Consider the following 56,045-nt stretch of genomic DNA (forward strand, 5'->3'; position numbering starts at 1 on the left):
CCCGCGACGACAAGGCCTACTCCTCGAACGCGACCCGCGGACATCCGCGCAACCACGGCATCACCGCTGTGCTACCCGAACCTGCCGATCAAGCAGGGCACCGCAGACACCACGGTTCCCGCGGCGGTCGGCCACCCGCCTTCGACCCGGTCGACTACCACGGCCCCAACGTCGCCGAACGCCGCTTCACCCTGCTCAAGCAATGACAAGGCCTGGCTACCCGCTACGACAAACTCGCCATCATCTACCGATCAACGGTCATCCTCCACACCGTGGCCGCTTGAACCAAGACACTGTCAGACACGCCCTAAGTGAGCGCCAGTTCCATCAGGATGTCCGCGCGGGCGTAGTAGTCGGCGACGGGCAGCTGGTCTCGGGTGATGCGAGTGAATCCCGCGTCCTGGTAGAGGTGGATTGCCGGGCCGAGCTTCGAGTTGGTGCCGAGGAAGAGCCGTCGGGCGCGCAGTTCGCGTGCTCTCCTGATTGCGGCGGTGACGAGCCTGCGTCCGACGCCGTGGCCCTGTGCCGCCGGGGTGACGCCCATTTTGGACAGTTCGAGAACGTCGTCCGGGTACCGGACGAGGGCCACGCACCCCAAGATCGTTCCGTTGTCGCGTCGGGCGATCAGGACGTCGCCGCCGGGGTCGATGATCTGTCCGCGCGGGTCGTTCAGCAGCGCGCGGTCCTCGTCGGTGAGCGTGAAGAGCCGGCTGATCCACTCCTCGTTGATCCGGCGGAACGCCTCGGCGTCGTGGTCGGAAGTGCACGACACGATCTGCGGCGCAGCGCTGGTGGACGAAGCCATGAAACAAGTCTGCTCGGCCCGGATCAAGAACTCCAATACCTGCTGTCCGGCTCATTGATAGGTTGCAGATATGGATGGCAGAATCGAACTTCGGCACCTGCGGTACTTCGCCGCGGTCGCCGAAGAGCTCCACTTCGGTCGTGCTGCCCAGCGGGTCCGGATCGCCCAGCCGGCGCTTTCGCAGCAGATCCGGCAGCTGGAAACCTTCGTCGGTGCGGCACTGTTCGAGCGCACGTCCCGTTCGGTCCGCCTCACCGCCGCCGGTGCGGTGTTTCTGCCACGCGCCCGCGAACTACTGGAGCGGCTTTCCGCCGACGTGGCCGAGGCCGCCCGGGTCGCCCGCGGCGAAGCGGGCCGACTCGACATCGCGTTCATCTCGTCGGCAGCGAACTCCGTGAGTTCGGCACTGCGTGCTTTCACCCAGGACCGGCCCCATGTGCAGGTGCGTCTCCAGGAGGGCTTCACGAGCACGACGTTGGACCTGCTGGAGCGAGCAGCGGCCGACCTCGGCATCGTCCGGGACGCCGAGGAGCGGAACGGGATTTCCCTCACCCCGCTCCTCGAGGAGCCGTTCGTCGCCGTCCTGCCGGCCCAGCATCCGCTGGCGGGACGCAACGCTGTCACCGCCGCTCAACTCGCGCCTTGTCCGCTCGTCCTGTTCCCGGCACGTGCCGGGGCCCGCGCGCGTGCGCGGAATCTGCAGCCCTTCCACGAAGCATCGCTGGAGCCCGACATCGCTTTCGAAGGCTCCGAATGGAACACGGTCTTCCACCTCGTCGCGGCAGGCCTCGGCGTGACCATCGCTCCACGCAGTGCGGCGTCGCCGTTGCCTGAGGGCACTGTGGTCGCCGCGCTCGCGGGCACCGACGCACGCAGTACCGTCCAGCTCGCCACCCGAACGGACGACGAACGCCCACTGGTGCGGCAATTCCAAAGCATCGCGGTCGCCGCAGCACCGGTCCGGTCCGGAGCCGAGGACCAGCTCGGGAAATGACCCGCCGCAGGTCTGCGGCAGTACGGTTCCTTCGGTCCGAACGCTTCTTCCCCCCCGGCTCGAGCTGCTACCCGCAGTGGCATTCGCCGGTGTCCTGATGGCTCCTTCCGGACCTGACCCGGCGGCCGTCTCGCAGGTAGCGTCGATCCGGTGACGCGGAGCCGGTTCGCGCTGCTCGGGGCCATGGGGGTCGACAACTTCGGCTCCGGCCTCTTTCTCCCGCTCGCGTTGCTGTACGTGACGCGGGTGGTGGGGATCCCGCTCGTCGCGGCGGGTACGGCGGTCACCGTGGGGGCCACCGCGGGACTGTTCGTGCCGCCGCTCGCCGGCCGGCTGGCGGACCGTGCCGGGCCGCGGGCCGGTGTGCTCGGCGCGCAGTTGCTGCAAGCGGCCGGAGCGTCGGTCTTCCTGTTCGCGCACGGCATTGCCGGCGTGGTCGTCGCGTCGGTGCTGCTGGGTTCGGGGCAGCAGCTTTTCCACAGCTGCCTCTTCGCGCTCATCGCCGAGGTCGCGGGTGACGTCCCGAAGGATCGGCCGTTCGCCGAGGTCGGGATGGTGCGCGCGGGTGGGTTCGGGCTCGGCGGACTGGCCTCGTCGGGCCTGCTGAGCTGGTTCGGGGACCGTGGCTACGGCGTCGCGCTGGTGCTCGACGTGGTCACCTTCGTGCTCGCCGCGGGGCTCGTGACGGCGTTCGTGCGCGCTGCCCACGACGTCGTCCGGACGCGTCGCAGCCACGCGGGTGTACTGCGCAACCGGCCGTACCTCGCACTGATCCTGCTGAGCGGAATGTTCGGGCTCTCGCTGGACTTCTTCCTCATCGGCACGCCGGTGTTCGTGCTCGAACGGCTGCGTGCGCCGCTCTGGTTGCCCGGCGCGATCCTGTTCCTGCTCACCGTCCTCACCAGCGTCGGCGGCACGGTGGCGTTGCGGCTCACCCGCCGGCTCAGCCGGATCGACGCCATGCGTGCCGGCTCCGCACTGTTCGCCGCGTGGTGCCTGGCCAGTCTCGCCGTGCTGCTCGTGCCGCGCAGCTGGCAGGTGCCGTACCTGCTGGCCACGACCCTTCTGTACGCCGCGGGTGACCTGGTGTTCGGACCACGGTCCGGGGCACTCGCCGAGGCCGCGGCGCCACCCGAAGCGAAGGGGCGCTACCTGGCGGCGTTCCAGTACGCGTTCACCGTTGCGCAGGTGCTCGCGCCGGCCGTGGTCTCGTTGTTTTCCGTGTCGTCGTGGCTACCCTGGGTACTGGTCGGTGTGTGCGCTTGCCTGGCCGCACTGGGGCTCGGCAGGCTGGGACCGAGGTTGCCGACGGGGGCTGTGACGCCAATTCAGGGTTGAGCGGAACAGACTCAAGTTTGCTGACGTTATATCTGTCGACGGGCCTTGGTCAGGCCGGTCACCTGGACTTTTCACAGACGCATGAGGTGAGGGATGGACGCTTTCAACCCGACCACGAAAACCCAGCAGGCGATCTCGTCGGCGGCGCAGGCGGCCACCATGGCCGGCAACCCGCACGTGTCCGCAGCCCATCTGCTGGGCGCCCTGCTGGCACAGGGCGAGGGGCTCACCGCGCCGCTGCTGACCGCGGTCGGGGCCGATCCGGAGGTGGTGCACAAGGAGCTCGACCCGATCATCCACGCGCTGCCGTCCGCGACCGGCGCCACCGTGTCGAGCCCGCAGTTCGACGCGCACGCGGTCAAGGCGCTCACGCAGGCACAGCAGCTCGCCACGGAGCTCGGTGACGAGTACGTGTCGACCGAGCACCTGCTCGTCGGCCTCGCCGGCGAGGGCGGGCAGGTCGCCGACCTGCTGAAGCGGCACGGGGCGACGCCGGACGCGCTGCGCGAGGCGTTCGCCAAGGTGCGCGGTTCCGCGCGGATCACCAATCCGGACCCGGAGAGCACCTTCAAGGCGCTGGAGAAGTACGGCGTCGACCTCACCGAACGCGCCCGTGCCGGTGAACTCGACCCGGTGATCGGGCGGGACACCGAGATCCGCCGGGTGGTGCAGGTGCTTTCCCGGCGTACCAAGAACAACCCGGTGCTGATCGGTGAACCGGGCGTCGGCAAGACGGCGATCGTGGAGGGCCTCGCCCAGCGGATCGTCGCAGGCGACGTGCCGGAATCGTTGCGCGGCAAGCGAGTGGTGGCCCTCGACCTCGGCTCGATGGTCGCGGGCGCGAAGTACCGCGGTGAGTTCGAGGAGCGGTTGAAGGCCGTGCTCAAGGAGATCACCGACTCCGCGGGCGAGGTCGTCACCTTCATCGACGAGCTGCACACGATCGTCGGCGCGGGAGCGGGGGGCGGTGCTGAGTCCTCTCTGGACGCGGGCAACATGATCAAGCCCATGCTCGCCCGTGGTGAGCTGCGGATGGTCGGCGCGACCACGCTCGACGAGTACCGCCAGCACATCGAGAAGGACGCCGCGCTCGAACGGCGGTTCCAGCAGGTGCTGGTCGGCGAGCCGTCGCCGGAGGACACCATCGCGATCCTGCGTGGCCTCAAGGAGCGCTACGAGGTGCACCACGGCGTCCGGATCACCGACGCGGCACTGGTCGCCGCGGCGACGCTGTCCGACCGTTACATCACCGCGCGGTTCCTGCCGGACAAGGCGATCGACCTGGTCGACGAGGCCGCGTCCAAGCTGCGCATGGAGATCGACTCGCGACCGGTGGAGATCGACGAGGTCGAGCGATCCGTGCGGCGGATGGAGATCGAAGAGATGGCACTGTCCAAGGAGGACGATGCCGCATCGAAGGAACGGCTGTCGGCGCTGCGCGGTGAACTGGCCGAGAAGCGGGAAGAGCTGACCGCGCTGACCGCCCGCTGGCAGAACGAGAAGGGCTCCATCGAGCGGGTTCGCGAGCTGAAGGAGCAGCTCGAGCAGCTGCGCGGCGAATCGGAACGCGCCGAACGCGACGGTGACCTCGGCAAGGCAGCGGAGCTGCGGTACGGCCGGATTCCGGCGCTGGAGAAGGAGTTCGAAGCCGCCACGGCCGCGAGCGAGGCGAGCCAGCAGAACGTGATGCTCAAGGAGGAGGTGGGCGCGGACGACGTCGCCGACGTGGTCAGCGCGTGGACCGGCATTCCCGCCGGACGCCTGCTGGAGGGCGAGACGGGCAAGCTGCTGCGGATGGAGCAGGAGCTGAATCGCCGCGTCATCGGGCAGGACCAGGCGGTGCAGGTCGTCGCGGACGCGGTACGGCGGGCGCGGGCAGGCGTGGCCGACCCGGACCGGCCGACCGGATCGTTCCTCTTCCTCGGCCCGACCGGGGTAGGCAAGACCGAGCTGGCGAAGGCGCTGGCGGAGTTCCTGTTCGACGACGAGCGCGCGATGCAGCGGATCGACATGAGCGAGTACTCCGAGAAGCACTCGGTGGCCCGGCTCGTCGGCGCTCCGCCCGGGTACGTGGGCTACGACCAGGGCGGTCAGCTGACCGAGGCGGTGCGCCGCCGCCCGTACACCGTGGTGCTGCTCGACGAGGTGGAGAAGGCGCACCCGGACGTGTTCGACGTGCTGCTGCAGGTGCTCGACGACGGCAGGCTGACCGATGGACAGGGCCGGACGGTGGACTTCCGCAACACCATCCTGATCCTGACCTCGAACCTCGGCTCGCAGGCGATCGCCGACCCGGCGCTGGACGAAGCGCAGCGGCGCGACGCGGTGCTGGAGGTCGTGCAACGGCAGTTCAAGCCGGAGTTCCTGAACCGGCTGGACGACATCGTGGTGTTCCACGCGCTCGGCACCGAGCAGCTGACGTCCATTGTAGACATACAGGTGGCCAGGCTGGCGAAGCGGCTCGCCCAGCGCAGGCTGCACCTGGACGTCTCCGAAGGCGCCAGGGAATGGCTGGCGCTCAACGGCTTCGACCCGATCTACGGGGCGCGCCCGTTGCGCCGTCTGGTGCAGTCGGCGATCGGCGACCAGCTGGCGAAGCAGCTGCTGTCCGGCGAAATCCGCGACGGCGACACGGTCGGGGTGGACATCCCGGACCTGAACACCGGGGACACGCTCACCGTCTCCCGCGTCGACTGACGCTCGCGCCCACCGAAGCCGGCGAGCGGAGACGGTTCGCCGCCTCCCTCGCCGGCCCGAGCGAACGGCCCCGTCCTCGTGGCGGGGCCGTTTTCGCTTTCCCGGGCAGCGCAGCCTCGTGCGGACGGCGGGGGCTGGCCGCGGACGACGGCCTGCTCACCGGCGCCGGACGTACGGAGGAGGATCTGCCTGCTCGGTGAAAGACCCGCGAGATTAGCCGATTTGTCGACCCGGAGCCGGTGATTGGCCCGAAAAGGGGCGCGCCGACACGGTGCGGGCGGACGGGTGCGCGGGCCGGGCAGCGATACCCTGACCGACGTGGGTATCTCGGCGTGGATCTGGTTCGTCATCGCCGCCGTCGCGCTGGTGGCGGGCCTCGGCCTGCTGTTCGCGGACCGGGCGAAGGAAGGCTCGCGCAACCGCGAGCGGATGCGCTGGGCCCAGCTGCGCGGATGGCAGTTCGTGGAGGAGGACGAGCGGCTGCCGCGGCAGTGGTCGGGCGGGGCGATCGGCTACTTCGGCGCGGACGCCGCGGTGAACGTCGTCGCGGGCTCCACCTTCACCTCCGACGGCCGCCGTCCGGTGTTCATCTTCGACATCGAGTCCGAGGGGCAGATCCCGGCGGTCGTGGTCGCGGTGCGTTGCAACAAGACGCACCGCGTGCCGGTGGAGATGTGGCTGTCGAGCGTGCCGTTCCAGCGTGAGAACATGCCCGAGATGCTCGGCCCGATCGGCCAGCGTTACGCCTTCGCCGACGACACCGAGGGCGCCCGCCAGGTGATCACCCAGGATCTGGTGGACGCCGCCGATCAGCTCGGCGGCGACGTGGGCGTGGCCTGGCTGGAGAACGAGTGGGTGCTGGCCAGCGTGATCCCCGGCGCGGGCCCGTCACGGCTCGAACGCCTGCTGCGCGACCTCGGCGAGATCGCGGACATCGTGGACCCCTTCGACGAGGACTACGAGGCCACCCGGACCTGGACCCCGGCAGCCGGCACCCCCGCTCCCGACCAGCGCACCCAGACCCTCGACCCACGCACCCAGACCGCCCCGCGCGATCAGCCGGACGTGCACGACCAGGCTGCCCCGCGTGGTCAGGCCGATGCGCGTGGTCAGGCCGATGGGCGCGGTCAGGCGGATGTGCGTGGTCAGGCCGATGCGCGTGGTCAGGCGGGTTCACGTGGCGAGGCCGATCCGGGTGGTCAGGCCGACCCGCGTAGCCAGGCGGGTTCACGTGGTCAAGCCGACCCGCGTGCTCAGGGCAACCCGGTCGCTCAGCGCACCCAGGCGTTCGAGACGTCCGGCAGGCACTCCCCGCGCACCCCGCCGGAAACCCGTTCCGCTCCGGACATCGGGGCCACCTCCCCTGCCGATACGCACGCAACCACCCCGGTCGAAACCCAGGCCCCGTCCCCGGCGGACACCCGGTCGACCGATCGCCAGCCGTCGCCGCCGGAGCCGCGCACGCCGTCGAGCGGGCCGAGCACCTACGGGTCGGTTCCGGCGCCGCCGCCGGACAACAACGAGGAAGCCTGACCGCCGTCAGGTCGAGGTGACCGCTGCGGGGGACACCACCCAGCCGTCGCCGGTCAGCCGGTGCCCGAGCATCCGCGCACTGCGGTGCCGGGGCTGCACCGGAACCGGCGTCGCCAGTGCCGTCGTGGTGACCGCTTCGTCGAGGGTGAACTCCTCGTGGACCGCGCTCTCCGGTTCCGGCCCAGCCGCCAGACCGAGGTCACCGGACACGACGCCGCGGTCCGCAACGTCCAGCCGAGGCACGTCGAGGTTCCCGCTGAACCGCCCGAGGCCGTGCTGGTCCGGACTCTCCGCCCCCGAGCCCGTCACCCCCGGGCCCAGGTCGCCGACGAACCGGCCGACGTCGCCCCCCGCGCCGCGATCGACCCGGACGTCGGCCCCGTACCGCCCGGACCACCGCCCCTCGCCGGCCAACCGCAACCCCGCACCAGGGACCAAACCCGACACCCCAAGGTGCGCCCCCGGCCAGGAACCCCGCCCAACCTGACCCGCAGCCAGGATTTGGGGCGAGTCGGGTGGCCATTCCGCGCTCGCAGCTGCGGGCAGGTCGGGCGCTGGTCCGCCGGTCGGGGGCGGGCCGGATGGTTGGTCCACGACCAGAGTCTGGGGTGGGTGGCCATTCCCCGCTCGCAGCTGTGGGTAGGTGGGGGGTCGGTTGCCGGGCCAGGACTGGGGCTGGGCCGAGTGGTTGTTGTCCGACCAGGGGCTGCGGTGGGCTGAGCGGCTGCTCCCCGGCCGCGCCTGCGGGCAGGCCCGGTGTCGGTTGCCCGATGGTCGGGCCGGGTGGTTGCTCCACGGCCACGGGCTGTACCAGGTCGGGTGGCCGTTCCGTGCTCGCAGCTGCGGGCAGCTGGGGTGCCGGTTGCCGGGCGGTGGTCGGGCCGGGTGGTTGCTCCACGGCCACGGGCTGTACCGGGTCGGGTGGCCGTTTCCCGCTCGCAGCTGTGGGTAGGTGGGGTGCCGGGCCAGGGGGCGGGCCGGATGGTCGGTCCACGGCCAGGGACCCAGCCGGGGCGGGTGGGCGCGCCTCGGTGGTGGGGGCGGGTGGTTGTTGCGTTCGGGGCCTGGCCGGTGCCGGCGCCGTGGTGGTCGGGCCGGTGGGGTGCGCCGCACTGGCGGCCATCTCGGGCAGGTGGCCGGGCATCAGCTTGGTGTGCTTGCCCATGCGGCGGACCTTACTTCGCCGTCTGCGTGAACGCACGCGGCCTGCGACTAGGTTCACCCTCATGACCACCACCGCTGTGCTCACCGGGGCAACCGCCGGTATCGGTGCCCAGTTCGCCCGCAGGCTTGCCGCCGAGAAGTACGACCTCGTCCTGGTCGCCCGCGACGAACGGCGGCTCTCCTTCTTCGCCGGGCAGCTGCGTGCGCAGTACCGGGTCGAGGTCGAGGTGCTGGCTGCCGATCTGTCCGAAGTGGAGGGACGGAACCGGGTCGGGCAGCTGCTCGCCGCCCGGCCGGTCGACCTGCTGGTCAACAACGCCGGGTTCGGCCTCAGCGGACGGTTCTGGGAGACCTCGCCGGACGACCTGCAGCGCCAGCTCGACGTGAACGTGACCGCCGTCCTGCAGCTCACCCGTGCGGTGCTGCCGGGCATGGTCGAGCGCGGCCACGGCGACGTCATCAACGTCTCCAGCGTCGCCGGCTTCTTCTCCGGCCGCGGATCCACCTACACCGCGAGCAAGAACTGGGTCACCTCGTTCACCGAGGGCATCGCGACCTCGCTGCCGCCGGGGCTGCGGATGATGGCGCTGTGCCCCGGCTTCACCACCACCGAATTCCACGAGCGGGCAGGCCTGGTGAAGGAGGGACCGAAGGCGATATGGCTCGGCGTCGAACAGGTCGTGGACGAGGCATTGGCCGACCTGCGTCGCGGGAAGGTGATCTCCGTGCCGAGCCTGCAGTACAAGGCGTTGGTCGCGATCGGTGGCGTGCTGCCGCGCGCGGTCCTGCGACGGCTGGCGGCCGGGTTCGGCAACCGCGACCGTACCTGAGGTAGGGCTGACCCCACCGTCGCCCGGCGAGCTGGCACCAGGGTGTGCATCGCCGTTGCGGCCTAGCGTTCACCGCATGGTGAACGAGGCGGTCCGGCTGCAGGCCGTGCGCAAGGACTACGGGCGCGTGACCGCCCTCGACGGGGTGGATCTGGCGTTCCCGCAAGGCGGGTTCACCGCCGTGATGGGTCCGTCGGGATCGGGTAAGAGCACGTTCCTGCACTGCGCCGCGGGACTGGACCGGCCCACCTCCGGCACGGTGCACCTCGACGGGCAGGAGCTCTCGGCCCTTTCGGAGACCCGGCTGACGAAGCTGCGCCGCGACCGGGTCGGCTTCGTCTTCCAGGCGTTCAACCTGCTGCCCTCACTCACCGTCGCGCAGAACGTGGTGCTGCCGTTGCGGCTCGCCGGACGCCGGGTCGAGGGCAAGCTGGTGGCGCGGATGCTCGCGCACGTCGGGCTTTCCGAACGACGCCGGCATCTGCCCGGAGAGCTGTCCGGCGGTCAGCAGCAACGCGTCGCCATCGCGCGGGCCCTTGTCACGCGCCCGGCGGTGCTCTTCGCCGACGAACCCACTGGCGCACTGGACACCCGCACCGCAGCCGAAGTACTGGCTCTCCTGCGTGAATCCGTCCGCGGTGGGCTCACCGTGGTGATGGTGACGCACGATCCGGTCGCCGCCGCGCACGCCGACCGGGTGGTCTTCCTCGCCGACGGCCGCGTCGCCGGTGAGCTGGCGCGCCCGACCCCCGGCGCGGTTGCGGAACGCATGACGCACCTGGGTGCGTGGGCCGGCGCTTCCGCGGTGGGCGCGTGATGCTTCGGCTCGCGCTGCGTACGCTCCGGATGCGCAAGGGCGGCTTTCTCGCGACGTTCGTGGCTGCGTTCCTCGGTGCGGTCATCGTGTCCGCGTGCGGTGGCCTGATGGAGACGGGCATCCGTGCTGACGCCCCGCCGCAGCGGCTCGCGGCTGCGCCGATCGTCGTTGCCGGACAGCAGGAAATCCGCCTGCCCAAGCATGATCCGGCCGAGGGCAAGCTCAAGACCGAAGCGGTCGCGCTGCCCGAGCGGGTGCGCCTGGACCCCGCGCTGGCCGACCGGATCCGCGCGACGCCCGGTGTGTCCATTGTGGTCAGCGACGTGACTGTTCCCGTGGTACTGGCCGGAAGTCAGGCACTCGGCCACGCGTGGGACTCCGCCGCACTCACGCCGTACACGCTCACCGCCGGGCATGCCCCCGGTGACGGTGAGGTCGTGGTCCCGGCCGGGCAGGCGAAGCCGGGCGACACGATCCAGCTCGCCGCCCACGGCATCACTGCCCGCTACCGCGTCGCCGGTGTCGCGGCCGCGCGCACCACCACCGAACCCACCGTCTTCTTCACCGCTGCCGAAGCGGAACGCCTGGCGGGTAACCAGGTCGACGACTTCGGCGTCTTCACGACCGGTGACCCCTCGACCGTCGCCGCACGCCTGAATCTCGGCGACGGCGTCGTCGCACTGACCGGCGACGATCGCGGCCGCGCCGAGTTCCCGCAGGCGGATGCCAGCGGCACTGACCTCGTGGTCCTCTCCGCGGTCTCCGGTGGTCTCTCGGTGCTCGTTGCGCTCTTCGTGGTGGCGAGCACGCTCACGCTGGCCACTCAGCAACGCAGGCGTGAGCTGGCTCTGTTGCGCGCCATCGGGACGACTCCCCGGCAGCTGCGACGGATGGTCCTCGGCGAGGCACTGGTGATCGGTGTGCTCGCGATCGGCGCGGCTGCCGCACTCGGCCCGCTGCTCGGCCGCTGGCTCTTCGGCAGGCTCACCGACGCTGGTGTGGTGCCCGAGGCCGTCCTGTTTCGCCAGGGCTGGCTGCCGATGACCGTCGCAGCCGGTGCGACGCTGCTGGCCGTAGTGGTCGCAGCGCTGGTCGCGGCCCGGCGGGTGAGCCGTATCCGGCCCACGGAGGCGCTGGCCGAGGCAACTGTCGAACGCCGGTGGCTCACGCCGTTGCGGTTCGTGGTCGCCGTGCTCTGCTTCGGCGGTGGTACCGCGCTCAGCATCGTGACGATCGCCGTGATGACCGGCCCGGTCGCCGCGAGTACGGCGGGACCGGCGGTGATGCTGTGGGCGATCGGTGTAGCGGCGATCAGCCCCGGTGTCACGAAGCTCATGGCGATCCTCCTGCACGGTCCGGTCCGGCTGTTCAGCGGCGTGATCGGCTGGCTGGCACTGGCGAACACGCGGACAGCGGCCACTCGCGTTTCGGGCGCTGTCACGCCGATCGTGCTCGCAGTGGGCATTGCGACCGCCAACATCTACCTCCAGACCACGCAGCAGGCCGTGTCGCAGCAGACGTTCACCGAAGACCTGCGTGCGGACGCCGTGGTCGCCGCTCCGGCAGGTGTCAGCCCGGAGCTGCTTCAGCGCGTACAGCAGACACCGGGTGTCGCAGCTGCTTCGGAGTACGTGACGAGCACAGCCTTCGTCACCACGCCATACGACGAGAGCCAGGACGAGGATGGTCAACCCGCGCTCGGCCTCACTGCCGAAGGCGCCGCGCAGACCACCTCGGCCCCTGTCGCCGCGGGCAGCGTCGGCGCGCTCATCGGTGACACCGTCGCGCTGCCCGAGACCGTCGCTGCCGAACTGCACCGAAGCGTCGATGATCCGGTCACGCTCCGGCTCGGCGATGGGCACGAGGTGACCGTTCGCGTCGTCGCGGTCGTCGCTCAACCCGTGGGCTTCGAGAAGCTGCTCTTCCCCGCTGCTCTGCTCGCCGCCCACACCACTGCGGGCCTCTCACCACAGGTGCTGGTGCGCGCCGAACCAGGCGTCGACCAGGCCCGGCTTACCGCGAGCCTCGCCGAAGCCACCGCCGGTTGGCCGGTCTCGGTCGGCGACCGCGCGAGCCTGCTGGCCGCGCACGCCTCCGGCGACGAGGTCGGCGCATGGGTGAACTACCTGATGATCGGCATGATCATCGGCTACACCGTGATCGCCGTGGTGAACACGCTCGTGATGGCTACTGCGCGGCGTCGGCGAGAGTTCGGCCTGCAGCGGCTCGGCGGCTTCACCCGCACGCAGGTGTTGCGCATGGCGAGCGTCGAAGGCGGCTTGATCGCGGTCATCGGCGTGCTGCTCGGGACGGTGGTCGCCGCGGGCGCGATCGTGCCGTTCTGCTTGGTGACGACGGGTTCGGTGCTGCCGATCGGCCCGGTAGGCGTGTACGTCGCCGTGGTCGCCATCGCTGCGGTGCTCGCGCTCTTCGCCTCGCTCGTGCCCGCCTGGGTCGCCACTCGTACGCGGCCGGTGACCGCCGTCGCGCTCGGGGAGTGACGCGTGCCGCTCACCCCCACGAACGCCGGGGCGTGTGTAAGACTCTCGGCCGTGGCGTATCCCGCGTTGGACCGAACTGCGAAGCTCGAACTGGCCAGGCTGATCACCGAACTGGCCGTGGTACACGGCAAGGTGACGTTGGCTTCCGGCAAGGAAGCCGACTACTACATCGACCTTCGGCGCGCGACGCTGCACCACGCTGCCGCGCCGTTGATCGGCACGTTGCTGCGGCAGCTGACCGCTGACTGGGACTACGTCGCGGCCGGCGGGCTCACCTTGGGCGCGGACCCGGTGGCGCTCGCAATGCTGCACTCCGCGGCGAACGACGGCGTCGTGCTCGATGCCTTCGTGGTCCGCAAGGCCGTGAAGGACTACGGCATGCAGCGGCAGATCGAGGGCGTCGAGGTACGTGGACAGCGGGTGCTGGCCGTCGAGGACACCTCCACCACCGGCGGCAGCGTGCTCACCGCGGTCACGGCACTGCGCGAGGCGGGGGCTGAGGTCGTCGGCGTGGCCACCGTCGTCGACCGGGACACCGGTGCGCGTGAGGCCGTCGAGAAGGACGGCCTCGAGTACCGCTACCTGTTGAGCAAGGACGACCTCGGGCTCAGCTGACGGGATTCGCCTCGGTGACTGCGATCACCCACAATGCATGCGTGACGAACTTCCGCTCCGTGGTGTCCCCCTGATGGAAGGGGGTGCCGTGACCACGACCAACGCGGAGCCCGGCACGCCGCTCGACGACGCGACGCTCGTCGGCCGTGCACGCGACGGTGACGTACGGGCCTACGAACAGCTTGTGCTCCGCTACCAGGGGCCGATGTTCCGGCTCGCGGTGAAGATGCTGCATCACCGCGGGGATGCCGAGGACGTCGTGCAGGAGGTCTTCCTCGGTGCGTGGCGCAAGCTGGGGCAGCTCAGCGCCGACCACGCGTTCGTGGGCTGGCTTTACCGCAGTACGACGAACCGCTGCCTGAACGTGATCCGGGCCCGGCGGCCGCAGGCCGACGTGGACCTGGAGCTGGCCGAGTCACCGCGCCGGAACGAACGGCCGGAGCACGCGGCGCAGGTCAGCGGCCAGCTGGCCGCGCTCAACGCGGCACTGCGGGAGCTCACGCCGGAGCAGCGTGCGTGCTGGCTGCTGCGCGAGGTGCACGGCCGCTCGTATGACGAGATCGGTGAGATCGTCGGCGCGAACCCCACGGCGGTCCGCGGGCGGATAGCCCGGGCTCGCGCGCAGCTGGCGGAGGTGATGAAGCCGTGGCGGTGAACCAGGATTACGAGCTGCCCTGCGGCCGCGAACTGGACACGGTCTGGGACCGGCTCGACGAGGTCGGCGCAGGCCGGGCCGACGAGCACGAGCTGAGCTGCCCGCACTGCCGGACCGCGCGGGAAAGCCTGCTGGCCCTGCGGGAAGCGACGCAGGAGCTGGTGACCGAACCTGATCCGCCCCCGCCGGACCTGGTCGGGCGGATCATGTCGGCGGTCCGCGCCGAGGTGCGCCGCGGCCAGATGCTGAACCTGGGCACGTCCGAACCGGGTGGGGTCGAGGTGAGCGAGCAGGCGGTCGCGGTGGTGCTGCGCTACGCCGCGGACTCGGCAGGCGACGTGCGGGCCCGCCGGGTGCGGGTGCGCACGGTCGGCGTCGACGACGGCGGGGCCGCCCGCGTCGAGGTGGAACTCACTCTCGCGGTGCGGTTGGGGAACGGGGATCGCGGTCAATCGTTGGCCAGGGTGCGAGAGCTGGTCACCAGGGCAGCCGCGGCGCGGGTCGGGCTGTCACTGGAGAAGCTGGACCTGCTGGTGGAAGACGTGTACGAGGACGGGGAATGACAGTCGAGGCCGAGTACGTGATCGCCGATCCGGTGGTCGCGAGTGTCGCGGCGCGTGCGGCGATCGAGACCTCCGGAGTGGTGCGGCTCGAACCGGGCCTGCGCGGGCTCGTCACGGCGTGGACCAGGGCCGCGCGGCAGCGCTGGAAGGGGCTCGAACCGGCGCCTGCCGACGGCGTCCGCGTCCGTACCGTCGAAGGAAGGCGGATCGTGGAGGTCGACGTGGTCACCTCGGGCGTCGACCAGGCTGCCGCGGTGGGTCGTGCGGTGCAGCGGGCGGTCACCCGTGCGGTCGCCGACCAGACCGGGCTGTCCGTCGCCGCGGTGACCGTGTCCATTCTGGACATCGAAGCGGCCGGCCGGTGACCGCGACCACGGCAAGGGCGACCGCGGGGAAGGTCGCCGAGGCCGTCACCGGCGTCGAGGGCCTGCGCCCGGCCACCGCGGTCTCGCCCGAGGTCAGCTGGCTCCCGGTCGATTTGTCCGGTGGCGCGGTGGACCTCACGCCGGATCTGGTCGAGGTCCGGTTGATCGCGACCAGGCTGCCGCTGCCGCCGTTGCTGGCGCAGGCAGGCGCCGCGGTGCGCGCGGTCCTCGACGGCACGGAGTGGGCCGCGACCCCGCTCCGGCTGGTGGTCACCGACCTCGACGGCGCCGCGTTCGGCTGACCCCGCAGATCACCCGATCGGGTCGTGACGATCTTCGCCCCGCGGTGTCGAACCCGTGACGGGGCAAGAGAACGTGGTACCCCACCGCAACCGAGGGAGAGCGCCGATGACCGCAACCCAGTCCGAGACCACCGAGCTGGCCACCCGCCCGGACTCCGGTCCGCTCGTGACGTCGCAGGGCACCACGACCATCGCCGACGTCGTCGTGCAGAAGATCGCCGGGCTCGCCACGCGTGCGGTGACCGGGGTGCACGACCTCGGCGGAGGTGCCGCGCGCACGCTGGGTGCTCTGCGCGAGCGCATCCCCGGCGCGTCGGCGAGTGCCGGACAGGGAGTCACGGTGGAGGTCGGCGAGAAGCAGGCCGCGATCGACCTGCAGATCGTGGTCGAGTACGGCGTGCCGATCGCGGAGCTGGCCAGGCAGGTGCGGCGCACCGTGATCGGCTCGATCGAGCAGATGACCGGCCTCGAGGTGGTCGAGGTGAACATCAACGTCGGTGACGTGCACCTGCCGAGCGAAGAGGAACCGCAGAGCGGCGAACGAGTGCAGTAGCCGGCGTACCCTCGGGGCCATGGACGAGCCTGACCTCCCGGGCCGGCCACCCGAGCGGCCCGCGTTCCCCCGGCGGGAAAAGCCGCCGGAGGGAGCGCCGGAGCAGTACCCGGACGAAACGCCGACCGAGTACCCGATGCGGCGAAACCCGCAACGGCGAACGCCTGCCGAGCACCCGCCGGAATTCCCACCCGGCGTTACGCCTCCGCAACCTCCGGGGTGATCCGGTTGCTCCGGTGGGTCGAACATCACATCGGCTCCCCCTATTTCCCAGGCCTGCACCGGTAATCCGGAGTAAAGTCGCTGGTAGGGACCGGGAGGAGGCGGTGGTGAACGCTGCGGTCGCACACGTTCTTGCCGATGCCACAGTGGCGGTGCACATCGTCGCCCTGCTGTTCATCGGTTTGGGTGGGTTCCTCGCGTGGCGCTGGCCGAAGGTCGTTTTCGTGCACGTTTTTTTTGCCGTGTGGGGCGTCCTGGTGAACGTCACGCCGATCCCGTGCCCGCTCACCGCGCTCGAGGACTACTTCCGCCACCAGCAGGGGCTCGGCGATCTGGCAGGCGGGTTCAACGCCTACTACCTCTACGACACGGTGATCCCGCGTTCGGCCTTGCCCGCGGTGATCGTCGTGGCGGTGGGCCTGCTGCTGTTCTCCTACGTCGGGGCGTACTACCGCTGGCGGCAGCGGCACCACGACAGTCCGGCGCACGAGCTCCGGGTGGGCTGAGCGAGAATCGTCTTCCGTGACCACGGAACCGCACGAACCAGGCCCCACCGAATGGGGCACCCGCGAAGAGGTGGGCGTCGGGCCGTGGCCCGGGGACCGGCCGGACGACCCGCGCTACGATCCCGAACTGCTGGACGTCGGTGACCGGCGCAATGTGGTGGACGCCTACCGTTACTGGCGGCGCGAGGCCATTGTGTCCGATGTGGATGCCCGGCGGCATCCGTTCCACGTCGCGATCGAGAACTTCCAGCACGACCACAACATCGGCACCGTGGTGCGCACCGCCAACGCGTTCGCCGCGGCCGAGGTGCACATCGTCGGCCGTCGCCGCTGGAACCGGCGCGGGGCCATGGTGACCGACCGCTATCAGCACCTGCGTCACCACGACGACGTCGCCGGGCTGCTCGAGTTCGCCGGGACAGCCGGGCTCACCGTGGTCGCGGTCGACAACACCCCGGGTGCCGAACCACTCGAAACGGCTGAGCTGCCGCGTGACTGCGTACTGCTTTTCGGCCAGGAAGGTCCAGGGCTGTCCGAGGCCGCGCAGGCGGGAGCGACGCGGGTGGTGTCGATCGCCCAGTTCGGCAGCACGCGTTCGATCAACGCCGGGGTGGCCGCCGGGATCGTCATGCACTCCTGGATCCGCCGGCATGCGGACCTGTCGAAGGCCTGGTGAACGTGGACAGCGCCGCAGTGGACCCGGCCGCTCGGGCTGCCGCGGCCGAACAGGCGGTGCGCACCCGGCACCTGCGTCGCGTGTGGGGGATGCCGGGCACGGCACTCGGACGCAGCGGCTGGCCACCGACCTTCGGACAGCGGCTGCACTGGCACTGGAACTACTGGTGGCAGGCGCATTTGCTGGACTGCCTCGTGGATGCCCAGCTTCGTGCGCCCGATCCCGAGCGGGCACTGCTGATCGCCCGGTTCGTGGCTTCCGTGCACCGGCGCAACTTCGGCACCTGGCTCAACGATTTCTACGACGACATCGCGTGGCTCGGTCTTGCCCTGCAGCGGGTTCGTGGCCTCAATTTGTCTACAGTGGACTCAGCCATTGCGGAAATCGGCGCCCGGCTGCACGAGGGCTGGACCGACGAGCTGGGTGGCGGCATCTGGTGGCGTCGTGGGGATCGGTTCAAGAACGCACCGGCCAACGGTCCCGCGGCGATCTTCCACGCCCGCGAGGGCGACGCCGAGCGGGCCGGCGCGCTGACCCGGTGGCTCTCGGCTACTCTCGTCGACCCGGCGACCGGACTGGTCTGGGACGGGATCCGGGCGGATACCGGTGCACTGGTGAAGAACATCTTCACCTATTGCCAAGGAGTTTACCTCGGCGCTTGCCTTGAACAGTCCGATGTGGACGCTGCGGCCCGCACGGTTCGCGCGGTGGCGGCACAGCTCGCGCCCGAGGACGTACTGCGCGGGCAGAACGGCGGTGACGGTGGACTGTTCGCCGCGATCCTGGCCCGCTACCTTGCTCTCGCCGCGGTCCGGCTGCCGAGGCCGGAGGCGGCGGTCGCGCGGCGGATCGTCGTCGCCTCGGCGGATGCGTGCTGGCGTGGTGCGAGTGCGGCACCGGGCGGTCCGCTGTTCAGCGCGGAATGGTCTCGCGGCGCACCGGCGCCGCCGCTTGGCGAGGTACCGGAACGTGATTTGTCTGTCCAAATCGGAGCGTGGATGCTGCTGGAGGCTGCGGCGACGCTGTACTGAGCTTCAGCAGCCGCAGGACCCGCGGTGCAGGAACCGCGGCGCGAGCCGGACTGCCTCCGGCCTGCGCTCCGGCTCCCGGCAGCGTTCGACCAGCAGCTGGATCGCGCGACGGCCCATCTCCGAGATCGGCTGCGCCATCGTGGTGATGCCCGGCGAGACGGTGCGGGCCCAGTCCATGTCGCCGTAGCCGACCACGGCGAGCTCCGATCCGATGCGGATCCCGCGGCGGTGCGCCTCCCACTGGACCCCGATCAGCATCGCCTCGCCTGCCACGGCGATCGCGGTCGGGGAAGGCCAGCCGTCGAGCAGTTTCCCCGCGGCGCGGGCGGCCCCGCCTGCGGAGGACATGCCGCACGCGACCAGTTCCGGGTTGTACCGCAGTCCGGCGCGTTCGAGCCCGAACCGGTAGCCGAGTGCGCGTTCCTCGCTGACGGTCGACCCGGATTCGCCGGTGATCAGCGCGATCCGCCGGTGCCGTCGCTGCGCAAGGTGTTCGACGAGTGCGGACATCGCCTGGATGTTCTCCGAGCCGACCTGGTCGATGTCGTTGCGCCCGGCGATCCGGTCGACCAGCACGGTGGGCACGCCCATCCGCACGAGACCGTTGACCACCGCGTCGTCGCCCGGTGCCGGAACCAGCAGCACCCCGTCGACCCGGTCGGCCCGCAACGCCCGTACGACTGCGGCCTCTTCGCGGACGGAATCCCCGGTGTCGGCCAGCAGCAGGTCACAGCCCGCGCGCGCCGCGGCACCCCGGACAGCACGCAGCAACCGATCGTTGTACGGGTTGGAGTGCCTGCCCAAAGCCACCCCGAACCGATGCGTGACCGGCGGGTCCCACAGCGGAACCTCCGGCGCCAGAGCGGTCATCATCCAGGTCCAGGCCCTCGTCGTCGTCCTACCCTACGGTAACCACTACCCCACCCCCACCGAGAGTGCGAACGACCATCGAGTTCGGAGAATCACCAGTGTGAGTGAACCGCCCATGTGGGTGACACTGAGGGTGAACGCAACACCCCCCGCATCCAACCGGTACGGCGGTGCCGCCGGCGCCCACACGGAGTCGCAGACAGGCGCACCGGCACACAGGCGACAGCCGAATTCGGCGAGCGCGGCGCGGTGGTGGCCGTGCTTGGCGAGTGCGGCGCGGTGGGTGCCCGGGTTTGGTGAGTGGCGTGTGGTGGCGGCCGTGCTTGGCAGGCAACTTGGTGACGCGGGTTGGCGGACTCGGTAGGCGGGGTCGGCAACCGGGGATTGGCAGCCGCCGGGCTTGCCGGGTGAGGTTGGCGGTCCGGGTCAGTGGGTGAGGTTGGTGATGGCCGGGCTCGGCTGGTGCGGTTGGTGGCCAACGGCTTGGGCTGCACCCGGCGTCCGGGGATTGGCGGCGGCCGGGCTCGGCAGTTCAGGTTGGGAGCGGCGGCCAGGCTTGCCAGGTGGGATTGGCGGCTGGACTTGGCGGCCGCGGCTTGGCGGCGGGACTGCGCGTTCCGGCTCAGTAGCTGGTCAGTTGTGGTGGCCAGGTTGGCGACCGAGGTTTGTGGCCGAGCTCGGTCACAAGGTTCGTGGTGAGTTCGGTGGCCGGGTTTGGTCGGTGGAGCCGGAAGTTTGGTCAGCGGGTGAGGTTGATGGCCAACGTCGACAGCTCGGGTCGGCGGCCAAGGTTGACGGCTTGGGCTGGTGGCCAACGTCGATGGCTCGAATCGCCGGTCGAGGCGGGTGAGGTGGCGGCTCGATCGGCGGGCGAGGTGGGCGGTGCGAATCGGCGGGCGAGGACGACGGCCCGTGTCGGTGGGTAAGGACGACGGACCGGGTCGGCGGGTGAGGTGGCGGCTCGAATCGGTGGGTGAGGTGGGCGCCCCGGGTCGGCGGGTGAGGTGGGCGGTCAAGGTTGCCGGCTCGGGGTGGTGAGCGGCGCGGATCCCGGGCCCGGCTCGGTTGAGGTTTCCTGGGTTGCCCTGCCTCGGCCCGGCCGGCTGGTGTTCGCCCAACGCCGCGTGGCTGAGGCTCGGGCGGTTGGCGTCGGGCTGCTGAGCCTTGCGCTGTTCAGCGCGGAGTCGCTCGGTGGTCGGTCTCCCGATGCTGCGTCGCTGAGTCTCGAGCTGCCCAATGGTGCCAAGCCTCGTGTTGCTGGGTCTCGGGTCGTTCGGTGTCGGGGCGGTAAGAGTGTCGCGTCGGTGTGCGGTCGGGACGCGAGGGTTGTTCGGTTCTCTGGGGGGCGTGGATCAGCTCGGTCCTTGGCAGCCGCAGGATTCGCGGTGGCGCAGGGTTGGCGGCAGGCGCACTGTTTCGGCCTGACGGGTCGGGTCGGACAGGCGGGCCAGCAGGAGCTGTACGGCTCGTCGGCCGATGGCTTCGATCGGTTGGGCCATGGTGGTCAGGGGCGGGTCCACGAACTCCGCCCATTCGACGTCGTCGTACACCACTACCGGCAGGTCCCGGCCGAGGCGCAGGCCGCGGCGGCGGGATTCGTGCAGGACGCCGACCATCATGCTGTCGTTCGCCACCACCAGGGCCGTCGGCGGTTCGGGCAGGGCCAGCAGGGTGCTCAGCGCCAGTGCGCCGCCTGCCCGCGACGAATGCCCGCACGTCACCAGGTCGGGCGCCCAGGTCAGGCCGGCCCGGCCAAGGCCGAGGCGGTAGCCGAGCACGCGTTCGTCACTCGTGGGGAGGCCGGGTGCGCCGGAGATCATGCCGATCCGCCGGTGGCCCAGTGCGGCGAGGTGCGCGGTCAGCGCCGAGGTCGCCTGGATGTTCTCCGCGCCGACCTGGTCCACGTCGGTGCGGGTGGTGAGCCGGTCCATCAGCACGATCGGGACATCCAGCGAAACGAGCTCGTCGATCACCGCACCTGCGCCGGGAACCGGGGTGACCAGCAGGCCGTCCACCCGCCGGGACCGCAAGGTCCGGATCACGTCCCGTTCGGTGTCCGCGGTGTCGTGCGTGTCCGCCAGCAGCACGGTGTAGCCGTTGGCCGACGCCTCCTGTTCGATCGCCTGCATGAGCGCGGCGAAGTACGGATTGGCGACCAGTGAGATGGCCATGCCGATCGACCGGGTGCCGCCGGTGACCAGGGAGCGCGCGATCGCGTCGCCGGTGTACCCGGTAGTCTCGATCGCCCGCAGCACGGCGGCCTTCGTGTCCTCGGCGACCGCGCGCGTGCCGTTGACGACGTGCGAGACCGTCGTGATGGACACACCGGCCATCTCCGCGATATCCCGCTGCGTCGGACGGGCCGAGCGGGGTCGGGGCATGTCAATCCTTCCTCGGACGCAGTGGCAAGCGTTTGCGCAAACGCTTGCGCCATGGCACGAGTCTGTCTACGTTCCCGTCCATCGGCAAGTTCGCACCTCGATTCGGAGGGCATCTCCATGAGACAGCGCAGTCTCACCGCACTGGCACTGGCGGCCGCAGTCGCGGTCGGCACGGCCGGCTGCACGGTCGAGCGCCACTGGGGTGGCAACACGGCAAAGCCGGGTGGTGGCAAGGCCAAGGTCGGCCTGGTCACCAAGACCGATACCAATCCCTACTTCGTCGAGTTGCGCAATTCCGCGGCGGCCGCGGCCAAGGCGAACGGCGCCGAGTTCAGCGCGTTGGCCGGGCAGTTCGACGGGGACAACGACGGTCAGGTCCGGGCGATCGAGAACCTGATGCAGCAGGGCGTGAACACCATCCTGATCACGCCGAGCTCGTCCACCGGCGTGCTCAAGGCGATCAAGGACGCCCGTGACGCCGGCGTCCTGGTGATCGCGCTCGACACCGCCACCGAACCGGCCGACGCGGTCGACGCCACCTTCGCCACCGACAACTTCGCCGCCGGTCAGCAGGAGGGTGCGTACGTGAAGGCGGCGCTCGCCGGCACCGATCCGAAGCTGCTGATGGTCGACGGCACCGCCGGTTCCTCGGTGGACACGCAGCGGCACGGCGGATTCCTCAAGGGTATGGGGCTCACCGATTCCTCGCCGGCGATCAAGGGGCACACCAACGCCAACGGTGACCAGAGCCTCGCCCAGCAGGGCATGGAGAACCTGTTGCAGCGGACCACCGATCTGAACTCGGTGTACTCGATGAACGAGCCGATGGGCCGCGGTGCCTATGCCGCGCTGAAAGCCCGCGGGCTCACCGGCCAGACCGTGCTCGGTTCGATCGACGGCGGCTGTGAGGGCGTGCAGAACGTGAAGAGCGGGCAGCTGGCCGCCACCGTGATGCAGTTCCCGAAGAAGATGGCCGAACAGGGCGTGCTCGCCGCGCTCGACTACGCGAAGACCGGGAAGAAGCCGGACGGGTTCGTGAACACCGGCTCCACCGTGATCACCGACAAGCCGATGCCCGGCGTCGAGAGCAAGGACACCGCATGGGGCCTGCAGAACTGCTGGGGAGGCACCGAATGACGACCTCAGACGCACTTTTTCCCGCGGAGGCGAAATGACTACCGCAACGGTGAACGGGGTCAGGGAACGGGAATCGCTCGGGGAGTTCCTGCTGCGCGCACCCGCGGTCGGGCCCGCGCTCGCGTTGGTCGTCGCGGTCGTGGTGTTCTCACTGGCCACCGACACCTTCTTCGACCTGGACAATCTGTCCACAGTGGTCCAGCAGTCGCTGGTGGTCGGTACGCTCGCGCTCGGCCAGACGCTGATCATCCTGATCGCGGGCATCGACCTGTCGAACGCGTCCTCGATGGTCGTGGCCACGCTGGTGATGGCCAAACTCGCCGCGGCAGGCGCGAACGGGTTCGTCGCACTCGTGGTCGGCGTGGTGCTGACCATCGTGGTCGGCCTGTTCATCGGCACACTGGCCACCCGGATCAAGCTGCCCGCGTTCATCATCACGCTCGGCACCTTCACCGGCCTCACCGCGGTGGCCAAGCTGATCGCGGGCGGACAGGCGGTGCCGGTGACCGACGGGCTGCTGCAGTGGCTCGGTACCAAGCGGTACCTGTTCGGCGGCATCCCGATCACCTACGGTATGACGCTCGCGCTGATCATGTTCCTCATCGTCTGGTACGCGCTGACGAAGACCGCGTGGGGCAAGCACGTCTACGCGGTGGGCAACGCGCCGGAGTCGGCGCGGCTGTCCGGGATCAAGGTCAACCGCACGGTGCTTTCGGTGTACCTCGTCGCCGGCCTGTGCTTCGGCATTGCCGCATGGCAGGCGCTCGGCCGCACGCCGAACGCCGACCCGAACCAGTTCCAGCTCGGCAACCTCGACTCGATCACCGCCGTGGTGCTCGGCGGCACCAGCCTGTTCGGCGGCCGCGGTTCGGTGCTCGGCACGTTGATGGGTGCGCTGGTCGTGGCGGTGCTGCGCTCCGGGCTGACGCAGATGGGCGTGGACGGCAACTACCAGGACCTCGCCACCGGCGCGCTGCTGATCGCCGCCGTGGTCGTGGACCGGATCGCACGGAGGCAGCAGCAGTCATGACTTCCGAGAACTCGCGGCAGACCACGCTTTCCGCGCGTGGTCTGGTGAAGCGCTACGGCCGGGTCACCGCCATCGACGGTGCCGACTTCGATCTGTACCCCGGCGAGGTGCTCGCCGTGGTCGGCGACAACGGTGCCGGCAAGTCGAGCTTGATCAAAGCCCTTTCCGGTGCACTGATCCCGGACGCCGGGGAGATCAAAGTGGACGGGAAGACGGTCCACCTCAAGTCCCCTTTGGACGCTCGGCACTACGGGATCGAGACGGTGTACCAGGATCTGGCGGTGGCACCCGCACTGGACATTGCCTCGAACATGTTCCTCGGCAGGGAAAAGCGGCTGCGTGGACCGTTCGGCCTCGGTGCGCGCAAGCTGGACACCGCGGCCATGCGCGAGCAGGCACAGCAGATCCTCGACGACCTCGGCATCCAGGTCAAATCGATCACGCAGCTGGTCGAGACGCTCTCCGGCGGGCAGCGTCAAGGCGTCGCGGTGGCGAGGGCGGCTGCGTTCGGCACCAAGGCGGTGATCATGGACGAACCGACGGCCGCGCTCGGCGTCGCGGAGTCGGCCAAGGTGCTCGAGCTGATCGGCCGGATCCGCGACCGCGGCCTGCCGGTGGTGCTGATCAGCCACAACATGCCGCACGTTTTCGACATCGCGGACCGGATCCACGTGCACCGCCTCGGCAAACGGGTCGCCTTGGTGTCGCCGCAGACGCATTCCATGAACCAGGTCGTCGGCCTGCTCACCGGTGCGCTGCGGCTGACCGAGGACGGCGAGGTCGTGGAGGTCGCGGCCACCACGCACGCAGGGCTGACCTGAGGTGCGCGTGCTGCTGGCGGGCCTGTGCACTGTCGACGTCGTCCAGCGGGTTGCCGAATTCCCGGAGCCGGGCGAGAAGGTGCAGTCGCTGCGGGTGGACGTCGCGGCCGGTGGGCCGGCGACGAACGCCGCGGTGACGGTGGCCGCGCTCGGTGCCGGGGCGACCCTCCTGACGGCACTCGGTGCGCATCCGCTGGCCGCACTCGCCAGGACCGACCTCGAAGCCGCCGGGGTCGACCTGGTCGACCGCGCGCAGGGGAACACCGATCCACCGCCGGTCAGCGCGGTCGTGGTGCGCGACGGCGACGGGGAACGCACCGTCGTCTCCCGCAACGCCGCCACCGCCGAGGCGCTGACCCTGCCCGAGCCGACCGCGTTGTTCGACGGTGCCGGCGCGGTTCTGCTCGACGGGCACCACCCCGAGCTGGCGCTCGCGGTGGCCCGCGAAGCCCGCCGCCGGGACGTGCCCGTGCTGCTGGACGCCGGGAGCTGGAAACCCGTGCTGGACGAGCTGCTGCCGCTGGTCGACGTCGCCGCGTGCGCGGAGCGGTTCCGGGCGCCCGGCCCGGGGCTGCGCGAACGCGGAGTCCCGGTGGTGATCACGACCGCGGGCCCGGGGCCGGTGCGCTGGAGCACTAAGGAAGACTCGGGGGAGGTCCCGGTGGCCGGTGTCGAGGTACGGGACACGCTGGGCGCCGGCGACGTGTGGCACGGCGCGCTGGCGTTCGCCGTGGCGACGCTCGGGCATTCGGTACCCGGCTGGATCCGGTGGGCGAACGAGGTGGCCGCGGAACGCGTCCGGCACGTCGGTCCGCGATCGTGGACCGACGCGGTCGGGCCGCGGGCAGTGAAGAACGTGGGAGAGGGAGTGCGATGACGGCGTTCGAGGACCTTCAGGCGCGGGCCGAGGAGCTCGCCAAGCCGCGGGAACGGCACGTGCTCGGCATCGTCGGCGCGCCTGCCTCCGGCAAGACCACGCTGGCCTGGGCGCTGGCGAACGCGCTCGGTTCGCGGGCCGCGGTGGTCGGTATGGACGGGTTCCATCTGGCACAGGTGGAGTTGCAGCGGCTCGGCAGGGCCGAGCGCAAGGGCGCACCGGACACCTTCGACGCGGCGGGCTACGTGCAGCTCATCCGGCGGCTCGCGGAGGGCCGCGAGACGGTCTACGCGCCGGAGTTCCGCCGCGAGATCGAGGAGCCGATCGCCGGCGCGGTACCGGTCGCGCCGGAGGTTCAGCTGGTCATCACCGAGGGCAACTACCTGCTGGTGCCGGACGACCCGTGGAGCGGCGTGCGGCGGTACCTCACCGAGGCCTGGTACCTGGCGCCGGACGAGCCGGAGCGGATCGAACGGCTCGTTTCGCGGCACCGCCGTTACGGCCGGTCACTGGTCGAGGCCCGGCAACGCGCGCTCGGTTCCGACCAGCGCAACGCCGACCTCATCGAGAGCACCCGGGACCGCGCCGACCTGATCCTGGAGAACCTGCCGCTGCAGAACTTCGCGCTGTGAAGGCGGGGAGGAAGGTCGGAAGACGTCGTGGTGAACTGCTCCGGCGATCCGGCACCGGCGGAGCAGGTCGCCGGGCGAGTCCGCGAACGGGGCAGGACAGCTTGGGCGATGCACGCGGATGTCACGGACGAGCAGAGTGCCGAGACCGTGCGCCGGGTGCCGGCGGGCAACGTCGGCGGGGTGTTCCTGTGCTGCCGGGAGGCGGTCCGGCGGATGTCCACCGAGCACGGCGGACCGGGTGGCGCGATGGTGAACATCTCCTCCACGGCCGCGCGCTCCGCTTCGGCCGGTGAGTGGGGTGCACTACGCGGCGTCGAAGATTGCGGTCAACACGCTCAGCATCGGCCTCGCGGAGGCGGTGCTCTGGCTGCTCTCACCCGCGGCGTCCTACACCGTGGGTGCGGTTCTCGAGGTCGGCGGCGGTCGGTGACCTTGTCTCCCAGTGTGTGGGAGGCCGCAGGTGGCGCCGCCATTCCGGATGCGGACAGCGGCGGGAGAAGGTCACCGGAGATCACGATTCGTGGCGGATGTCGGTGAACTCACCCGTACCGGCACCCCCGCTGTGTCACCCTGAGGACGCCCCGGAGCCGGAGGGGATGGCGAAAGGACGGCCTCGAAAGTCATGCCCAAGCTCACGTCTGTGCACCATTTGGCGCTCACCGTGACCGACGTGGACCGCAGTGTTCCGTGGTACGTCCGGGTCCTCGATCTCGAGGAGACCCGCCGCCGTGAGGATTCGGAGACCGGGGTGCGGAAGGTCGTGCTCCGCTCGGCAGGCGACGGTTTCTCGGTGGAGCTCGTCCAGCATCCGGACACCGGCAGGCGGGCCTTCGACGAACGCCGTACCGGGCTGGACCACGTCGCGTTCTCCGTGTCCTCACGGGCGGAGCTGGCCGAATGGGAGACGCGACTGGCCGAGTTCGGCGTTTCCTACACCCCACCTGCCGAATCCCGCACGTTCGAGGGTTCGTCGGTGATCGTCTTCCGCGATCCGGACGGCATCCAGCTCGAAGTCTGGGCCGATCCGGCTGCCTGATCAGGCGTGCGCGTCGTCCGGCTCCTCGACCGGACGGCGCATTTCCTGGCGGTAGCGCAGCAGGCCGTAGCCGGTGCCGAGCACGAAGAACGCCACACTGACCCACAGTGCGGCCGTCTTGACCCACGGCAGCGAGTCCAGCAGACCGGCGCCGTAGTAGCCGAGCAGCACCAGCGTGGGCACCCACAGCAGGCCGCCGGTGGCAGTGGCGAGCAGGAAGCGACGGGAGTCCATCCGCGCAGCGCCCGCGATGAGCGGTGCGAGCGTGCGGATCCACGGAATCCAGCGCGCCGCCACGATCGCGAAGAATCCCTTGCGGTCCAAGAACTGCTGAGCGCGTTCGAGATTGTGCCGGTTGAGCACCCGCCCGCCGCGGCGGGCGATGAACCGGGTTCCGGTGCCGCGGCCGATGTAGTAGCCGATTTGGTTGCCGAACACCGCGACGACCAGCGCGGCCGCGGAAAGCAGCCATGCGTTCAGGTCGGATCCGTGCTGGGCGAGTACGACGCCCGCGCCGAACAGCAGCGAATCGCCGGGCAGGAACAGCCCGACGATGAGCGCGCACTCGACGAATACGAAACTCAGCACGATGACCCAGACGAGCACCGGACCGGCCGTGTCCAGCCAGCTCACCCCGACGCCAGCGGCCTCGATGCTCTCGACGTTCACGCGACGAGCCTACGTGGCCGGAATCGGGCGCAGTGCGCAACCATCGAATTCCTGCCCTTCGGTCACTTTCAGTATTGTTCAGGTGAACCGCCTGTTCACCTGAGAAACGAACGGGCTGCCCGGAATGGTTCCCGGACAGCCCGTCTTCGTTCGCCGTACGGCTACAGCTGCGGCAGCGATTCGCCTTGTACGGCTTCGATGTCGAGCTCCACCTTCACCGTGGTGCCGATCGCGGCCACCCCGGCCCGAACCATTGCACTGTAGTTGATCGAGAAATCGTTACGGTGCAATTGCGTTTCGGCGTGGAAGGCGGCACGCACGCCGCCCCACGGGTCCGGGCCGTGACCGGTGTAGCGCAGGTCGAGTTCCACCTCCCGCTGTTCACCGTGCAGCGTGAGCACCCCGCGCAACGCCCAGCTGTCGGTGCCGCGCTGGGTGAGGCCGGTGCTGTCGAAGGTGATCAGCGGATACGCGTCCACGTCGAGGAATTCGGCCGACCGCAGGTGTTCGTCCCGCATCTGGATGCCGCTCTCGATGCTGCCCGCCTTGATTTCGGCACGCACACTCGAACGTTCCACCGGGCGCCCGACCTCGATCCGTCCGCCGAGGTCGGGGAACCGCACCTTGATGCTCGCGATACCCATGTGCCGCGCGGTCGCGACGAGCGAGGAATGCACCGGATCGATCGTCCACGGCCCCGCGGGCGGCAGTTCGACCGCGCCGTCCACCGGGACGAGGGCGACGTCGCCGAGCAGCCCGGCACCGTCGGAGCCGATCTGCGCCGTGCGGGCCAGCGGGGTGAACCCCGGCGCGGTGATCACCGCGGTGTAGACGCCGGGGGGCAGCGGTTCGGTGACCACCGCCCCCTTGGCGTCGGTGACCTCGCGCGCGACCTGGCGGCCGTTCAGATCGGTGACCGTGAGCACCGCGTTCTCGACCGGCCAGCCGCCGTTCGAGCGCAGCTGTGCGCGCAGGCCCCCGCTCATGAGCGGTCGACCAATTCGTCGAGTGCCTGGTCGTAGCTCAGCCGCACGTTGTGTTCGGCCTCGCCGTCGCCGAGGGTCACCTGGCTGGTGGCAGGCGGGTACCCGCTCGCCACCACGGTGTAGGACCCGATCGGCAGGTCGCTCACCACGTACCGGCCCTCACTGTCGGTGCGGGCCACCGCCGAGACGTTGCCGTTCGCGTCCAGCACGGTGATCCGCGCGTCCGGAACCGCCCGCTCGCCTTCGGTGCGCGCGGTGCCCTGCAGCAGCACGGCACCGGCCAGCTCGACGTCGTGGCGCAGCACCCCGCTGTCGGGCACGGTCAGCGTGACCGCGACCGGACGGTAGTGCGGACCGCTCGCGACGAGCGTGTACTGCCCGGCACCGACCCCGCTGAAGGTGTAGATGCCGTCGTCGGCGGTGATGAACGCGCCGTTGACCTCACCGCGCGAGTCGGTCAGCGTCACCGTGGCGCTCGCCAGCGGCGCACCGGCACCCACCGAACGGACCACGCCGGTCAGCTCGCCCGATCCGGTGAGCGTGACGTCGAGCTTCGCGGGCCCGCCGCCGACCACCACGCTGGAGGCCTGCGGCTGGTGCCCGGGTGCGGACACGATCAGCACGTAGGTGCCCGGCCCCTGGGTCGGCACCGAGTAGCTGCCGTCGCCGTTGCCGACCGCCCGTGCGACCTGACGGCCCTGCTGGTCGATCAGGGTCAGCGCGGCCCCGCTCACGTGGCTGCCGTCCTGACGGCGCACGTGCCCGGTGACCGGCTCGCCGCCGGTCGCGCTCGGCTGGTTGAAATCGGTGTCCGCGACCGAGTTGCCGATCGGCATCGGCAGTGAACCGGACACCGCGTGCGGGTCACCATGACCGTTGGTCAAAGCGTGCCTCCCTCCCGGGTTTCCCGGTGCTCCGGAACCGACGAGAACGGGTTCCCGTGGTGCCTCCTCGAACAGCGACCCGGGCTTCTCCGCGACCGGTTCGTCGGCGGTGGCCGACACTTCGTCCTCGTCCAGGTCGAGCAGTGCCTCGCCGCCCTCGACCGCGGCTGCGGCCGGGTTCATGCCGGCGAGCGGGATCTCCTTCATGAACAGCAGCACGATCGTGGCGAGCAGTGCCACCCCGCTGGCGACGTAGAACACCGTGGTGATCGAGTCGGTGAAGCCGACCAGGATCGGGGTGCGCAACGCCTCCGGCAAGGTCTGGATGATGCCGGTGTTGCTCTGCAGGTCGTTGAGCTGCCCGGCGGCGCCGGCAGGCGGATTCCCGCCGAACGCCTTGGTGATGTTGCCGGGCAGGACGTTGAACAGAATCGTCAGGAACACCGCGACACCCGCGGTACCACCGATCTGCCGGAAGAACGTGGCCGAAGCGGTGGACGCGCCCATGTCGCTGCGCGGCCCTGCGTTCTGCACCGCGATGACCAGCGTCTGCATGCACTGACCGAGGCCGAGGCCGATGATCAGTGCGGCGACCAGCGGGTGCCACAGCGCCGAGTCGTACTCGACCTGTGCGAAGAAGAGCGCACCGATGGCGATCAGCAGGGTGCCGATGACCGGGAAGATCTTGTACCGCCCGGTCTTCGAGGTGATCCGGCCCGCGATGATCGAGCTGGACATGATGCCGACCATCAGCGGCAGCATCAGCAGGCCCGACTGCGTCGGCGAATAGCCCTGCACCACCTGCATGTACTGCGGGATCATGGTGATCGCGCCGAACATCGCCACACCGACGATGAAGCCACCGATGATGGCCACCGTGAACGTGGAGTTCTTGAATAGCCGCAACGGGATCAGCGCGGCGTTCTTCATCAGTTTTTCGACGACGATGAACAGCACGATGCCGACGCCGCCGATGGCGTAGCAGATGATGGACTTGGAGTCGCCCCAGCCCCACTTCTGGCCCTGTTCCGCGACGATCAGGAACGGCACCACGGCGACCACCATGGTGAGCGCGCCCCACCAGTCGATCTTGTGCTTCTGCGGGTTGTGCGGCACGTTCAGCACTCGTGCCACGACGAACAGTGCGATCACCCCGATCGGCACGTTGATCAGGAAGACCCAGCGCCAGCCGGAGATGCCCGCCAGGCTGTCGAACCCGGCGAAGAAGCCACCGAGCACCGGACCGAGCACGGTCGAGATGCCGAACACGGCGAGGAAGTAACCCTGGTACCGCGGGCGTTCGCGCGGCGGCACCACGTCGCCGATGATCGTCATGGCCAGCGACATCAGACCACCGGCACCGAGACCCTGCACCGCGCGGAACGCGGCCAGCTCGTACATCGACTGCGAGAACGTGGCGGCCAGCGAACCGGCCACGAAGATACCGATCGCGGCGAGGTAGAACGGCTTGCGGCCGTAGATGTCGGAGAGCTTGCCGTAGATCGGCGTGGCGATCGTGGAGGTGATCAGGTACGCCGTGGTCGCCCACGCCTGCAGCTCGAAACCGTGCAGGTCATTGGCGATCCGCACGATCGAGGTACCCACGATCGTCTGGTCGAGCGCGGCGAGGAACATACCGCACATCAGGCCGCTGATGATCGTGACGATCTGGCGGTGCGTCAGCCGTGGCGCTTCGCCGGTGTCGGCGGACGCTCTCCCCTGCGGCTGAGGTTGTTTTTCGACGGTTGACGTCATGGTGTTTCTAGGCCCCCTTGGCCGATGACACCCCGGGGGTGTCGGACTGCGGTGGAAAGTTGTTCTCGATCCCGGTGTTGAGCCGCTCGAACAGAGCCCTGAGCGTCTCGCGATCCTCGTGGTCCCAGTCGCCGAGCACGTCGGCCAGCCACTGGTTGCGCTGCTTGCGGTTCTCGTCGAAGACCCGCAGGCCTTCGGCGGTCGGGGCCAGCAGGCAGGCGCGGCCGTCCTCCGGGTCCGCTTGTCGTTCGACCAGCCCGTGCTGCACGAGCGAGCTCGACTGCCTGCTGATCGTGGAGATCTCCGAGTGCAGGAATTCGGCGAGCTTGCTGGTGCGTTGCGGACCCTCGTGGATGAGGCAGAAGAGGATCGCGTACGCGGCTCTCTCGATGCCGTCCGGGCCCTGCTTGGCGACCTGGGTCTTCGCCTTGGTGATCAAGCGCACGAAGCGGACCAGCTCGTTGCTGAGCTGGTCTGCAAGGTCGAGTTCGGCCTTGGGCCTGACGGCGGAGCTGTTCGGTGCCATGGGTCGATCTCTCTCCCGGAGCGAACCGTTGTTTGGCGGCTGCAACTAGTTGCCTAAGGCAAGAGTGTGCTCGTTCGGCGGATTCTGCAAGCGCAAATCCCCTGGTTGTGGCCTATGACACTTTAGTTGCTACATGCAAGCACCTCTGCTCGGGGTAATCTGCCGGTTTTCTCCCGATTACGGTCGGGAACAGATCCGGCGCCTGCGGGTTGAACTGGGTATGACCGACGACACACAGCTGTACGAACTCATCGGTTCCGGCAAACAGGGCGTGCTCGCGACCCTCAAACGCGACGGCCGTCCGCAGTTGTCCACTGTCACCCATCATTTCGACCCGGATACCCGCCGGCTGCGGGTTTCCATCACGGATACCCGGGCGAAGACGAAGAACATGCGCCGTGATCCGCGGGTCAGCTATCACGTGAGCAGCCCGAACGGCTGGTCGTACGCGGTGGCGGAAGGCACCGCGGTGCTGTCCCCGGTGGCCGCCGCGCCGGACGACGAGGCGGTCGAGGCGCTGGTCGACCTGTACCGCGCGGTGGCCGGAGAGCATCCGGACTGGGCGGAGTACCGGCAGGCCATGGTGAGCGACAAACGGCTGGTGCTGACGGTGGAGATCGACCGGGTGTACGGGATCGTCCGCTGAGCCGCTGAGCCGCTGAGCCGCTGAGCCGCTGAGCCGCTGAGCCGCTGAGCCGCTGAGCCGCTGAGGTTGGGTGGATGGGGTCGGCGGCGGGTGTCGAAACCAACACCGGAAAGAATATTCCGCACTGCGGAGTTTCCGGTTTACCATGGCAGGTATGAGCAACGACGCCCTTCTTCAGCGGTTGCGGGACGAGCTCGGCGCCAGGGCCGTGCTCGCCGACGCCGACGTCACCGGCACGTATGCGCGCGACATGATGCCGCTCGCGCCGGTGGGCAAGCCGCTGGCGGTGGTGTTGCCGTCGGACACCGCGGGGGTGCAGGCGGTCGTGCGGGCCTGCGCCGAGGCGGAGGTGCCGATCGTGCCGCGTGGAGCGGGCAGCGGGCTTTCCGGTGCGGCCAACGCGATCGACGGGTGCGTCGTGCTGGTGCTGACGAAGCTCGACCAGATCGTCGAGGTCGATGCCGGCAACCGGCTCGCCGTCGTGCAGCCCGGCGTGGTCAACCTCGATTTCCGTGCTGCCGTTGAGAAACACGGGCTGTTCTACCCGCCCGATCCGTCCAGTTACGACTGGTGCACCATCGGCGGCAACCTCGCCACCAACGCGGGTGGCCTTTGCTGTGTGAAATACGGCGTGACCACCGATTCCGTGCTGGGACTGGAGGTCGTGCTCGCCGACGGCTCGGTGCTGAACACCGGGCGGCGCACGGTGAAAGGCGTTGCGGGGTACGACCTCACGAAGCTGTTCATCGGCAGTGAGGGCACGCTCGGGGTGATCACGAAGGCCACCGTTGCGCTGCGGCCGCTGCCGCAGGCGCCTGCCACGTTCGTCGCGGGATTCAGTACCGCCGAGGCGGCCGGGGAGGCAGTGGCGCGTGCGGTGCGCGAAGGGCTCGTGCCGTCACTGCTGGAGATCATGGACGCGGCGTCGATCAAGGCCTCGGAGACCTACCTCAACACCGATCTCGGCGCGGGCTCCGACTGCCAGGCACTGCTGCTCGGCCAGTCCGACTCCGGCGGCGAGGTGGCCCGCCGTGAGCTGGCCGCGCTGGAACAGATCTGCAACGACTGCGGCGCGGACCTCGCCTACGCCACCGACGACCTCGAAGAGGGCAAGCTGCTCCTGCAGGCCCGGCGCGTGGTGCTCACCGCGCTCGAGACCTACGGCATCTGGCTCACCGACGACGTCTGCGTGCCGCGCACGCGCATCGCCGAACTGATCCGCGGCTGCGAGCGGATCAGCGAGAAGGTGGGCCTCAAGATCGCCGTGGTCGGGCACGCCGGCGACGGCAACATGCACCCGACCATCGTGTATTCGCCGGATTCGGCGGACGAGTTCGCGCGTGCCCAGCAGGCGTTCGACGAGATTCTGGAGGTCGGCCTCTCCCTCGGCGGCACGGTGACCGGTGAGCACGGCGTCGGCAAGATCAAACGCGAGTGGCTGGCCCGCGAGATCGGCCCGGTCGGCGTGCGGGTGCACCGGCAGATCAAGCAGGCCCTCGACCCGGAGAACCTCTTCAACCCCGGCTCGATGTTCTCGATGACCGACTGAGCTGTTTCGACCGACCGAGCTGTTTCGTGGCCGCCGACCTGCTTCGACGGCCCTCCGCTGCGGCGAAGGTCAGTCGCGCACCCGCGGGATCTGCTGCGTGACCTCGGCGGTGTCCTCGGCAGGCGCGGTCCCGCGCTTCTCGCGCCGGTTGCGCAGGTACTCGATCGCGATCGGCACCACCGACACCAGCACGATCACCACGAAGATCGCGTCGACGTTGTCCCGGATGAACTCGATGTTGCCCAGGAGCGAGCCCAGCACCGTGATACCCGCGGCCCAGAAGACTCCGCCGATCACGGTGTAGGTGAAGTAGCGCTTCGGATCCATCCGCCCGATGCCCGCGATCCACGTGATGAACGTGCGCACGAACGGCACGAAGCGCGCGAGGACGACCGCCTTCGGGCCGTGTTTCTCCAGGAAGGCGTGGGTCTTGTCGACGTACTCCTGCTTGAAGACCTTCGAATCGGGCCGGTTGAACAGCTTTGGGCCCACGAAGTAGCCGAGGTAGTAGCCGATCACGTTGCCGAGCAGCGCAGCGACCGTGACCAGCACGCACACCAGCCACAGCGGCGCATCGAGCGTGCCGTTCGCGATGAACAGCCCCGCGGTGAACAGCAGCGAGTCACCCGGCAGCACCGGGAAGATGCTGCTCTCGATGAAGATGATCAGGCACAGCACGGCGATGACCGGCACTGTCAGCCCGCTCAACAGGTGCTGCGGATCCAGCCAGGACGGCAGGATGGACATGGTCGTCACTGTGCTCTGGGCGAGAATCACACCGAAAACGGTACAGGGTGACGCTGTGTGCTCTCATGGGGCAAGGATTCCCAGGTCAGCGGGACGCAGCCGGACATAACCGGCCCACCGCGCGGACCGGCCCACCGCGGCGGGTGCCGGTCGGCCTGCTGCCTCGGGGTGTGCTGCGGCGAGCTGTATTGGGCGATCGGGTTCGGCGGGTGGTCGGTCAGATCAGGGTCAGCAGGCCGATCACGGAGCCGGCGGCCAGGCCGAGCAGCAGGGCCAGCAGGAGCACCCAATGTGCGGGTAGCGGTGCGCTGGCCGGGGCCTGGCGGGTGGCGTCGCGGGTGGTGGCGCCGGATACCGGGCCGGTGGATTCGTCCAGTGCGGCTCGTTCGCGTTCCAGTGAGTCCGCGCCGGCGCCGGAGAGCAGACCGTAGCGAGGGGGCAGTTCGGTGGTGGGCCCGGTCGCCGACGAGCGACGGCCGGGTGGCACCGGGGTGAAGGTGCCGGACGTCGTCGAGTGGTACGCCGCCGAACTCGCGCCGGTGGGGGTCGCCGGGCCCGCGCCGGTGGCTGCCGGGTTCGGATCGCCCGTCGGGGTCGAGGCCAACGGGGTGGCCCCGGCGGGTCCGGTGAACTGCGATCCGCCGGTGCCGGAGGAGCCCGGCTGGACCGGGCCGCCACCCGTCGAACCCACACCGACCTGGCCGAAAACGGCAGGGTGAGAGCCAGTCGCACCAGCCCCGCCCGAACCCGGACCGGCACGGCGAGCACCAGCCTGACCAGCAGCACCGCCTCCGCCGACGGCCGGTCCGGAACCGGTCGAGCCCGCTCCCGCCGCAGCACCGCCACCGCCAGGGCCCGGCCAGCCAAAGCCGGTAGAGCCGGAACCGCCAGGACCGGAACCTGCTGAACCAGGGCCAGCCGAGCCGGAGCCGCCTGAACCAGGGCCGGTCGGGCCGGAGCCGCCTGGACCCGAGCCGGTCGGGCCGGGACTGCCTGAACCTGGGCCGGCCGAGTCGGAGCCGCCTGGACCCGAGCCGGTCGGGCCGGGACTGCCTGAACCTGGGCCGGCCGAGTCGGAGCCGCCTGGACCCGAGCCAGCCGAGCCGGGACTGCCTGAACCTGGGCCAGCCGAGTCGGAGCCGCCTGGACCCGAGCCAGCCGAGCCGGGGCTGCTTGGACCCGAGCCAGCCGAGCCGGGGCTGCCTGGACCCGAGCCGGTCGAGCCCGCGCCGGGAGCGGCAGGGCCGGGGTTGGCCGCGCCGGGAGTGGCGGGATGCGAACCGGTGGAGTCGGAACCGGTCGCGCCAAAGCCGGTTGAGTCGGGCCTGGCCGAACTGAAGCCGGTCGAGCCGGGGCCGGAGCCGACTGAACCCGGGCCGGTCGAGCCGGAGCCGCCTGGAACCGGGCCGGTCGCGCCGGGGCTGCCGGAACTCGGGCCTGCCGGGCCGGCGGGGTGTGGAGTGGCTTGGCCGGGGCCGGCCGGGGTGCCGGGGGGTGGCGTGGCCGGGTTCGAGTCGCTCGGACTGGGTGGTGGCCAGCTTGGTTCTGGCGGCGAGTCGTCTGCCGGGGGTGACGTGGGCGAGATGTGCGGTGCGAACGCGGCCTGGGCGCGTAGCGCGTCGGCCAGCAGGCGCTCCGGGTCCTTCGGCTCGCTCATCCGTTCCGTCTTCCTCCGGGGCTCGTCGTCACGTGCTCAAGGTAGCCCTGCCGACCTCGGCTACCCACTCGCCCTTGCGGAGCACGCGGGACGGGTTCAGGTCGTCGTCGAGTACGACGATGTCCGCGGCCAGGCCCGGACGCAGTGCCCCGGTCTGGTCCGCGATGCGCAGCAGTTCGGCCGGGCGTCCCGACGTCGCGCGCACGGCGTCGAGCACCCCGAGTTTGGCACCCTTCACCAGGTTGCGAAAGGCGACGTCCATGGTCAACGTGCTCCCGGCCAGCGAGCCGTTGTCCAATGTCGCGACGCCGTCGTGCACGTCGACCTCCAGCCTGCCCAGTGTGTAGCGGCCGTCGGCGGCGTCGGTGGCGGACATGGCGTCGGTGATCAGCACGGTCCGTCCCCGGCCCGCGTGGTTCGCGGCCAGCCGTACCACGGTCGGGTGGAGGTGCACGAGGTCGCAGATCAGCTCGACGGTCACCCGTTCGTCGTCGAGCAGCACACCGACCGGGCCCGGTTCGCGGTGGTGCAGCGGGCGCATGCCGTTGAACAGGTGGGTGGCCACGGTGGCTCCCGCGTCGATCGCCGGGACCAGCTGCTCGGCAACGCCGTCGGTATGCCCGATCGCGGCGACCACACCGGTCTCGGCCAGCTGCCGGACGGCTTTCACCCCGCCGTGCAGTTCGGGGGCGAGGGTGACCATCCGGACCGCACCGTGCCCGGCCCGCAGCAGCTTCTCCACCGTGCGGGTGTCCGGTTCGCGCAAGGTGTCCGGATCGTGTGCCCCGCAGCGTGCCCTGGAGATGAACGGGCCCTCCAGGTGGACACCTGCCAGCTCGCCTTCCTGCACGAGCTCGCGCAGCGCGGAGATCTGCTCGGTGAGCAGGTCGATCGGATCGGAGACCAGACTGGCCAATGTGGTCGTGGTGCCGTGCCGCCGGTGCGCGCGCACCGCGGTGCGGATCTCGTCAGCGTCCACCGTGGAGAACGAAGCGCCGCCGCCGCCGTGGCAGTGCGTGTCCACGAAACCGGGTACCACGAGCGATCCGCCTACGTCGACGAACGCGGTGTCCGGTCCGCCGGGCGGCGTTCCGGTACCGATCGCGCTGATCCGCCCGCCCGATACGGCGAGCCAGCCTGCGTCGAGTACCCGGTCCGGGGTCGCGATGCGGCCACCGGTGATGACGAAGTCTTCGGCGTGCTTCACGCACCCCAGCATATATTGGTCTGGACCAGATGTGGGATCGTCTCGAAAGGTCACTGTTGCGGGGTCTGCATGGCCCTCTGCAGTGCCTCCAGCGCCCGGCTGGCGGTTGACTTCACGGTTCCCTTCGAGATGCCCGCGGCCTCGGAAATCTCCGCCTCGCTCAATCCGCCGTAGTACCGCAGCACGAGCACCTCGCGCTGCCGCGGCGGCAGCTTCGACAGCGCGTTGACCACGGCCTGGTGCTCGCCCGAAAGCATTGCCAGGCTTTCCGCGGAACGGGCGTTGACCGCGTGCGGCGGCACGTACTCCCGCGCAGTTTTGCGCCGGCGCAACACACTGCGTGACCCGTTGACCACGGCGGTGCGCAAGTAGCCGACGGCTGCGGCCGCGTCGCGCAGCCTGCCCCAATTGCGGTGCAGACCGGCGAAAGCCTCCTGAACCACGTCCTCGGCCGTGGCAGGCTCGTCGACGAGGAGGATGGCCAGCCGGACCAGCCGCATCCGGTGTTGTTTGTACAGGTCCTCCAGGGTCAGCGGCGCGGTCGGCGGCTGAGCCGGCACCGGGCCGTCGATGGTCCGCAAGTGCCCAAGCGTCGCCTCGACACTGCGTTCCGCGTTCCCCTCCACCATGTATCCCTGCCTGTCCTCGACGTGTCGGGTCAGCAGGCCTGTGGCGGATGCACTCTTCACAGCGTTCACATACGTGCTGACGCACACCTAGCGTATCGGGTTGGCCCGGTGCCGCCACCGATCGGATACTGGGATCGCGCCGAGCGGCCCCGGTAGCGTCGGGATCGTCACCGCAGTCTCGACCCTGGAGAGCCATATGGCCTGGTACCTCGTCGAAATCCGCTACGCGCCGGAGAAACTGGCCGAAGTCCGGCCACGGCACCGTGCGTACCTGAACGAGCACGCGGCGCAGGGCCGGGTCGTGGTCGCCGGGCCGCTCGCCGACGACACCGGTGGTCTCGTTTTGTGGGAGGCCGAGGACGAGGCCGCACTGACCGAACTGATCGACAACGACCCGTACTACCTCGAGGGTGTCGTCGCGCAACGTTCGGTGCGGGAGTTCCGGCCGGTGCTCGGCGCCTGGCTGCCAGGACAAGGCTAGAGCTCCAGGACGGCGGGCCCGCGGTCCACGCAGATCCGCACCCGCCCGCCGTCCGGCGTCGGCACCGCGCAGGTACCGCAGAAGCCTTGCCGGCAGGAGTAGGGGACGTTCGGCAGCACCTCGCGGACCACGTCGAGGGTCGAGCGGTCGGCAGGCACGTCCAGGGTGCGCCCGCTGCGGCGCAGCAGCACGCGAAACGGTTCGCCCGCCACGACCGGCGGCGGCGAGAACCGTTCGAAGTGGACGGCCGTGCTGATGCCGGCCAGGTCCACCCGCACGCCGTTGATCATCGGCATCGGGCCACAGCAGTACACCGCGGCGGAGGCGGACTTCTCGGCCAGCAGTTCCTCGCCGGAGGCCGGAATACCGAACTCGCTGTCCGGCCGGATCCACACCCGATCCGGTGACAGCGCGGAAAGCTCGTCCAGGAACGGCATCGATGCCCGGTCCCGGCCGGTGTAGACCAGCCGCCAGCAGGCGCCGACGGCCGCCGCGCGGTGCACCATCGGCAGGATCGGCGTGATCCCGATCCCGCCGGCCACGAAGTGATACGCCGGCGCGGCCACGAACGGGAACGCGTTGCGTGGCCCACGCACGGTCACTCGCGTGCCGGCGGTCAGCGCATGCACTTCCGCCGAAGCGAGACCGATCCGGCGTACGGCAATCCGGTAGTACGACCGGTCTTCGGGCTCGCCGCACAGTGAGTACTGCCGCACCGCGCCCGAAGGCAGCGTGAGGTCTACGTGTGCGCCGGGACGCCAGCCGGGCAGCGCAGCGCCGTCCGGACGGCTCAGCCGCAGGCTCACCACCCCTGCCGCCTCCCTGCGCACCGCGTCCACCACCAGTGGTAACCGGCGGTCCACCGCGCGCACCGGTGGACGGCGACGGCCGGAAAACTCCGCCAGCCGCCGGTACGCCGCGCCGACTGCGACCAAAGTGGACATCAGCCGGTCCCGCCGTCCACTGCCGTCGAGGCGGGCCGGGTACTGCGGCGCGGTCATTGCCGCGCGTCGGCGGTCCTGGCCGCCGGTGAGCTCGCGAGGTAGGCGACGGCTTGGTCGGTGTTCCCGGTTTCCGTGGGGTGGTAGGACTTCCGGAAGTACGGCCGGATCTCCTTCAGCAGCGCCAACGGTCCCGGCAGCAGTCCTCGCCTTGCCGCCCGCAGGTACTCGCGCCAGGTCGCCGGTCCCGGCCGGTTCGGGTCGTTCCGCATCAGGAACCGGGTGCCCCGGACGAAGACCCAGGCCAGCACCGGTGTCACCGCGACCATGCTGCGCACCCGGCGGAAGTAGCGGCCGTCCACGTGGCAGAACAGGTCGAACGCCACCGAGCGGTGCTCCACCTCCTCGGCTCCGTGCCAGCGCAGCAGATCGAGCATCGTCGGGTCGGCGCCTGCCGCGTCGAGCGCTGCGGCGTCCAGGATCCACTGGCCGAGGAACGCCGTGTAGTGCTCGATCGCGGCGACCATCGCCAGCCGTTCGACGAGCCACTCCCGTCCGGCGCCGCGCCGGTCACCGAGCAGCCGCCGGAAGATCCACTCCATCTGCGCGATGAACGGCCGCACCGGCAACCCCGCGGCGTCCAGGTGCGCGGCGGCACCGTCGTGCGCTTCGGCGTGCATCGCCTCCTGTCCGATGAAACCGAGCACGTCCTCCTTGAGCCGCTCGTCCCGGATCAGCGCGGTGGCCTGCTTGAACACCTCGACGAACCAGCGCTCGCCCTCGGGAAGGGCCAGGTGCAGCACGTTGATGCTGTGCGTGGCCTGCGGATGACCGGGGATCCAGTGCATCGGCAGGCTCGACCATTCGAACTCGACATCGCGGGCATGCAGCACGATCTGCTCGTGCTGCACCGGCTCGGAGCTCATGCCGCCTCCGCGGGAGCAAGTGCGTCGGCGGTGTTCATGCCGCCTCCGCGGGAGGAAGTGCGTCGGCGGTGTTCGTGGCCGCCTCCGCGGGAGCAAGTGCGTCGGCGGTGTTCACGACCGGCCGCTCAGCTCGTAGTCGCTCGGTGCGACACGGCGGGTCTCCAGCCAGTACCGCCAGGTGAAACCGGGCCAGATGGTGCGGTTGACACCCTTTGCGTCGAGGTACCAGCTCTTGCAGCCGCCCTGGGTCCACACGCCCTTCACGAGCTTGCGCTGGATGTCTTCCTGGAACCGGTCCTGCACCGACTCGCGTACGTCGAGCGCGGCGGCGCCGCGGGAATCGGCCAGCCGGATCGCGTCGAGGACGTAGCGCGCCTGCGATTCGATCATGAACACCACCGAGTTGTGCCCGAGCGCGGTGTTCGGGCCGAGCAGGAAGAACAGGTTCGGGAACCCGGAGACGGTGATCCCCTTGTGCGTCCGGATCCCGTCGGTCGCCCACGACTTCGCCAGGTTCCGGCCTTCGACCCCGGTGATGTCGAGGTACTCCAGCGCGTCGGTCACCTTGAACCCGGTGCCGTAGACGATCGCGTCGACCTCGTGCTCGACCCCGGCGCCGTCGACCACGCTGTGCTCGCGCACCTCGGTGACGCCGTCGGTCACCACGTCGACGTTCGGCCGGTCCAGTGCCGGGTAGTAGTCGTTGGAGAGGAGCACGCGCTTGCAGCCCATCGTGTAATCGGGCGTGACCTTGCGCCGCAGCGCGCGGTCCTTGATGCCCTTCGCGATGTGCCTGCGTGCGATCACCTCCGCGGCGTGCATCAGCCGCGGGTGGCCGTTGAAACCGATCGCGCGGGCTTCCAGCGACCAGTACAGCGCGTTGCGGTAGAGCCGCTGGACGCCCGGCACCCGCCGGAAGAGCTGCTTGGCCCAGCCGGGCATGGCGTGGTCGGGCTTGGGCATGAGCCACGGCGGGGTGCGCTGGAAGAGCTTCAGCTCGGCGACCTGCGGCGCGATCTGCGGTACGAACTGGACCGCGCTGGCTCCGGTGCCGACCACCGCGACCTTCTTGCCGCGGAGGTCGAACTCGTGGTTCCACTGCGCGGAGTGCCAGGTCTGGCCCTTGAACTTCGCGATACCCGGCAGCTGCGGGATCTGCGGGATGTGCAGTCCGCCGACGCCGGCGACCAGGAACTGCGCGGAGAACTCCTCGCCGCCCTTGGTCTCCACCGTCCAGCGCCGGGCGCGCTCGTCCCAGTGCGCCCCGGTGATCTCCACGCCGAACCGGATCCGCTCACGCAGCCGGTAGGAGTCGGCGATGCCCTTCAGGTACTCGAAGATTTCCGGCTGCGGCGAGAACGACCGGGTCCAGTCCGGGTTCTGCGCGTAGGAGAACGAATACATGTGGGACTGCACGTCACAGGCGCACCCGGGGTAGGAATTGTCTCGCCAGGTGCCACCGACCTCGTCGGCCTTCTCCAGGATCAGGTAGTCCCGGATGCCCGCCTTTTCGAGCTGGATCGCCTGGCCGAGCCCGGAGAACCCGGTGCCCACGATCACGACCCTGAACTGCTCGGTCATCTCCTCGGCCTCCGCTGCGCTGGGGGTCTGGCACCGATGACGTTACCTCAAGTAACAGTTACTGTGAAGTACTGTCTACTGCTCAGTAGGCGCCGGCGAGTTTGCTGTGGTCCCAGCTGACGATCTTCGACGGGCGGAAGACCAGCCCGATCCGTTTCGGTGCCTGACCTGCGATGAAGGCCTGCAGTTCGGCAGGAACGTGCTCGCTCGGGTTGGCCCCGGCGTAGCGCTGCATGAGGGTGGTCCCCATCTGCGTGACCTGGTCGGTGTCCTCGATGAGCTCGACGGTCGCCTCGAAGGAAACGCCGCGCAGCTTCTCGTACGAATCACCGCTCTCGATCAGCACTGTCGCCTCGGCCAGCCGGCGCAGGTTCTTGGCCTTCTGCGACGTGCCGTAAGTCCACGTCGCGACGCCGCCCTCGTGCGGGTAGTACCAGAGCGGCGCCAGGTGTGGCCTGCCGTTCGGGCCGATCGACGCGACGTTGATGACCTTCTGCTCGGCGAGATAGGCCTGCACCTCGTCCGGCGTCATCCGGATCTGGTCGCGACGTGACATGCGCGCTCCTTCAGTCCTGCTTCGTGGCAGCGCGCCCGCCGTGCCCGTTCACCGCAGACTCGAACGCACCGCGTTCCTCGATGTCCTGCAACGCGGCACGGTCGGCTGCCGGTACGCCGCGGAACCGTGAGCCGATCTCGATGATCGGCGGCAGGAAGGCGCGCAGCAGCTTCAGTCCGCCCAACCAGCGTGGCACGTGGATCGTGCGCGCGCGGCGCAGGATCCCGCTTTCGAGGCCGTCCAGCGCCACCTCCACCGGGTAGGTCTTGCCGATCAACCCGGGCAGGGACGCCCGCAGCTTGCCGAACACCGGGTGCGCGTCGGCGCTTTCGACCAGGTCGGTGCGGATCCAGCTCGGGTGCGCGACGCCGACCTTCACACCCAGATGTGCGAGTTCGGCACGCAGGCTGTTGGAGAACGCCTCGACGCCTGCCTTGGCTGCGGCGTAGTTGGCCATACCGGGTGCATGCGTGATCGCGGCCAGCGACGAGATCGCCAGCAGGTAGCCCCGCCGTTCGATGACGTGCGGGAGCGTGACCCGGAAGGTGCGCCAGACGCCGAGCAGGTCGACCTCGATCACCTTCTCGAAGGCGGTCCGGTCCATTGACCGTGTGAAGCCGGTACTGGCGATGCCCGCATTCGCGACGACGATGTCGATCCCGCCGAACCGGTCAACGACGCCCGCGGTGGCGCGTTCGAGTGCGTCCCAGCTGGTGACGTCGGCTTCCCAGGAATGCGCGTTCGGGCCGATCCGCTTCGCGACCTTCTCCTGCTCCTCGGCTTCGAGCCCGACGAGTGCGACCTTGGCGCCGCGGGCCGCCAGCCGTTCGGCCAGTCCGGCGCCGAGACCCCTGGCGGCACCGGTGATCAACACGACCTTGCCGTCGACCGAAGTGTTCTGGAGCAGTGCCACGGTGCCCTCCTCAGCGTCTTTTCGCCTGTCGAGGGGACGGTACCGCAACCTACCCCGAGTAAGCTACTTCTCGGTAGGTTTGCCTGGGGTGTCAGGATGCAGTCATGGCACAGGCACCGTTCGGACAGCTGGATGAGGCGTTCCTCGACGGCGCCACGACGTGTTCGGCCTTTCTGCGTGCCGACGCGGTGCGCACGAGCTGGGGTGCGGCCAGCGCATTGCCGGAGATGTCGGTCGGCGCGCTGGCCTGTCATCTGGCCCGGCAGGTGAGCCGCGCTGCCGAGCTGCTCCGGGCGTCGCCGGAGCTGCCGACACTGGCCTCGGCCGACCAGCACTACGCCCGCGCCGCCTGGGTCACCGCCGAGTCCGTGCACGATCCGGCCAACGACCGCACCACCGACGATGCCGAGGCGGCGCTCGGGTTCGACTGGATGGTGCAGCGCTTCGATACCGACCTCGCCGCCGTGACCGAACAGCTGCGGTCCGGCACGGCGAGCGAGGTCGTGGACATCCCTTGGCAGGGCTGGTCGTTGCGCCGCGAGGACTTCCTGCGTACCCGGCTGCTCGAGATCGTCGTGCACTCCGCCGATCTCGCCGCGAGCCTCGAACTGCCGTCGCCCGAATTTCCGGACGCGGCCTTTTCCCCGGTGCTCGACCTGCTGGCGCGGCTCGCGGTCGGCAGGCACGGTCAAGCTGCGGTGATCGGCAGCCTCACCCGCCGCGAGCGCACGCGGAACATCAGTGCGTTCTAACCTCCAGCGGCGCTGAGCGCGTCGATCTCCGCCTTCGTCAGGTCGAGGGAGACCGACGCGATCAGATCGGTGAGCTGTTCCGGCGTGCGCGCGCTGGCGATCGGGGCGGTCACCGTGGGCTGCACGCGGAGCCAGGCGAGCGCGACGCCGGCGACCGAGGCGTGGTGCGCGGCGGCGACTTCGTCGAGTGCGGCGAGGACGCGCGCACCGCGTTCGTCGAGGTAGGCCAGTGCGCGCGGGGCTCGTGGAGAGTCGCCCGGCTCGTCCTTCGAGCGGTACTTGCCGGTCAGGAATCCCATTGCCAGCGCGAAATACGGCAATGTCGCGAGTCCTTCGCGAGCGACGAGCGGGCCGAGGTCCTTTTCGTAGCCCCGCTCCACGAGGTTGTAGTGCGGCTGCAGCGCGGCGAACCGGGCGAGCCCCGAAGTGTCCGAAATAGACAGTGCATCGGCCAGCCGGGCGGGCTCGTAGTTCGACGCCGCGATGTAGCGCACCTTGCCCGCGCGCACGAGCCCGTCGAACGCGGTGAGCGTTTCCTCGAGCGGGGTGTCCAGGTCGTCCCGGTGTGCGTAGTAGAGGTCGATGTGGTCGGTTTGCAGGCGCCGCAGGGAATCCTCGGCGGCGGCCACGATGTTCGCGCCCGCCAGGCCCTTTCGCTGCTCCCACGCGCCGACCTTGGTGGCAATCACGAAGTCGTCGCGGCGCCCGCGGCCGGTCAGCCAGTTGCCGATGATCGTCTCCGAGCCGCCGCCACCGCCGTAGGCGTCGGCGGTGTCCAGGAAGTTGCCGCCGGCGGAAGAATAGGCGTCGAGTACGGCGAAGGAGGTCGGTTCGTCCGCGGTGAAGCCGAAGACGTTGCAGCCGAGGTTCAGGCCGTAGACATCCAGATCGGTGTTGCCCAGCTTCGTCATGTCTTCGACGGTAGTCCGGCAGCGGGACGAAAATCGCCGTACCGTGCGTTCGCATGGGCATGGCTATCGAATTGGGCAGCATCGGCATCTTCCGCGGGGCAACCCAGACGAACGGTGAATTCGCCGCTGAGGTGGAAAAACTCGGTTACGGCGCGCTGTGGCTCGGCGGCTCACCCGGTGGTGATCTCGCGATCGTGGAGGAGTTGCTGGACGCCACCGAGCGGCTCGCCATCGCCACCGGCATCGTCAACATCTGGGCGGATTTGCCGGAGAGCATCGCGCGGGCCTTCCACCGCATCAACGAGAAGCACCCGAACCGGTTCCTGCTCGGCATCGGTGCGGGTCACCCGGAGGCAACGCAGGAGTACAAGAAGCCCTACGGCGCGCTGGTCGAGTACCTGGATGCGCTCGACGCCGCGGGTGTGCCCAAGGACTCGCTCGCGTTGGCCGCGCTCGGTCCGAGGGTGGTCAAGCTCGCCGGTGACCGGACCGCGGGCGCGCACCCGTATCTGGTCACCCCGGAGCACACCCGGTCCGCGCGGGAGATTCTCGGCGAAGGTCCGCTGCTCGCGCCGGAGCAGAAGGTCGTGCTCGACACCGATGCGGACCGGGCGCGGACCACCGGCCGCGGGGGCGCCTCGTTCTACTTCCAGCTCTCGAACTACACCGCGAACCTGCGCAAGCTCGGCTTCACCGACGAGGACTTCGCCGATGGCGGCAGCGACCGGGTGATCGACGCGCTCGCCCTGCACGGCGACGCGAAGACGGTGGCCGCGGGCGTGCGGGCGCACCTCGAGGCCGGTGCCGACCACGTCGCGGTGCAGGCGCTGGGCGAGGACCCGTTCCCGGCATATCGGGCGCTGGCGGCCGAGTTGCTCTGAATCGGTCTAGCTATAGTTGACGGTTATGAGGTGGACCGGCCCGCGCGGCCGGTCCACCTCGTACGATGCCGCTGTAGCAGCCAGTCGTCTCGAGGAGGAAACGATGCCCATCGCCACCCCCGAGGTCTATGCGGAGATGCTCGACCGGGCGAAGAAGAACGAGTTCGCCTACCCGGCCATCAACGTGACCTCGTCGGAAACCGTGAACGCCGCGATCCGCGGGTTCGCCGAGGCGGAGAGCGACGGGATCATCCAGTTCTCCACCGGCGGCGCGGAGTTCGCGTCCGGGCAGAAGGTGAAGGACATGGTCGTCGGCGCCTCGGCGCTGGCGGAGTTCGCGCAGGTCGTGGCTGCGAAGTACGACGTCAACGTCGCACTGCACACCGACCACTGCCCGAAGGACAAGCTCGACGGCTTCGTCCGTCCGCTGCTGGAGATCTCCGCGGAGCGGGTCAAGGCCGGGCAGAACCCGCTGTTCCAGTCGCACATGTGGGACGGTTCGGCGATCGACCTCGACGAGAACCTGGAGATCGCCAAGGACCTGCTGGCGAAGGCAGCGGCCGCGAAGATCATTCTCGAGGTCGAGATCGGCGTGGTCGGCGGCGAAGAGGACGGTGTCGCCAATGACATCAACGACAAGCTTTACACCGCCGAGGGCGACTTCGTGAAGACGGTCGACGCACTGGGCTCCGGTGACAAGGGCCGCTACCTGCTGGCCGCGACCTTCGGCAACGTGCACGGTGTGTACAAGCCGGGCAACGTGCGGCTGCGCCCGGACGTGCTCAAGCGCGGTCAGGAGGTCGTCTCGGAGAAGCTCGGCCTGCCGTCCGGGTCGAAGCCCTTCGAGCTGGTCTTCCACGGCGGCTCCGGCTCGCTGCCGGAGGAAATCCGCGAAGCGGTGTCCTACGGCGTGGTGAAGATGAACGTCGACACCGACACCCAGTACGCCTTCACCCGCCCGATCGCCGACCACTTCTTCAAGAACTACGACGGAGTGCTGAAGATCGACGGCGAGGTCGGCAACAAGAAGATCTACGACCCGCGCAGCTACCTCAAGGCCGGCGAAGCCGGCATGGCCGCTCGCGTGGTGGAAGCGACCAAGGCACTGGGCTCGGCGGGCAACAAGCTGCGCTGACGTCTGCTGTTTCCGGAGGCCGCTTCGATCACCTCGAGGCGGCCTCCGGTCTTTCGGCCCCGGTTACGGGCAGGCTTGCCGGGGCCGGGCACGCTACGACGAGGGTGTGTCACCCGGCCCGTTCCGGACCGGCGGTGCCGTGCGCCGCCTCGGGGGCAGCCGGCGCGGCCGTGCCCATCCGCCGCTCGTGCCGACGACCTGCCGGACCTCGGCTACTCGGCGGAAACCCGGGCCGTCCAACGGCGTCTTGCCGGTTCGAAGCCCGCCCACAGCGCGAACACGCCCACCAGCGCCACCGCCGCCGTCCAGTACTCGATCGGTGGTGCCGATTCGGTCAGTGCGTCGCCGAGCAGCCACGGGCGCAGCTGCGCCTGCAGCCAGAACGCGCCGTATCCGAGGGCGGTCACCAGCACCGCACCGGTCACCGCCGGGCGCCGGGCGAGGAATGCCAGGTCCACCGCCAGCCCGACGGCCAGCAGGTAGAACGGCACGGTCGAGACCGGGAACCCGAGCCCCAGCAGCAACGGCCACATCACGCACCGGTACGCGACATACCCCCCGGCGACCGCCAGTCCGGTCCAGCGCAGGCCGGCGGTCCGGCGGGCCAGCGCGAGAACGAGGCCGGAGACCGCGATGCCCCACAGCGGATACACCCACGGCGGGATCGGCATCGTGAAGTGCAGGATCGCGGCGCCGTCCACCGGGTGGCCGATCTGGCCGGCGGCGAACGACAGCAGCGTCGGTTCCGCTTCCGGAGCGCCGCGTTCCCACGCGCGCAGGCCGAGGATGCCGTACTCCTGCTGGCCGTTCGGGAAGAACGTGTTCTCGAGGAAGAACGCCCACAGCGTGAGCAGCACCCCGGTGCGGAACCGGCCCGGCGGACTCGTCCGCAGCCAGCCGAGCAGGACGCCCGCCTGCATGATGGCGGTGCCGAGGTAGAGCATCAGGTGCGACGGGCTCCACGCGGTCAGGTCAAGGCCGTTCACCCGGTGGTTGATCACGTCGAGCGGTGCCGCCACCAGGAACACCACCAGCCCGCTCTGCATGAGCCGCAGCGAAAGCCGGTCGCAGCCGAGGCCGGTGTAGCTGTGGATGGCCACCAGCACCACGATGATCACCGTGCCGACGGTGTTGATCAGGTGCGGTGGGGCCAGATCGTCGCGCAGCCAGCGGAAGTGCCACGACATGTCCCATGACGAGCCGACCAGTTTGAACGCGAACGCGGTCAGCCACATGCCGTAGCAGAACCGCAGCACCCATCCCGGCGTCGGCTGCCCCGGTGCGCCACGGTGCCAGTGCGTCGCGAAGAAGAGCCGGGTCTTGCCCACCGGCCCGCGTGGGACCGGGATCGTGCCGGTGACGTCGTCAACCGCCTCAGTCATGGACGTCATCTTGCCCCGCCGGGGTATGGCCGCGGGGACGAACCCGTCGAACCGGTCGAAAACCAGGGTTCACCCCTACGGGTGGCGAAGTTGCCCACGGCGGCCGGGGCACGGCATGGTGGCGGGCCATGATGCCGAAACGAACCGTCGCCGCCGTGCTGATCGCCGCACTCGTGCTGGCCGGTGGCGGCGTGCTCACCAGCCTGTTCCTCTGACCCACCGGTGCGGTGGGCAGAATGGCGGTATGACGCACAACCTGCTGGGCCCCGACCCGACGCTGCTGCCAGAGCACACCGCCGCACAGGCCGCACTGGACGCGGGCTCGGACCCGTCGTCCGTCGCGGCCGAACACCCCGACTACAGCGAAGCATGGGCCGTGCTCGCCGAGCGCGCGCTCGCCGACGGTGAAACGGTCACCGCATACGCCTACGCCCGCACCGGCTACCACCGCGGACTCGACCAGCTGCGCCGCGCGGGCTGGAAGGGCTTCGGCCCGGTGCCGTGGTCGCACCGCCCGAACCAGGGTTTCCTGCGCGCGCTCGCCGTGCTCGGCCTCGCGGCGGGCCGGATCGGCGAAACCGAGGAGCACGAGCGGTGCCGGACGTTCCTCGCCGATTCCGATCCGGCCGCGGCGGAGGCGACCGGACTGAAGTGACCCGGTGCCGGGGCTCTGCGGGGCCCCGGCGCCCCACCATCGGGTGATCATCGGGGTGTTCACAGTTGCTGACACCTATACCTGCCGCATGCGAGGCACGGCCATGCTCACCCCACGGATCCGCACACTGGGTACTGCTCTGCGCGAGGCTCGGCTCGAGGCCCATTTCGGCCTGCGCGAGCTGGCCCGGCGGGTCGGCGCGAACCCGGCGCTGGTGTCGAACTGGGAATTGGGCCAACGAGTACCCGGGATCGAGGACGTCGCCGGGATCCTCGGCGCGCTCGGCGTCGTCGGGGAAGACAAACAACGAATCCTGTGCCTGGCGCGGGGCACCACCGATCCCGGCTGGATCACGCTCGGCAGGCAGGCCGAACCGGATCATCTGGCCGGACTGCTCGCCTGCGAACGGGTTGCCACCTCACTCGTCGAATGGCATCCGCTGCTGATGCCGGGGCTGCTGCAGATCCCGGACTACGCCCGCGCGGCGTTCGTCGCGGGCGGGCTGCCGCCGTCGGCGGCCGAACGCCAGGCGGACGTCCGCACCGGCCGCAGGCCGCTGGTGGTCGGTCCCAGCGCAATCCCGTTCGAGGCACTGATCGGCGAGGCGGCGCTGCGCAACCCGATCGGCGGCCCGGAGACGATGGCGCGGCAGCTGCGGTTCATCGCCGATCTCGCCGCCACGTCCGCGAAACTGCGGGTCCTCGTCATCCGGTCCGGGGTCGGCGGGCACCCCGGCCTCTCCGGGCAGTTCAGCCTCTACGGTATGCGTGCCGCGGAGCCGATCGTGTACTTCGAACACCACAGTTCGGGCGCGTTCATCCTCGACGAGGGCGACGTCGGGAACTACCGGGACGCGGTCGTGCGGATGCGGGAGAAGGCGATGACCGCCAAGGACTCCCTGGCGTTCATCGAGCGACGGGCCGCGGAATTCCGGTCCATCGCGCAGACCGCACCGCAGTTCGACGGTGCGGGCAGCCCGGCGAACTGTCCGCCGAGCCAGATGAACGCCTCCGGGTAGAGGCGCGACGGGCCGCCGGGGTGCCCCGGCGGCCCGGGGTACGCGCAGTTCACCGACCGCGAGACGCTGTTCGCCGCGGTGGTGGCTGAAATCGAGGAGCGGGCCTTCCCCGCGGAGGCGAGCAGGCCGCGCTGGGCGTGGACGCGGGCCGGACCGGCAAGGTACTGGCGACGATGCATTTCGCGATGCGCGAGGCCGTTGGTCCAGGTGCGTGGGGAGAGGGGATTCACCGGCCCCGGACGCCCTCGTGGACTTGCGCACGGAGGCTCTTGTCCGCGGAGCGTGCGGCGGACCCGGGCCGACGAGCTCGAACGGCTGCGATGAGGAAGCCCGGCCGGCCGGGGGAGGGAGCCGGCCGGGCCAAGTCGATCAGACAGCCGCGGCGAGTTCCGGACGGGTCGCCGGACAGCCGGGTGCCACGGATTCCTCCGCCGGGCCGCGAACGGGCTGCTCGGCTGAGGTACCTGCCACGGCCTGCGTGGTTGATGCCGGCGCAGGCTGAGCTGAGGTCTTCGGCACCGAGCCGACCACGCGGTTGCGGCCGGTGTCCTTTGCCTCGTACACCGCGGCGTCGGCGGCTGCCATCACGTCCTCGATGCTCGATCCGTCCATCGGATAGGCCGCGACACCGATCGACGCGGTACGTCGTTCGATCGCCACCGCCGCGCCCGCGTTCGTGTGCGTCTGGACGATGAGCTCGCTGATCCGCTGCCGGATCCGCTCCGCGGTCACCACCGCGTCCTCCTTCGACGCCGCGGGCAGCAGTGCCACGAACTCCTCGCCGCCGAACCGGCCGACCAGGTCGTGTGCGCGCGTCTCCTGCTTGACGACGGCCGCCACCGCCTTCAGCACGTCGTCGCCGGCGAGATGGCCGTAGGTGTCGTTGATGTGCTTGAAGTGGTCGAGGTCGATCATCAGCGCGCCGAAGGTGCCTCGTTCCCGCTCCGCGCGCGAGATCTCCCGCTGTGCGCTGTCGCTCCAGGTGGTGGCGTTGAGGAGCTGCGTCTTCTGGTCCGTGGTCGCGAGCTCCTCGAGCCGCTTGATCAGCATCGACCGCTGCAGCACGTACAGCGGGAGGATCACCAGCACGGACAGCAGCGGCTCCTGGGTCAGCACCATCACCAGCAGGCCGCCGACGCACAGGGTGGCCAGCTCCAGCAGGTTGTCGTCCAAACCGCCGAGGCAGGACTCCACGGTGGCCTTCGCCGGGTTGGCCAGGTACAGGCCGAGGCCGGTGAGCAGCGTGTTCACCGTGAAGTACACGAGCGCGGCCCCGCAGACGACAGCCACGGTGAGCTCGGGCGAAGCGAGCGTCACGAGGCCGGCGGAACAGGCGGAGAGGCTGGCCGTGGTGAGGTTCGCGGCCACGCGGTGCGCCTCGCCCGGACGGGTGCCCGACCAGCTGCGGAACGCCAGGTAGACGTACAGCGTCGCGCTCAGCACGGCCACCAGCTGCACCGGTAGCAGCACGCCGGCGGGCAGCAGCCACACCGCGGTCATGTTCACGTGCGGACCGATGGCGAGGGTGCGGCGCTGGCGCTCCAGCCGCCTGCTCACCTCAGCCTGGGCGACGGCAAGCGCCGTGATGAGCGCGAAGACGCCGAGGTGCTTCGTTGTCACCGGCTGCGTGCAGGCCGCGAACACCGCCCAGCCGATGTTGAGCGTCATGGCAGTAAGGGTGACCGCGATCCACTTCGGCGGTCGCTGCCAGAGTGCCCATCGAGCGGGACGATAGGAGCCATTCAGCGGAGAACGTTCCCCCATTGTGGTCATCTTTCCCCCAAGAACTTGTGCGGTTGTCCGGTGACAATCTCCTCACGGACAGTTTCAGCCCGTTTGCCGCCTGTCCACAAGGGTCTTCGGTGTGTACATTTTTCCCGAACACGCCGGATGAAGGGTGACCAGCGATGCGCACTAAGGACCAGTGACCGACCGAAAGCACCGTTAGGTCGCGCAGGTAGGGGCCCACGCGCGGGGCAGATCAAGCATGCTCGGCGCGTGTGGCTTCCTTTGCCGTGCTCTCCGCCTTTCCGGGTAGCGTCCGTTGCCAGGCAATCGCGAGCGGGATCGTGATCGCCAGTCCGGCGAGCCCGAAGACCCCCACTGTCGTCTGCGCGCTCACGTGGTCCGCGATCACCCCGCCGACCAGCGGCGTGACGCCCATGACCGTGGTCAGGCCGGTGTTCGACAGCCCCATCGTCTGCGCCCTGGTCTCGTCCGGTACCGCGACCGTGAGCGAGGCGGTGGCCTGCAGCAGTGCGATGGTGCCGAAGCCGCCGGAGATCACGAAGAGGATCACCGAGGCCACCGGGCCCGGCTGCAGGAAACAGAGCAGCAGCGGGATCGCGGCGAGTGCGGTGAGCGGTCCGATCAGCTTCGGCCGCCGATCGGCGGGCACCCACCGGGTGTAGGCGAAGGTGAAGATCACGCTCCCCACCGGGTCGGCGGCGAGCAGCAGGCCGATCACGCTGGGGCCACCGCCGGAGGAAGCGACGTACGGCGCGGCGATGCCCTCGTACACCGGCAGCAGGCCGGCCAGCCAGGTGAACAGCATCAGCGGACGCAGCGCCGCGGTCGCGAACGCGATCCGGCCGCCCGAGCTGAGTGAGGCGAAGAACGGCTTGCGTTTCTCCCCGCTGGCCGCGGCCGGCCGGGCCTTCAAGCCGAAACGCACGAACAATGCGGAGAGCACGAAGGTCGCCGCGTCGAGCACGAGCGCAAGGCGCGGGTCCAGCGCGAGCAGCAACGCGCCACCACCCGCGAACCCGACCAGCTGTGCCGACTGGGTGGTCATGCTGCGGATGCCCATGCCGACCACGAACCGGTCGCCCTCCAGCACCTGCGGCAGCAGGGCCAGCTGGGAGGCCTTGAACGGCGGGTTCAGCAGGGACACGAGCCCCACCAGCACGCACAGCACCCACAGCGGCAGCCCGGGGATGGCCACCAGCCCGATCAGCACCGCGCGCATCAGGTCGACCGTGACCATCACCGAGCGCCGGGAGAACCGGTCCGCCAGCCCGGTGAGGAAGATGCCGCCGAGCAGGGACGGGAAGAACGTCAGCGCGTAGGTGAGGCCGGTGAGCGTGGCCGACTGGGTGTTGGCGTAGACGAGAACGGAGAGGGCAACGCGGGCGAGCTGGTCCCCGGCGATCGACAGCAGTTCGCCGAACCACATGGCGCGGAACTCGGCGACTCCGAACACCTCGCGGAACGTGACCCGTCCCGGTGCTGCCGTCATACGTGTTCTCCCCGCTCTGTGCGCGGACTGTGCCGCCGTGGTGACCAAAAGGTGACCATAGGACCTCCTGGTCACGGACCGATCACGCGTGGTGAGTCGTCCACTTCAGTGTCCCGTGACTGTTGGTGATTCTCTAGGTTCTTTCGCCGGTATCCAACAGGTCACGGTCGGTTCTCCGCGTGTCCAGACGATAGCGCTCCGCACTCGGCGAGGCTGATTAATCACTTCTCTGTGACTTAGGTCACATTTTGTCGTGAATAGTCCGCAGTGTGGAACGCCGGTCGTCGCTGTCCCTCGCGCGCGTAGCTTCGGCCGGGTGACCGATCTCGCGACGTTCACGCTCGCCATCGTGGGTGCCGGGCCTCGTGGGGTCGGCGTCCTGGAACGGCTGTCCGCCAACGCGCCCGGCCTGCTCGGGGCCGGCAGGCTGGTGGTGCACCTGATCGATCCGTTCCCGCCCGGCCCCGGCCGGGTGTGGCGGTACGAGCAGTCCCGGTTGCTGCGGATGAACTCGATGCCGGAAGACGTCACCGTGTTCACCGACGACACCGTGCGCATCGACGGCCCGGTGGTGCCCGGTCCGTCACTGATCGAATGGGTGCGCCAGGTACGGGACGGCACCTTGGCGCATCCGGTTCCCGAGGACTTGCGCGAGGAGCTGGAGACGCTTGCCGCCACGGACTTTCCGACCCGGCGGCTGCAGAGCCTGTACCTGGCATGGTTCTACCGCAAGGTGGTCGACGAACTGCCGCCGGGCATCGAGGTGGTCGAGCACCACGCCGCGGCGGTGGAGATCGGCGACGGCGAGTCCGTCCGGCTTTCCGACGGCACGGTGCTGGCCGCGGACGCGGTGGTGCTGACCGTCGGCCACCTCGACGCGCTCCCCGATCCCGGTGAACGCGCGCTGGCCGAGTTCGCCGGACGGCACGACCTCGCGTACTACCCCGCCGGGTACACCGCCGACGTCGACTACTCCGCGGTGCCTGCCGGGGAAACGGTGCTGGTACGGGGTTTCGGCCTGGCGTTCGTCGACCTGATGCTGCTGCTGACGCAAGGGCGTGGCGGCCGGTTCGAGGACTGCCCCGGTGGTGGACTGCGCTATCTCCCCAGCGGAGCGGAGCCGGTGCTGCACGTCGGCTCCCGCCGCGGCGTGCCCTACCACGCCAAGACCGGCTACCGGCTGCGTGGGAAACCGTTGCAGCTGCCCAGGTTCTTCGACCAGTACGCGATCGCCGAGCTGACCGGGCGGCCCGGCCGGCTCGACTTCCACGCCGACGTGTGGCCGCTGATCGCGAAGGAACTCGCCTGGGCCTACTACACCGAACTGTTCACCGGTCATCCGGATCGGGTGCGCACCGATTTCGCGGTGTTCTCCGACGCGTTCGCGGATCTGCCGTGGGGATCGTCCGAAATGGACAGACTGGTCGCGGACGCGGTACCGGCCGAGGAGGACCGGCTGGACCTGGAGAAGCTGGACCGGCCGTTCGCGGGCAGCCGGTATGCGTCCGCGGAGGAATTCGGAAAAGCGTTGCGGGAGTATGTGGAAGCCGATCTGGCCCGGCGCGCGGACCGGCACTACAGCGCCGATCTGGGCGCGTTCATGGCGTTGCTGTCGGTGCTCGGCCAGCTGCCCGCGTTGCTCGCGACGGGAAAGGTCTCGGCCGTGTCACAGGTCAGCGGGCTGGACGGCTGGTTCCGCGGGTTCTTCTCCTTCTACGCCAGCGGCCCGCCCCCTCGGCGGCTGGCGGAGCTGCTCGCGCTCGCCGATGCCGGGATCGTTTCGTTCCTCGGCGCCGACGTGCTGCTGACCGCCGACGAGGAGGCCGGGGTTTTCGTCGCGGCCAGCGCCAGTCATCCGGAAACGGTCACCGCACGCACGCTGATCGAGGCCCGGCTGCCGGATGCGAGCGTGTCGCGCGTTTCCGACCTGCTGCTGCGAAACCTGCGGGACACCGGTGCGCTGGTGGAGGAGAAGGTGCCGGATGCGGCAGGAGAGCCGCTGCCCTCCGGCCGCATCGCGACCGCGATCACCGATTTCCGCATGCACTCCGCCGACGGGACACCGCATCCCCGGCGGTTCGCAGTCGGGCCGCACACCAGCGTCCGCTCGGCGGGTGCGTTCACCCGGCCCCGGACGAACGCCATCTCGTTCCGGCAGAACGACGTGCTGGCGCGGGAAATCCTGCGGTTGGTCAACCCTTGACGGTCGGTGCGATCTGCTGCGCCCACTGCCACGGCGCGGCCTTGTCCCCCGGCAGCGAGTTGAAGTACTCCCAGCCGTCCACACCGCCGAAGTCCGGGTACTTCTGCACCAGGCTGCCGACGGTCGACTGCAGCGTCGGCATGTCGACGTAACCATCGCAGTTGGCCGGGTTGGTCACCGTGCCCGCGACGACCTTCTCGGCAGGCACGACGCCGTGCTCGATGATGCCCTCGTAGCCCGAGGTGTCCGCCAGCGATCCCCAGTTG

At 69.8% G+C, this 56,045-nt stretch carries 53 protein-coding genes and 3 pseudogenes (1 of these 56 running past the window's edge); 34 read left to right on the forward strand and 22 right to left on the reverse strand.

The window, feature by feature from the left end:
- Window positions 1–206 (forward strand): annotated as a pseudogene (locus ABD793_RS22580) (IS5 family transposase); the annotation flags it as partial.
- 101 nt (window positions 207–307) lie between these two features.
- On the opposite strand, the gene ABD793_RS22585 reads toward ABD793_RS22580, so the two are convergent.
- The gene (locus ABD793_RS22585; RefSeq protein ID WP_344863132.1) at window positions 308–805 is read right to left on the reverse strand and encodes a GNAT family N-acetyltransferase; all 498 of its coding nucleotides are present in this window, start codon (window positions 803–805) and stop codon (window positions 308–310) included.
- A gap of 70 nt (window positions 806–875) precedes the next feature.
- Here ABD793_RS22585 and ABD793_RS22590 point away from each other — a divergent pair, with 70 nt between their 5' ends.
- From ABD793_RS22590 to ABD793_RS22605, 4 genes and pseudogenes are all read left to right on the forward strand, one after another.
- On the forward strand, window positions 876–1,799 hold the full coding sequence (locus ABD793_RS22590; RefSeq protein ID WP_344863134.1) for a LysR family transcriptional regulator: 924 nt from the start codon (window positions 876–878) through the stop codon (window positions 1,797–1,799).
- Between the two features lie 150 nt (window positions 1,800–1,949).
- On the forward strand, window positions 1,950–3,137 hold the full coding sequence (locus ABD793_RS22595; RefSeq protein ID WP_344863136.1) for an MFS transporter: 1,188 nt from the start codon (window positions 1,950–1,952) through the stop codon (window positions 3,135–3,137).
- A gap of 93 nt (window positions 3,138–3,230) precedes the next feature.
- Window positions 3,231–5,834, forward strand: coding sequence for an ATP-dependent chaperone ClpB (gene clpB, locus ABD793_RS22600; RefSeq protein WP_344863138.1), 2,604 nt, complete (start codon window positions 3,231–3,233; stop codon window positions 5,832–5,834).
- A gap of 318 nt (window positions 5,835–6,152) precedes the next feature.
- Window positions 6,153–6,833, forward strand: a pseudogene (locus ABD793_RS22605) (hypothetical protein); the annotation flags it as partial.
- 540 nt (window positions 6,834–7,373) lie between these two features.
- On the opposite strand, the gene ABD793_RS22610 reads toward ABD793_RS22605, so the two are convergent.
- Window positions 7,374–7,805, reverse strand: a complete 432-nt coding sequence (locus tag ABD793_RS22610) for a hypothetical protein (RefSeq protein WP_344863140.1) — start codon at window positions 7,803–7,805, stop codon at window positions 7,374–7,376.
- Between the two features lie 788 nt (window positions 7,806–8,593).
- Between ABD793_RS22610 and ABD793_RS22615 the strand changes: the two genes are divergently transcribed.
- The 12 genes from ABD793_RS22615 (at window position 8,594) to ABD793_RS22670 (ending at window position 18,167) form a co-directional block, all read left to right on the forward strand.
- Window positions 8,594–9,361, forward strand: a complete 768-nt coding sequence (locus tag ABD793_RS22615) for an SDR family NAD(P)-dependent oxidoreductase (RefSeq protein ID WP_344863142.1) — start codon at window positions 8,594–8,596, stop codon at window positions 9,359–9,361.
- Window positions 9,362–9,437: 76 nt separating this feature from the next.
- Window positions 9,438–10,178, forward strand: coding sequence for an ABC transporter ATP-binding protein (locus ABD793_RS22620; RefSeq protein ID WP_344863144.1), 741 nt, complete (start codon window positions 9,438–9,440; stop codon window positions 10,176–10,178).
- Window positions 10,178–12,679 carry an FtsX-like permease family protein gene (locus ABD793_RS22625; protein WP_344863680.1) on the forward strand — a complete coding sequence of 834 codons (2,502 nt, stop codon included), beginning with the start codon at window positions 10,178–10,180 and terminating at the stop codon, window positions 12,677–12,679. Before ABD793_RS22620 ends, ABD793_RS22625 begins: the two co-directional genes overlap by 1 nt.
- A 51-nt stretch (window positions 12,680–12,730) precedes the next feature.
- A complete protein-coding gene (pyrE, locus tag ABD793_RS22630; RefSeq protein ID WP_344863147.1) occupies window positions 12,731–13,294 on the forward strand; it encodes an orotate phosphoribosyltransferase in 564 nt (187 codons plus the stop codon).
- A gap of 73 nt (window positions 13,295–13,367) precedes the next feature.
- Window positions 13,368–13,949, forward strand: coding sequence for an RNA polymerase sigma factor (locus tag ABD793_RS22635; protein ID WP_344863149.1), 582 nt, complete (start codon window positions 13,368–13,370; stop codon window positions 13,947–13,949).
- Entirely contained in the window at window positions 13,940–14,512 is a 573-nt protein-coding gene (locus ABD793_RS22640; protein ID WP_344863152.1) for an Asp23/Gls24 family envelope stress response protein, read from the forward strand. The genes ABD793_RS22635 and ABD793_RS22640 overlap by 10 nt, the downstream gene beginning before the upstream one ends.
- Window positions 14,509–14,877: an Asp23/Gls24 family envelope stress response protein gene (locus ABD793_RS22645; RefSeq protein WP_344863154.1), complete on the forward strand. Its 369-nt coding sequence runs from the start codon at window positions 14,509–14,511 to the stop codon at window positions 14,875–14,877. Before ABD793_RS22640 ends, ABD793_RS22645 begins: the two co-directional genes overlap by 4 nt.
- Window positions 14,874–15,179 carry a hypothetical protein gene (locus ABD793_RS22650; protein WP_344863156.1) on the forward strand — a complete coding sequence of 102 codons (306 nt, stop codon included), beginning with the start codon at window positions 14,874–14,876 and terminating at the stop codon, window positions 15,177–15,179. Before ABD793_RS22645 ends, ABD793_RS22650 begins: the two co-directional genes overlap by 4 nt.
- 106 nt (window positions 15,180–15,285) lie before the next feature.
- On the forward strand, window positions 15,286–15,732 hold the full coding sequence (locus tag ABD793_RS22655) for an Asp23/Gls24 family envelope stress response protein (RefSeq protein ID WP_344863158.1): 447 nt from the start codon (window positions 15,286–15,288) through the stop codon (window positions 15,730–15,732).
- 329 nt (window positions 15,733–16,061) lie between these two features.
- Complete coding sequence (locus tag ABD793_RS22660) at window positions 16,062–16,460, forward strand: DUF2784 domain-containing protein (protein WP_344863160.1); 399 nt, start codon at window positions 16,062–16,064, stop codon at window positions 16,458–16,460.
- Between the two features lie 16 nt (window positions 16,461–16,476).
- Entirely contained in the window at window positions 16,477–17,136 is a 660-nt protein-coding gene (locus tag ABD793_RS22665; RefSeq protein ID WP_344863162.1) for a TrmH family RNA methyltransferase, read from the forward strand.
- 89 nt (window positions 17,137–17,225) lie between these two features.
- Window positions 17,226–18,167, forward strand: a complete 942-nt coding sequence (locus ABD793_RS22670; RefSeq protein WP_344863682.1) for a glycoside hydrolase family 76 protein — start codon at window positions 17,226–17,228, stop codon at window positions 18,165–18,167.
- Window positions 18,168–18,170: 3 nt separating this feature from the next.
- Here ABD793_RS22670 and ABD793_RS22675 read toward each other — a convergent pair whose 3' ends face one another.
- Together ABD793_RS22675 and ABD793_RS22680 are read right to left on the reverse strand one after the other, a co-directional pair.
- A complete protein-coding gene (locus tag ABD793_RS22675) occupies window positions 18,171–19,037 on the reverse strand; it encodes a LacI family DNA-binding transcriptional regulator (protein WP_344863163.1) in 867 nt (288 codons plus the stop codon).
- A 1,352-nt stretch (window positions 19,038–20,389) separates the two neighbouring features.
- Window positions 20,390–21,418, reverse strand: coding sequence for a LacI family DNA-binding transcriptional regulator (locus tag ABD793_RS22680; protein ID WP_344863165.1), 1,029 nt, complete (start codon window positions 21,416–21,418; stop codon window positions 20,390–20,392).
- A gap of 117 nt (window positions 21,419–21,535) precedes the next feature.
- Here ABD793_RS22680 and ABD793_RS22685 point away from each other — a divergent pair, with 117 nt between their 5' ends.
- The 7 genes and pseudogenes from ABD793_RS22685 to ABD793_RS22715 all read left to right on the forward strand — a co-directional run bounded on the left by ABD793_RS22685 (window position 21,536) and on the right by ABD793_RS22715 (window position 26,951).
- Complete coding sequence (locus ABD793_RS22685; RefSeq protein ID WP_344863167.1) at window positions 21,536–22,555, forward strand: substrate-binding domain-containing protein; 1,020 nt, start codon at window positions 21,536–21,538, stop codon at window positions 22,553–22,555.
- Window positions 22,556–22,589: 34 nt separating this feature from the next.
- Window positions 22,590–23,585 carry an ABC transporter permease gene (locus ABD793_RS22690; RefSeq protein WP_344863169.1) on the forward strand — a complete coding sequence of 332 codons (996 nt, stop codon included), beginning with the start codon at window positions 22,590–22,592 and terminating at the stop codon, window positions 23,583–23,585.
- A complete protein-coding gene (locus tag ABD793_RS22695) occupies window positions 23,582–24,406 on the forward strand; it encodes an ATP-binding cassette domain-containing protein (RefSeq protein ID WP_344863171.1) in 825 nt (274 codons plus the stop codon). Before ABD793_RS22690 ends, ABD793_RS22695 begins: the two co-directional genes overlap by 4 nt.
- Before the next feature lie 7 nt (window positions 24,407–24,413).
- Window positions 24,414–25,283, forward strand: a complete 870-nt coding sequence (locus tag ABD793_RS22700; protein ID WP_344863684.1) for a PfkB family carbohydrate kinase — start codon at window positions 24,414–24,416, stop codon at window positions 25,281–25,283.
- Window positions 25,280–25,915, forward strand: a complete 636-nt coding sequence (locus ABD793_RS22705; RefSeq protein ID WP_344863173.1) for a nucleoside/nucleotide kinase family protein — start codon at window positions 25,280–25,282, stop codon at window positions 25,913–25,915. The genes ABD793_RS22700 and ABD793_RS22705 overlap by 4 nt, the downstream gene beginning before the upstream one ends.
- Before the next feature lie 12 nt (window positions 25,916–25,927).
- A pseudogene (locus ABD793_RS22710) lies at window positions 25,928–26,345 on the forward strand (SDR family NAD(P)-dependent oxidoreductase); the annotation flags it as partial.
- Between the two features lie 192 nt (window positions 26,346–26,537).
- On the forward strand, window positions 26,538–26,951 hold the full coding sequence (locus ABD793_RS22715; RefSeq protein WP_344863175.1) for a VOC family protein: 414 nt from the start codon (window positions 26,538–26,540) through the stop codon (window positions 26,949–26,951).
- Here ABD793_RS22715 and ABD793_RS22720 read toward each other — a convergent pair whose 3' ends face one another.
- The 4 genes from ABD793_RS22720 to ABD793_RS22735 all read right to left on the reverse strand — a co-directional run bounded on the left by ABD793_RS22720 (window position 26,952) and on the right by ABD793_RS22735 (window position 31,771).
- On the reverse strand, window positions 26,952–27,620 hold the full coding sequence (locus ABD793_RS22720; RefSeq protein ID WP_344863177.1) for a DedA family protein: 669 nt from the start codon (window positions 27,618–27,620) through the stop codon (window positions 26,952–26,954).
- 161 nt (window positions 27,621–27,781) lie between these two features.
- Window positions 27,782–28,606 carry a YceI family protein gene (locus tag ABD793_RS22725; RefSeq protein WP_344863179.1) on the reverse strand — a complete coding sequence of 275 codons (825 nt, stop codon included), beginning with the start codon at window positions 28,604–28,606 and terminating at the stop codon, window positions 27,782–27,784.
- Complete coding sequence (locus tag ABD793_RS22730; protein WP_344863181.1) at window positions 28,603–31,245, reverse strand: MFS transporter; 2,643 nt, start codon at window positions 31,243–31,245, stop codon at window positions 28,603–28,605. Before ABD793_RS22730 ends, ABD793_RS22725 begins: the two co-directional genes overlap by 4 nt.
- A 7-nt stretch (window positions 31,246–31,252) precedes the next feature.
- The gene (locus tag ABD793_RS22735; protein WP_344863183.1) at window positions 31,253–31,771 is read right to left on the reverse strand and encodes a MarR family winged helix-turn-helix transcriptional regulator; all 519 of its coding nucleotides are present in this window, start codon (window positions 31,769–31,771) and stop codon (window positions 31,253–31,255) included.
- A 220-nt stretch (window positions 31,772–31,991) separates the two neighbouring features.
- On the opposite strand from ABD793_RS22735, the gene ABD793_RS22740 reads away from it, so the two are divergent.
- Both ABD793_RS22740 and ABD793_RS22745 read left to right on the forward strand, forming a co-directional pair.
- Entirely contained in the window at window positions 31,992–32,417 is a 426-nt protein-coding gene (locus tag ABD793_RS22740) for a PPOX class F420-dependent oxidoreductase (RefSeq protein ID WP_344863185.1), read from the forward strand.
- A gap of 154 nt (window positions 32,418–32,571) precedes the next feature.
- Entirely contained in the window at window positions 32,572–33,966 is a 1,395-nt protein-coding gene (locus ABD793_RS22745) for an FAD-binding oxidoreductase (protein ID WP_344863187.1), read from the forward strand.
- A 69-nt stretch (window positions 33,967–34,035) separates the two neighbouring features.
- Here ABD793_RS22745 and ABD793_RS22750 read toward each other — a convergent pair whose 3' ends face one another.
- Together ABD793_RS22750 and ABD793_RS22755 are read right to left on the reverse strand one after the other, a co-directional pair.
- Window positions 34,036–34,743: a DedA family protein gene (locus ABD793_RS22750; protein ID WP_344863189.1), complete on the reverse strand. Its 708-nt coding sequence runs from the start codon at window positions 34,741–34,743 to the stop codon at window positions 34,036–34,038.
- A gap of 187 nt (window positions 34,744–34,930) precedes the next feature.
- Complete coding sequence (locus ABD793_RS22755) at window positions 34,931–35,200, reverse strand: hypothetical protein (protein WP_344863718.1); 270 nt, start codon at window positions 35,198–35,200, stop codon at window positions 34,931–34,933.
- Window positions 35,201–35,204: 4 nt separating this feature from the next.
- On the opposite strand from ABD793_RS22755, the gene ABD793_RS22760 reads away from it, so the two are divergent.
- Window positions 35,205–35,432: a hypothetical protein gene (locus ABD793_RS22760; protein WP_344863720.1), complete on the forward strand. Its 228-nt coding sequence runs from the start codon at window positions 35,205–35,207 to the stop codon at window positions 35,430–35,432.
- A gap of 966 nt (window positions 35,433–36,398) precedes the next feature.
- Here the strand turns inward: ABD793_RS22760 and nagA are convergent.
- On the reverse strand, window positions 36,399–37,589 hold the full coding sequence (gene nagA / locus ABD793_RS22765) for an N-acetylglucosamine-6-phosphate deacetylase (RefSeq protein WP_344863191.1): 1,191 nt from the start codon (window positions 37,587–37,589) through the stop codon (window positions 36,399–36,401).
- 38 nt (window positions 37,590–37,627) lie between these two features.
- Window positions 37,628–38,206 (reverse strand): SigE family RNA polymerase sigma factor, encoded by a 579-nt coding sequence (locus ABD793_RS22770; protein WP_344863193.1) that lies wholly within the window; start codon window positions 38,204–38,206, stop codon window positions 37,628–37,630.
- A gap of 196 nt (window positions 38,207–38,402) precedes the next feature.
- Here ABD793_RS22770 and ABD793_RS22775 point away from each other — a divergent pair, with 196 nt between their 5' ends.
- The gene (locus ABD793_RS22775) at window positions 38,403–38,687 is read left to right on the forward strand and encodes a YciI family protein (RefSeq protein ID WP_344863195.1); all 285 of its coding nucleotides are present in this window, start codon (window positions 38,403–38,405) and stop codon (window positions 38,685–38,687) included.
- Here ABD793_RS22775 and ABD793_RS22780 read toward each other — a convergent pair.
- The 5 genes from ABD793_RS22780 to ABD793_RS22800 all read right to left on the reverse strand — a co-directional run bounded on the left by ABD793_RS22780 (window position 38,684) and on the right by ABD793_RS22800 (window position 43,604).
- On the reverse strand, window positions 38,684–39,688 hold the full coding sequence (locus ABD793_RS22780; protein WP_344863198.1) for a PDR/VanB family oxidoreductase: 1,005 nt from the start codon (window positions 39,686–39,688) through the stop codon (window positions 38,684–38,686). The two genes, ABD793_RS22775 and ABD793_RS22780, sit on opposite strands and share 4 nt — an antisense overlap.
- On the reverse strand, window positions 39,685–40,554 hold the full coding sequence (locus tag ABD793_RS22785; RefSeq protein ID WP_344863200.1) for a metal-dependent hydrolase: 870 nt from the start codon (window positions 40,552–40,554) through the stop codon (window positions 39,685–39,687). Before ABD793_RS22785 ends, ABD793_RS22780 begins: the two co-directional genes overlap by 4 nt.
- A gap of 111 nt (window positions 40,555–40,665) precedes the next feature.
- Window positions 40,666–42,135 (reverse strand): flavin-containing monooxygenase, encoded by a 1,470-nt coding sequence (locus ABD793_RS22790; RefSeq protein ID WP_344863202.1) that lies wholly within the window; start codon window positions 42,133–42,135, stop codon window positions 40,666–40,668.
- A gap of 82 nt (window positions 42,136–42,217) precedes the next feature.
- Entirely contained in the window at window positions 42,218–42,691 is a 474-nt protein-coding gene (locus ABD793_RS22795) for a pyridoxamine 5'-phosphate oxidase family protein (protein ID WP_344863204.1), read from the reverse strand.
- Window positions 42,692–42,701: 10 nt separating this feature from the next.
- The gene (locus ABD793_RS22800) at window positions 42,702–43,604 is read right to left on the reverse strand and encodes an SDR family oxidoreductase (RefSeq protein WP_344863206.1); all 903 of its coding nucleotides are present in this window, start codon (window positions 43,602–43,604) and stop codon (window positions 42,702–42,704) included.
- 104 nt (window positions 43,605–43,708) lie between these two features.
- Here ABD793_RS22800 and ABD793_RS22805 point away from each other — a divergent pair, with 104 nt between their 5' ends.
- A complete protein-coding gene (locus tag ABD793_RS22805; protein WP_344863208.1) occupies window positions 43,709–44,356 on the forward strand; it encodes a maleylpyruvate isomerase N-terminal domain-containing protein in 648 nt (215 codons plus the stop codon).
- Here the strand turns inward: ABD793_RS22805 and ABD793_RS22810 are convergent.
- Window positions 44,353–45,267, reverse strand: coding sequence for an aldo/keto reductase (locus tag ABD793_RS22810; RefSeq protein ID WP_344863210.1), 915 nt, complete (start codon window positions 45,265–45,267; stop codon window positions 44,353–44,355). The two genes, ABD793_RS22805 and ABD793_RS22810, sit on opposite strands and share 4 nt — an antisense overlap.
- 59 nt (window positions 45,268–45,326) lie before the next feature.
- Between ABD793_RS22810 and ABD793_RS22815 the strand changes: the two genes are divergently transcribed.
- Together ABD793_RS22815 and fbaA are read left to right on the forward strand one after the other, a co-directional pair.
- Window positions 45,327–46,148: an LLM class F420-dependent oxidoreductase gene (locus ABD793_RS22815; protein WP_344863686.1), complete on the forward strand. Its 822-nt coding sequence runs from the start codon at window positions 45,327–45,329 to the stop codon at window positions 46,146–46,148.
- A 103-nt stretch (window positions 46,149–46,251) separates the two neighbouring features.
- Window positions 46,252–47,283, forward strand: a complete 1,032-nt coding sequence (gene fbaA / locus ABD793_RS22820; RefSeq protein ID WP_344863212.1) for a class II fructose-bisphosphate aldolase — start codon at window positions 46,252–46,254, stop codon at window positions 47,281–47,283.
- Between the two features lie 212 nt (window positions 47,284–47,495).
- Here the strand turns inward: fbaA and ABD793_RS22825 are convergent, their stop codons facing one another.
- Window positions 47,496–48,665, reverse strand: a complete 1,170-nt coding sequence (locus tag ABD793_RS22825) for a hypothetical protein (protein WP_344863214.1) — start codon at window positions 48,663–48,665, stop codon at window positions 47,496–47,498.
- A gap of 244 nt (window positions 48,666–48,909) precedes the next feature.
- Here ABD793_RS22825 and ABD793_RS22830 point away from each other — a divergent pair, with 244 nt between their 5' ends.
- Both ABD793_RS22830 and ABD793_RS22835 read left to right on the forward strand, forming a co-directional pair.
- Window positions 48,910–49,320 (forward strand): DUF3151 domain-containing protein, encoded by a 411-nt coding sequence (locus ABD793_RS22830; protein ID WP_344863216.1) that lies wholly within the window; start codon window positions 48,910–48,912, stop codon window positions 49,318–49,320.
- A gap of 88 nt (window positions 49,321–49,408) precedes the next feature.
- Entirely contained in the window at window positions 49,409–50,338 is a 930-nt protein-coding gene (locus tag ABD793_RS22835) for a helix-turn-helix domain-containing protein (protein ID WP_344863218.1), read from the forward strand.
- A 369-nt stretch (window positions 50,339–50,707) separates the two neighbouring features.
- Here ABD793_RS22835 and ABD793_RS22840 read toward each other — a convergent pair whose 3' ends face one another.
- Window positions 50,708–52,006: a GGDEF domain-containing protein gene (locus tag ABD793_RS22840; RefSeq protein ID WP_344863220.1), complete on the reverse strand. Its 1,299-nt coding sequence runs from the start codon at window positions 52,004–52,006 to the stop codon at window positions 50,708–50,710.
- A gap of 313 nt (window positions 52,007–52,319) precedes the next feature.
- A complete protein-coding gene (locus ABD793_RS22845; RefSeq protein WP_344863222.1) occupies window positions 52,320–53,576 on the reverse strand; it encodes an MFS transporter in 1,257 nt (418 codons plus the stop codon).
- Window positions 53,577–53,892: 316 nt separating this feature from the next.
- Between ABD793_RS22845 and ABD793_RS22850 the strand changes: the two genes are divergently transcribed.
- Window positions 53,893–55,779 carry an FAD/NAD(P)-binding protein gene (locus tag ABD793_RS22850; RefSeq protein ID WP_344863224.1) on the forward strand — a complete coding sequence of 629 codons (1,887 nt, stop codon included), beginning with the start codon at window positions 53,893–53,895 and terminating at the stop codon, window positions 55,777–55,779.
- Here the strand turns inward: ABD793_RS22850 and ABD793_RS22855 are convergent.
- Window positions 55,769–56,045, reverse strand: the 3' end of a protein-coding gene (locus ABD793_RS22855; protein WP_344863226.1) for a glycosyl hydrolase family 18 protein. 623 nt of this gene lie beyond the right edge of the window; 277 of the gene's 900 nt are visible here — the last part of the coding sequence; its start codon lies beyond the right edge, outside the window; it ends in the stop codon at window positions 55,769–55,771. The two genes, ABD793_RS22850 and ABD793_RS22855, sit on opposite strands and share 11 nt — an antisense overlap.

The organism is Amycolatopsis ultiminotia (assembly GCF_039536925.1).
Taxonomy (GTDB): Bacteria; Actinomycetota; Actinomycetes; order Mycobacteriales; family Pseudonocardiaceae; genus Amycolatopsis; species Amycolatopsis ultiminotia.

Coding starts and splice junctions, on each gene's coding strand:
- nagA (WP_344863191.1), bottom strand. CDS start 37,589: ATGCTGGGGTGCGTGAAGCACGCCGAAGACTTCGTCATCACCGGTGGC.
- ABD793_RS22585 (WP_344863132.1), bottom strand. CDS start 805: ATGGCTTCGTCCACCAGCGCTGCGCCGCAGATCGTGTCGTGCACTTCC.
- ABD793_RS22815 (WP_344863686.1), top strand. CDS start 45,327: ATGGCTATCGAATTGGGCAGCATCGGCATCTTCCGCGGGGCAACCCAG.
- ABD793_RS22730 (WP_344863181.1), bottom strand. CDS start 31,245: ATGACGTCAACCGTCGAAAAACAACCTCAGCCGCAGGGGAGAGCGTCC.
- ABD793_RS22795 (WP_344863204.1), bottom strand. CDS start 42,691: ATGTCACGTCGCGACCAGATCCGGATGACGCCGGACGAGGTGCAGGCC.
- ABD793_RS22745 (WP_344863187.1), top strand. CDS start 32,572: ATGAGCAACGACGCCCTTCTTCAGCGGTTGCGGGACGAGCTCGGCGCC.
- ABD793_RS22615 (WP_344863142.1), top strand. CDS start 8,594: ATGACCACCACCGCTGTGCTCACCGGGGCAACCGCCGGTATCGGTGCC.
- ABD793_RS22620 (WP_344863144.1), top strand. CDS start 9,438: ATGGTGAACGAGGCGGTCCGGCTGCAGGCCGTGCGCAAGGACTACGGG.
- ABD793_RS22625 (WP_344863680.1), top strand. CDS start 10,178: ATGCTTCGGCTCGCGCTGCGTACGCTCCGGATGCGCAAGGGCGGCTTT.
- ABD793_RS22790 (WP_344863202.1), bottom strand. CDS start 42,135: ATGACCGAGCAGTTCAGGGTCGTGATCGTGGGCACCGGGTTCTCCGGG.
- ABD793_RS22695 (WP_344863171.1), top strand. CDS start 23,582: ATGACTTCCGAGAACTCGCGGCAGACCACGCTTTCCGCGCGTGGTCTG.
- ABD793_RS22830 (WP_344863216.1), top strand. CDS start 48,910: ATGACGCACAACCTGCTGGGCCCCGACCCGACGCTGCTGCCAGAGCAC.
- fbaA (WP_344863212.1), top strand. CDS start 46,252: ATGCCCATCGCCACCCCCGAGGTCTATGCGGAGATGCTCGACCGGGCG.
- ABD793_RS22685 (WP_344863167.1), top strand. CDS start 21,536: ATGAGACAGCGCAGTCTCACCGCACTGGCACTGGCGGCCGCAGTCGCG.
- ABD793_RS22635 (WP_344863149.1), top strand. CDS start 13,368: ATGGAAGGGGGTGCCGTGACCACGACCAACGCGGAGCCCGGCACGCCG.
- ABD793_RS22670 (WP_344863682.1), top strand. CDS start 17,226: ATGCCGGGCACGGCACTCGGACGCAGCGGCTGGCCACCGACCTTCGGA.
- ABD793_RS22655 (WP_344863158.1), top strand. CDS start 15,286: ATGACCGCAACCCAGTCCGAGACCACCGAGCTGGCCACCCGCCCGGAC.
- ABD793_RS22780 (WP_344863198.1), bottom strand. CDS start 39,688: ATGACCGCGCCGCAGTACCCGGCCCGCCTCGACGGCAGTGGACGGCGG.
- ABD793_RS22785 (WP_344863200.1), bottom strand. CDS start 40,554: ATGAGCTCCGAGCCGGTGCAGCACGAGCAGATCGTGCTGCATGCCCGC.
- ABD793_RS22705 (WP_344863173.1), top strand. CDS start 25,280: ATGACGGCGTTCGAGGACCTTCAGGCGCGGGCCGAGGAGCTCGCCAAG.
- ABD793_RS22810 (WP_344863210.1), bottom strand. CDS start 45,267: ATGACGAAGCTGGGCAACACCGATCTGGATGTCTACGGCCTGAACCTC.
- ABD793_RS22770 (WP_344863193.1), bottom strand. CDS start 38,206: ATGGTGGAGGGGAACGCGGAACGCAGTGTCGAGGCGACGCTTGGGCAC.
- ABD793_RS22645 (WP_344863154.1), top strand. CDS start 14,509: ATGACAGTCGAGGCCGAGTACGTGATCGCCGATCCGGTGGTCGCGAGT.
- ABD793_RS22835 (WP_344863218.1), top strand. CDS start 49,409: ATGCGAGGCACGGCCATGCTCACCCCACGGATCCGCACACTGGGTACT.
- ABD793_RS22725 (WP_344863179.1), bottom strand. CDS start 28,606: ATGAGCGGGGGCCTGCGCGCACAGCTGCGCTCGAACGGCGGCTGGCCG.
- clpB (WP_344863138.1), top strand. CDS start 3,231: ATGGACGCTTTCAACCCGACCACGAAAACCCAGCAGGCGATCTCGTCG.
- ABD793_RS22825 (WP_344863214.1), bottom strand. CDS start 48,665: ATGACTGAGGCGGTTGACGACGTCACCGGCACGATCCCGGTCCCACGC.
- ABD793_RS22715 (WP_344863175.1), top strand. CDS start 26,538: ATGCCCAAGCTCACGTCTGTGCACCATTTGGCGCTCACCGTGACCGAC.
- ABD793_RS22740 (WP_344863185.1), top strand. CDS start 31,992: ATGACCGACGACACACAGCTGTACGAACTCATCGGTTCCGGCAAACAG.
- ABD793_RS22690 (WP_344863169.1), top strand. CDS start 22,590: ATGACTACCGCAACGGTGAACGGGGTCAGGGAACGGGAATCGCTCGGG.
- ABD793_RS22805 (WP_344863208.1), top strand. CDS start 43,709: ATGGCACAGGCACCGTTCGGACAGCTGGATGAGGCGTTCCTCGACGGC.
- ABD793_RS22840 (WP_344863220.1), bottom strand. CDS start 52,006: ATGACGCTCAACATCGGCTGGGCGGTGTTCGCGGCCTGCACGCAGCCG.
- ABD793_RS22680 (WP_344863165.1), bottom strand. CDS start 21,418: ATGCCCCGACCCCGCTCGGCCCGTCCGACGCAGCGGGATATCGCGGAG.
- ABD793_RS22675 (WP_344863163.1), bottom strand. CDS start 19,037: ATGACCGCTCTGGCGCCGGAGGTTCCGCTGTGGGACCCGCCGGTCACG.
- ABD793_RS22590 (WP_344863134.1), top strand. CDS start 876: ATGGATGGCAGAATCGAACTTCGGCACCTGCGGTACTTCGCCGCGGTC.
- ABD793_RS22775 (WP_344863195.1), top strand. CDS start 38,403: ATGGCCTGGTACCTCGTCGAAATCCGCTACGCGCCGGAGAAACTGGCC.
- ABD793_RS22735 (WP_344863183.1), bottom strand. CDS start 31,771: ATGGCACCGAACAGCTCCGCCGTCAGGCCCAAGGCCGAACTCGACCTT.
- ABD793_RS22845 (WP_344863222.1), bottom strand. CDS start 53,576: ATGACGGCAGCACCGGGACGGGTCACGTTCCGCGAGGTGTTCGGAGTC.